At 67.7% G+C, this 55314-nt stretch carries 51 protein-coding genes, 1 tRNA gene, 1 other RNA gene and 1 pseudogene (1 of these 54 only partly in view); 32 read left to right on the forward strand and 22 right to left on the reverse strand.

The features are described 5' to 3' along the window. Positions 1-96 precede the first annotated feature (96 nt). Entirely contained in the window at positions 97-1950 is a 1854-nt protein-coding gene (locus ACTIF2_RS24310; protein WP_439499715.1) for a DNA polymerase III subunit gamma/tau, read from the reverse strand. Positions 1951-2035: 85 nt separating this feature from the next. Further along, positions 2036-2132, reverse strand: an RNA gene (gene ffs, locus ACTIF2_RS24315) — signal recognition particle sRNA small type. Positions 2133-2369: 237 nt separating this feature from the next. Here ffs and rpmH point away from each other — a divergent pair. The 5 genes and pseudogenes from rpmH (at position 2370) to yihA (ending at position 6346) form a co-directional block, all read left to right on the forward strand. Next, the gene (gene rpmH / locus ACTIF2_RS24320) at positions 2370-2504 is read left to right on the forward strand and encodes a 50S ribosomal protein L34 (RefSeq protein ID WP_038364779.1); all 135 of its coding nucleotides are present in this window, start codon (positions 2370-2372) and stop codon (positions 2502-2504) included. Between the two features lie 53 nt (positions 2505-2557). Next, positions 2558-2959, forward strand: coding sequence for a ribonuclease P protein component (gene rnpA / locus ACTIF2_RS24325; RefSeq protein WP_439499716.1), 402 nt, complete (start codon positions 2558-2560; stop codon positions 2957-2959). A 38-nt stretch (positions 2960-2997) separates the two neighbouring features. Beyond that, positions 2998-4839, forward strand: a pseudogene (gene yidC, locus ACTIF2_RS24330) (membrane protein insertase YidC); the annotation flags it as partial. A gap of 199 nt (positions 4840-5038) precedes the next feature. Beyond that, positions 5039-5671, forward strand: coding sequence for a CatB-related O-acetyltransferase (locus ACTIF2_RS24335; RefSeq protein WP_439499717.1), 633 nt, complete (start codon positions 5039-5041; stop codon positions 5669-5671). A gap of 9 nt (positions 5672-5680) precedes the next feature. Continuing rightward, positions 5681-6346 carry a ribosome biogenesis GTP-binding protein YihA/YsxC gene (gene yihA / locus ACTIF2_RS24340; protein WP_439499718.1) on the forward strand — a complete coding sequence of 222 codons (666 nt, stop codon included), beginning with the start codon at positions 5681-5683 and terminating at the stop codon, positions 6344-6346. A gap of 19 nt (positions 6347-6365) precedes the next feature. Here yihA and ACTIF2_RS24345 read toward each other — a convergent pair whose 3' ends face one another. Then, a complete protein-coding gene (locus ACTIF2_RS24345; protein ID WP_439499719.1) occupies positions 6366-7052 on the reverse strand; it encodes a hypothetical protein in 687 nt (228 codons plus the stop codon). Positions 7053-7261: 209 nt separating this feature from the next. On the opposite strand from ACTIF2_RS24345, the gene ACTIF2_RS24350 reads away from it, so the two are divergent. The 3 genes from ACTIF2_RS24350 (at position 7262) to ACTIF2_RS24360 (ending at position 9581) form a co-directional block, all read left to right on the forward strand. Beyond that, a complete protein-coding gene (locus ACTIF2_RS24350) occupies positions 7262-7630 on the forward strand; it encodes a DUF423 domain-containing protein (protein WP_439499720.1) in 369 nt (122 codons plus the stop codon). An 83-nt stretch (positions 7631-7713) separates the two neighbouring features. After that, the gene (gene argB / locus ACTIF2_RS24355) at positions 7714-8613 is read left to right on the forward strand and encodes an acetylglutamate kinase (RefSeq protein ID WP_439499721.1); all 900 of its coding nucleotides are present in this window, start codon (positions 7714-7716) and stop codon (positions 8611-8613) included. 191 nt (positions 8614-8804) lie between these two features. Next, the gene (locus ACTIF2_RS24360) at positions 8805-9581 is read left to right on the forward strand and encodes a pyrimidine 5'-nucleotidase (RefSeq protein ID WP_439499722.1); all 777 of its coding nucleotides are present in this window, start codon (positions 8805-8807) and stop codon (positions 9579-9581) included. Here ACTIF2_RS24360 and ACTIF2_RS24365 read toward each other — a convergent pair. Then, a complete protein-coding gene (locus tag ACTIF2_RS24365; protein ID WP_439499723.1) occupies positions 9574-10719 on the reverse strand; it encodes an alpha-hydroxy acid oxidase in 1146 nt (381 codons plus the stop codon). The two genes, ACTIF2_RS24360 and ACTIF2_RS24365, sit on opposite strands and share 8 nt — an antisense overlap. A gap of 217 nt (positions 10720-10936) precedes the next feature. Between ACTIF2_RS24365 and ACTIF2_RS24370 the strand changes: the two genes are divergently transcribed. Continuing rightward, complete coding sequence (locus tag ACTIF2_RS24370) at positions 10937-12130, forward strand: O-succinylhomoserine sulfhydrylase (protein ID WP_439499724.1); 1194 nt, start codon at positions 10937-10939, stop codon at positions 12128-12130. Between the two features lie 130 nt (positions 12131-12260). Here ACTIF2_RS24370 and hemA read toward each other — a convergent pair whose 3' ends face one another. The 3 genes from hemA to ACTIF2_RS24385 form a co-directional block, all read right to left on the reverse strand. Then, the gene (gene hemA / locus ACTIF2_RS24375) at positions 12261-13472 is read right to left on the reverse strand and encodes a 5-aminolevulinate synthase (RefSeq protein WP_439499725.1); all 1212 of its coding nucleotides are present in this window, start codon (positions 13470-13472) and stop codon (positions 12261-12263) included. A gap of 90 nt (positions 13473-13562) precedes the next feature. Next, on the reverse strand, positions 13563-14363 hold the full coding sequence (locus ACTIF2_RS24380; protein WP_439499726.1) for an SDR family NAD(P)-dependent oxidoreductase: 801 nt from the start codon (positions 14361-14363) through the stop codon (positions 13563-13565). A gap of 133 nt (positions 14364-14496) precedes the next feature. Next, positions 14497-15120, reverse strand: coding sequence for a 2-hydroxychromene-2-carboxylate isomerase (locus ACTIF2_RS24385; protein WP_439499727.1), 624 nt, complete (start codon positions 15118-15120; stop codon positions 14497-14499). Positions 15121-15296: 176 nt separating this feature from the next. Between ACTIF2_RS24385 and ACTIF2_RS24390 the strand changes: the two genes are divergently transcribed. Further along, entirely contained in the window at positions 15297-16928 is a 1632-nt protein-coding gene (locus ACTIF2_RS24390) for an HAL/PAL/TAL family ammonia-lyase (RefSeq protein ID WP_439499728.1), read from the forward strand. Between the two features lie 102 nt (positions 16929-17030). Here the strand turns inward: ACTIF2_RS24390 and ACTIF2_RS24395 are convergent, their stop codons facing one another. The 4 genes from ACTIF2_RS24395 to ACTIF2_RS24410 all read right to left on the reverse strand — a co-directional run bounded on the left by ACTIF2_RS24395 (position 17031) and on the right by ACTIF2_RS24410 (position 22102). Next, entirely contained in the window at positions 17031-18305 is a 1275-nt protein-coding gene (locus ACTIF2_RS24395; protein ID WP_439499729.1) for an allantoate amidohydrolase, read from the reverse strand. A gap of 9 nt (positions 18306-18314) precedes the next feature. After that, entirely contained in the window at positions 18315-19061 is a 747-nt protein-coding gene (locus ACTIF2_RS24400; protein ID WP_439499730.1) for an SDR family NAD(P)-dependent oxidoreductase, read from the reverse strand. Positions 19062-19160: 99 nt separating this feature from the next. Then, positions 19161-20621, reverse strand: a complete 1461-nt coding sequence (locus ACTIF2_RS24405; protein ID WP_439499731.1) for an undecaprenyl-phosphate glucose phosphotransferase — start codon at positions 20619-20621, stop codon at positions 19161-19163. 254 nt (positions 20622-20875) lie between these two features. Beyond that, a complete protein-coding gene (locus tag ACTIF2_RS24410; protein ID WP_439499732.1) occupies positions 20876-22102 on the reverse strand; it encodes a lipopolysaccharide biosynthesis protein in 1227 nt (408 codons plus the stop codon). A 329-nt stretch (positions 22103-22431) separates the two neighbouring features. Between ACTIF2_RS24410 and ACTIF2_RS24415 the strand changes: the two genes are divergently transcribed. After that, positions 22432-24804 (forward strand): exopolysaccharide transport family protein, encoded by a 2373-nt coding sequence (locus ACTIF2_RS24415; protein WP_439499733.1) that lies wholly within the window; start codon positions 22432-22434, stop codon positions 24802-24804. A 39-nt stretch (positions 24805-24843) separates the two neighbouring features. Here ACTIF2_RS24415 and ACTIF2_RS24420 read toward each other — a convergent pair whose 3' ends face one another. Then, a complete protein-coding gene (locus ACTIF2_RS24420; protein ID WP_439499734.1) occupies positions 24844-25980 on the reverse strand; it encodes an AbrB family transcriptional regulator in 1137 nt (378 codons plus the stop codon). A gap of 257 nt (positions 25981-26237) precedes the next feature. Here ACTIF2_RS24420 and ACTIF2_RS24425 point away from each other — a divergent pair, with 257 nt between their 5' ends. Together ACTIF2_RS24425 and ACTIF2_RS24430 are read left to right on the forward strand one after the other, a co-directional pair. Then, positions 26238-27344: a DMT family transporter gene (locus ACTIF2_RS24425; protein ID WP_439499735.1), complete on the forward strand. Its 1107-nt coding sequence runs from the start codon at positions 26238-26240 to the stop codon at positions 27342-27344. Between the two features lie 24 nt (positions 27345-27368). Next, complete coding sequence (locus tag ACTIF2_RS24430) at positions 27369-28304, forward strand: acetamidase/formamidase family protein (protein ID WP_439499736.1); 936 nt, start codon at positions 27369-27371, stop codon at positions 28302-28304. Between the two features lie 175 nt (positions 28305-28479). Here the strand turns inward: ACTIF2_RS24430 and ACTIF2_RS24435 are convergent, their stop codons facing one another. After that, a complete protein-coding gene (locus ACTIF2_RS24435; protein WP_439499737.1) occupies positions 28480-28842 on the reverse strand; it encodes a nuclear transport factor 2 family protein in 363 nt (120 codons plus the stop codon). Positions 28843-28949: 107 nt separating this feature from the next. On the opposite strand from ACTIF2_RS24435, the gene ACTIF2_RS24440 reads away from it, so the two are divergent. Then, complete coding sequence (locus ACTIF2_RS24440; RefSeq protein WP_439499738.1) at positions 28950-29483, forward strand: winged helix-turn-helix transcriptional regulator; 534 nt, start codon at positions 28950-28952, stop codon at positions 29481-29483. Between the two features lie 12 nt (positions 29484-29495). Here ACTIF2_RS24440 and ACTIF2_RS24445 read toward each other — a convergent pair whose 3' ends face one another. Continuing rightward, on the reverse strand, positions 29496-30146 hold the full coding sequence (locus tag ACTIF2_RS24445; protein WP_439499739.1) for a glutathione S-transferase family protein: 651 nt from the start codon (positions 30144-30146) through the stop codon (positions 29496-29498). A 202-nt stretch (positions 30147-30348) separates the two neighbouring features. Here ACTIF2_RS24445 and ACTIF2_RS24450 point away from each other — a divergent pair, with 202 nt between their 5' ends. Then, the gene (locus tag ACTIF2_RS24450; RefSeq protein ID WP_439499740.1) at positions 30349-31392 is read left to right on the forward strand and encodes a GMP reductase; all 1044 of its coding nucleotides are present in this window, start codon (positions 30349-30351) and stop codon (positions 31390-31392) included. Between the two features lie 175 nt (positions 31393-31567). Here ACTIF2_RS24450 and ACTIF2_RS24455 read toward each other — a convergent pair whose 3' ends face one another. Genes ACTIF2_RS24455 through ACTIF2_RS24465 form a run of 3 tightly spaced genes read right to left on the reverse strand, consistent with a single transcriptional unit; the run spans position 31568 to position 34509 of the window. After that, a complete protein-coding gene (locus ACTIF2_RS24455; protein ID WP_439499741.1) occupies positions 31568-32263 on the reverse strand; it encodes an ABC transporter ATP-binding protein in 696 nt (231 codons plus the stop codon). Next, positions 32260-33507: an ABC transporter permease gene (locus tag ACTIF2_RS24460; protein WP_439499742.1), complete on the reverse strand. Its 1248-nt coding sequence runs from the start codon at positions 33505-33507 to the stop codon at positions 32260-32262. The genes ACTIF2_RS24455 and ACTIF2_RS24460 overlap by 4 nt, the downstream gene beginning before the upstream one ends. Before the next feature lie 3 nt (positions 33508-33510). After that, positions 33511-34509, reverse strand: coding sequence for an efflux RND transporter periplasmic adaptor subunit (locus ACTIF2_RS24465; protein ID WP_439499743.1), 999 nt, complete (start codon positions 34507-34509; stop codon positions 33511-33513). A 168-nt stretch (positions 34510-34677) separates the two neighbouring features. On the opposite strand from ACTIF2_RS24465, the gene ACTIF2_RS24470 reads away from it, so the two are divergent. After that, a complete protein-coding gene (locus ACTIF2_RS24470; RefSeq protein ID WP_439499744.1) occupies positions 34678-35367 on the forward strand; it encodes a TetR/AcrR family transcriptional regulator in 690 nt (229 codons plus the stop codon). 130 nt (positions 35368-35497) lie between these two features. Continuing rightward, positions 35498-36127 (forward strand): LysE family translocator, encoded by a 630-nt coding sequence (locus tag ACTIF2_RS24475; RefSeq protein WP_439499745.1) that lies wholly within the window; start codon positions 35498-35500, stop codon positions 36125-36127. Positions 36128-36247: 120 nt separating this feature from the next. Here ACTIF2_RS24475 and ACTIF2_RS24480 read toward each other — a convergent pair whose 3' ends face one another. Then, positions 36248-36796, reverse strand: a complete 549-nt coding sequence (locus ACTIF2_RS24480) for a GcrA family cell cycle regulator (protein ID WP_439499746.1) — start codon at positions 36794-36796, stop codon at positions 36248-36250. Between the two features lie 549 nt (positions 36797-37345). Between ACTIF2_RS24480 and ACTIF2_RS24485 the strand changes: the two genes are divergently transcribed. Genes ACTIF2_RS24485 through ACTIF2_RS24495 form a run of 3 tightly spaced genes read left to right on the forward strand, consistent with a single transcriptional unit; the run spans position 37346 to position 40531 of the window. Further along, a complete protein-coding gene (locus tag ACTIF2_RS24485; protein ID WP_439499747.1) occupies positions 37346-38566 on the forward strand; it encodes an aspartate aminotransferase family protein in 1221 nt (406 codons plus the stop codon). A gap of 43 nt (positions 38567-38609) precedes the next feature. Next, positions 38610-39527: an ornithine carbamoyltransferase gene (gene argF / locus ACTIF2_RS24490; protein ID WP_439499748.1), complete on the forward strand. Its 918-nt coding sequence runs from the start codon at positions 38610-38612 to the stop codon at positions 39525-39527. Then, entirely contained in the window at positions 39527-40531 is a 1005-nt protein-coding gene (locus ACTIF2_RS24495; RefSeq protein ID WP_439499749.1) for an Hsp33 family molecular chaperone, read from the forward strand. The genes argF and ACTIF2_RS24495 overlap by 1 nt, the downstream gene beginning before the upstream one ends. A gap of 25 nt (positions 40532-40556) precedes the next feature. On the opposite strand, the gene ACTIF2_RS24500 is transcribed toward ACTIF2_RS24495, so the two are convergent. Next, the gene (locus ACTIF2_RS24500; RefSeq protein WP_439499750.1) at positions 40557-41483 is read right to left on the reverse strand and encodes a LysR family transcriptional regulator; all 927 of its coding nucleotides are present in this window, start codon (positions 41481-41483) and stop codon (positions 40557-40559) included. Between the two features lie 93 nt (positions 41484-41576). Between ACTIF2_RS24500 and ACTIF2_RS24505 the strand changes: the two genes are divergently transcribed. Further along, positions 41577-42455, forward strand: coding sequence for an aldo/keto reductase family oxidoreductase (locus tag ACTIF2_RS24505; protein ID WP_439499751.1), 879 nt, complete (start codon positions 41577-41579; stop codon positions 42453-42455). Positions 42456-42503: 48 nt separating this feature from the next. Here ACTIF2_RS24505 and argE read toward each other — a convergent pair whose 3' ends face one another. Beyond that, entirely contained in the window at positions 42504-43685 is a 1182-nt protein-coding gene (gene argE / locus ACTIF2_RS24510; RefSeq protein WP_439499752.1) for an acetylornithine deacetylase, read from the reverse strand. Then, positions 43682-44074 (reverse strand): Co2+/Mg2+ efflux protein ApaG, encoded by a 393-nt coding sequence (apaG, locus tag ACTIF2_RS24515; RefSeq protein WP_439499753.1) that lies wholly within the window; start codon positions 44072-44074, stop codon positions 43682-43684. Before apaG ends, argE begins: the two co-directional genes overlap by 4 nt. A 117-nt stretch (positions 44075-44191) precedes the next feature. Here apaG and ACTIF2_RS24520 point away from each other — a divergent pair, with 117 nt between their 5' ends. The 3 genes from ACTIF2_RS24520 to ACTIF2_RS24530 all read left to right on the forward strand — a co-directional run bounded on the left by ACTIF2_RS24520 (position 44192) and on the right by ACTIF2_RS24530 (position 46267). After that, entirely contained in the window at positions 44192-44806 is a 615-nt protein-coding gene (locus ACTIF2_RS24520) for a CDP-alcohol phosphatidyltransferase family protein (protein ID WP_439499754.1), read from the forward strand. 193 nt (positions 44807-44999) lie between these two features. Next, positions 45000-46088 carry a 2'-deoxycytidine 5'-triphosphate deaminase gene (locus ACTIF2_RS24525; protein WP_439499755.1) on the forward strand — a complete coding sequence of 363 codons (1089 nt, stop codon included), beginning with the start codon at positions 45000-45002 and terminating at the stop codon, positions 46086-46088. A 104-nt stretch (positions 46089-46192) separates the two neighbouring features. Further along, positions 46193-46267, forward strand: a tRNA-Gly gene (locus tag ACTIF2_RS24530). A gap of 189 nt (positions 46268-46456) precedes the next feature. On the opposite strand, the gene ACTIF2_RS24535 is transcribed toward ACTIF2_RS24530, so the two are convergent. Then, positions 46457-47197, reverse strand: coding sequence for a FadR/GntR family transcriptional regulator (locus ACTIF2_RS24535; RefSeq protein WP_439499756.1), 741 nt, complete (start codon positions 47195-47197; stop codon positions 46457-46459). A 245-nt stretch (positions 47198-47442) separates the two neighbouring features. Between ACTIF2_RS24535 and ACTIF2_RS24540 the strand changes: the two genes are divergently transcribed. From ACTIF2_RS24540 to ACTIF2_RS24575, 8 genes are all read left to right on the forward strand, one after another. Then, complete coding sequence (locus ACTIF2_RS24540) at positions 47443-48210, forward strand: HpcH/HpaI aldolase family protein (protein WP_439499757.1); 768 nt, start codon at positions 47443-47445, stop codon at positions 48208-48210. A gap of 1 nt (position 48211) precedes the next feature. Continuing rightward, positions 48212-49339, forward strand: a complete 1128-nt coding sequence (locus tag ACTIF2_RS24545; RefSeq protein WP_439499758.1) for a four-carbon acid sugar kinase family protein — start codon at positions 48212-48214, stop codon at positions 49337-49339. Further along, positions 49336-50376, forward strand: coding sequence for a 4-hydroxythreonine-4-phosphate dehydrogenase PdxA (gene pdxA / locus ACTIF2_RS24550; protein WP_439499759.1), 1041 nt, complete (start codon positions 49336-49338; stop codon positions 50374-50376). The genes ACTIF2_RS24545 and pdxA overlap by 4 nt, the downstream gene beginning before the upstream one ends. A 13-nt stretch (positions 50377-50389) precedes the next feature. Continuing rightward, positions 50390-51547: an iron-containing alcohol dehydrogenase gene (locus tag ACTIF2_RS24555; protein ID WP_439499760.1), complete on the forward strand. Its 1158-nt coding sequence runs from the start codon at positions 50390-50392 to the stop codon at positions 51545-51547. Further along, the gene (locus tag ACTIF2_RS24560) at positions 51547-52752 is read left to right on the forward strand and encodes a sialidase family protein (protein ID WP_439499761.1); all 1206 of its coding nucleotides are present in this window, start codon (positions 51547-51549) and stop codon (positions 52750-52752) included. Before ACTIF2_RS24555 ends, ACTIF2_RS24560 begins: the two co-directional genes overlap by 1 nt. Positions 52753-52960: 208 nt before the next feature. Continuing rightward, on the forward strand, positions 52961-53725 hold the full coding sequence (locus ACTIF2_RS24565) for an ABC transporter ATP-binding protein (RefSeq protein ID WP_439499762.1): 765 nt from the start codon (positions 52961-52963) through the stop codon (positions 53723-53725). Beyond that, positions 53725-54594, forward strand: coding sequence for an ABC transporter permease (locus ACTIF2_RS24570; RefSeq protein ID WP_439499763.1), 870 nt, complete (start codon positions 53725-53727; stop codon positions 54592-54594). The genes ACTIF2_RS24565 and ACTIF2_RS24570 overlap by 1 nt, the downstream gene beginning before the upstream one ends. Before the next feature lie 37 nt (positions 54595-54631). Then, positions 54632-55314, forward strand: the 5' portion of a protein-coding gene (locus tag ACTIF2_RS24575) for an ABC transporter substrate-binding protein (RefSeq protein ID WP_439499764.1). Its footprint extends 385 nt past the window's final position; only the first 683 of its 1068 coding nucleotides appear in the window; the start codon lies at positions 54632-54634; its stop codon lies beyond the right edge, outside the window.

Below are 55314 nucleotides of genomic sequence, written 5' to 3' on the forward strand. Positions count from 1 at the left end.
CTGCTTCATCAGGCCCATCATGTCGCGCATGGTTCGTCTCCCGTGCTGTTCGTGCCTGCCCCGGAAAGCCGCCTTGCGCCTTTGCGGGGCATCGTTTCAGAAATCGATGCCGTCGAAATCCGGCTCGCTATCGTCGAAGAGCGGCTCGGCATCGGGCAAATACTCGTCCTCCGCTGGCGCCGCATTGCGGCTCTCGGCCGCCGCGGCCGCGCGGGGATCGCGGACATCGACGATGCGGGCGCCGGGAAAGCGCTCCAGCACCGCCTTGACCGCCGGATGGGCCGCAGCATCGCTCTCGCGCTGGCCCCTCACCGCCTGTGCCTGCTCGCGCAAGGTGGCGGCGCCCTCGATATTGACCATCGCGACCATCCAGGTCTGCCCGGTCCATTCCTTGAGGCGGCGCGACAGATCATTGGCGAGCGTGCGCGAGCCGCCCTCGGCGAGCGCGAACTCGATCCGCCCCGGCTCGAAGCTGACCGGCCTGACATCGCGTTCCAGCGCTAGCTTCAGCGTGATGTCGCGATGCTGCGAGGCGAGCGCCACGACATCCTCCAGCGACGCGACCATGACGGCAGGCTGGGCGCTGGCGGCGACGGGCGTCGGAGCCGGATTGGCGCTGGCGAGGACCGGACGCGCGGCGAGCGCGGTATTGCCGCCGCCGGAGGGCGGGCGCGGGGCCGAACCGCCATTGCCATTGCCGTTGCCGCCGATTCCGGCGCCGTCGCGCAGCATCCGCATCGCCTCGTCCGGCGTCGGCAGATCCGCGGCATGGGCGAGCCGCACCAGCACCATCTCGGCGGCCATGACCGGCCGGTCGGCCTGCTTCACCTCGGCCATGCCGCGCAACAGCATCTGCCAGGCGCGGGCGAGCACGCGCACCGAGAGCCGGCCGGCGAAATCGGAGCCGCGGCTACGCTCGGCCTGCGACAGGCCGTTGTCGCCGGCGGCGTCCGGCACGAGCTTGAGGCGCGTCACCAGATGGGTGAACTCGGCGAGATCGGTCAGCACCACGACGGGGTCGGCGCCGGCGTCGTATTGCGCCCGCAATTCACCGAGCGCGGTCGCGATGTCGCCCTTCATCACCGCCTCGAACAGGTCGATGACGCGGGCGCGGTCGGCGAGGCCGAGCATGGAGCGCACGTCCTCGAGCAGGATCTTGCCCGCGGCATGGGCGATGGCCTGGTCGAGGATCGAGAGCGAATCGCGGACCGAGCCCTCGGCGGCGCGGGCGACGGCGGCGAGCGCCTCATCCTCGGCCTCAACGCCTTCGGCCTTGCAGATGCCGGAGAGGTGCCCGACCAGGAGGCCGGCATCGACACGGCGCAGGTCGAAGCGCTGGCAGCGCGACAGCACCGTGACCGGCACCTTGCGGATCTCGGTGGTGGCGAAGATGAACTTGGCGTGCGGCGGCGGCTCTTCCAGCGTCTTCAGGAAGGCGTTGAACGCCGCCCCGGTCATCATGTGCACTTCGTCGATGATATAGACCTTGTAGCGCGCCGAAACCGGGGCGTAGCGCACGCCGTCATTGATCTGGCGGATGTTGTCGACGCCGTTATTCGAGGCCGCGTCGATCTCCATCACGTCGATATGGCGGCCCTCGATGATCTCGCGGCAATGCACGCCGAAACGGGAGAGATCGGTGGTCGGGCCGCCGGAACCGGCCTCGGTCTGGAAATTCAGCGCCCGCGCCAGGATGCGGGCGGTGGTGGTCTTGCCGACCCCGCGCACGCCGGTCAGCATCCAGGCCTGCGGAATGCGTCCGGCCGTGAAGGCGTTGGTGAGCGTGCGCACCATCGCGTCCTGGCCGATCAGGTCGCCGAAATGGGCGGGCCGGTACTTGCGCGCCAGCACGCGATAGGCGGCGCCTGCCGGCGTGGCGGCCGGCGCCGGCGACAGGCCGGGGAAGCCTGGCTCGTCTGCCGAGGGCGCTGTCGGAATCTCGTCGCTCATGGTTCTGGTTTGGCGGTTTGGGGCGCGAGGGTCAACGGCTTATGGCCGACGCGCCCGCGGCTGCTGACATAACGCGCGGCCGCGAGGTGGGAGGCTGGACGAAGACCCGTTCGGTCTCGTTGGGGCTGCTTCCTTCCGGACCTGACCCGGTTGGCGAGTGAGACGTCCCTCGCCAACCTCCCGGGCGCTATATCGGGGATGTCTCCGCCAAGTGCAAGCGCAGGCAAGCAAGCGCCCCTGCGGCATCGTCGCAGGATGCGCCTTCGGCATTGACTTGGAGGAGCCCTTCCGCCATAAGCCCGCCACCTGCGCAGCCTTTTGGGCCGCGCCGCCCTTTTTGCATGACAGGCTTGGCTGGCCGATTTTTCCCCGCAGGGAAGACGCGGCCGTCGCGCTAGACAAGGCCCCGGAGACGGACCGTGAAGAGAACCTACCAACCCAGCAAGCTGGTTCGCAAGCGCCGCCACGGCTATCGCGCCCGCATGGCGACCAAGGGTGGCCGCAAGGTCATCGCCGCCCGCCGGGCGCATGGCCGTAAGCGCCTGTCGGCCTGAGCGCGCCGGCGCGTGACAGCCGCGCGCCGATTCCGGAAGACAGGCCAATCGCCATGCGCCTCGCCCGTCTGACCGAACGCAAGCAGTTTCTGGCGGCGGCCGCGGATGGCCGCCGTTTTCGTTCGTCTGCCTTCACGGTACAGGTCCGCGACGCGAGCGCCGAAGACGGCCGCGAAGGCCTGTGCCTCGGCCTGACCGCATCGCGCAAGGTCGGCAACGCGCCCGAGCGCAACCGCATCCGCCGGCGGCTCCGCGCCGCGGCCGGCGCGGCGTTGGCCGCCCAGTCCGGCCGCCCCTGCGATGTCGTCATCGTTGCGCGACGCGAGGTGCTCGCCGCCGCATTCCCGGCGCTGGTCGCCGATCTCTCCGTCGCGCTCGATCGCGCCAGACCCGTCAAGGCCGGCCGCAAGCCGGCCGAGAAGCGCGCCGTCGGCGGCGCGCGATCCCAGCCTTAAAAGCCTTTTGGCGTCAGCGAGATCTGTTTCCGGTCATGATGAAAGAAGACAACCGCAATCTGCTTCTGGCGATCACGCTCTCGGTCGTCGTGCTGCTCGGCTGGCAGTTCTTCTACGGCGTGCCGCAGATGGAAAAGCAGAAGCAGATCACGCAGCAGAACCAGCAGACGCAGACGCAGGCCGTCCAGCCCGGCGCCTCCTCGGTGCCGGCCCCGTCGGTTCCCGGTCAGCCGGCGACCACCGCCGCAGCCCCGGCCGCCGTGCCGGCGACGCCCGCCGTCGAGACCCGCGATCAGGCGCTGGCCCGCAGCCCGCGCATCCGGATCGACACGCCCAAGATCGCCGGCTCGATCGCGCTGACCGGCGCGCGCATCGACGACGTCTCGCTGAAGGCCTATCACGAGACCGTCGACCGCAGCAGCCCGAACATCATCCTGCTCTCGCCGCTCGGTGGGCCGAACGCCTATTATTCCGATTTCGGCTGGGTCGCGGCGCCGGGCACCAATGTCGCCCTGCCGAACGCGACGACGGTCTGGAGCGCCGATGCGCAGGTGCTGCGCTCCGGCACGCCGCTCAACCTGACCTGGGACAACGGCCAGGGCCTGCTGTTCAAGCGGGCGATCAGCGTCGACGACAACGCCATGTTCACGATCCGCGACGAGGTCGAGAACAAGGGCGGCGCGCCGGTCACGCTGTTCCCCTTCGGCCAGGTGGTGCGCCACGGCAAGCCGGCGACGCTCGGCTATTACGTGCTGCACGAGGGCCTGATCGGCAATCTCGGCGAGCAGGGCCTGCAGGAATTCACCTATGACCATGTCGACAAGGAGCCGGCGCTCGCGCCCGGCACCAACGGCAAGGTCTGGAAGGACCTGGTCGGCGGCTTCGTCGGCATCACCGACAAATACTGGGCCGCCGCGGTCGTTCCGGACCAGACGCGCAAATACGAGGGCCGCTACTCCTCGGTCCAGACCGGCAACGCCCGCACCTATCAGGCCGATTTCCTCGGCGAGGCGGTCACCATTGCGCCCGGCGCCTCCTCGGCCTCGAACGCGAGGCTCTTCGCCGGCGCCAAGGAAGTCGCGGCGATCGACGGCTACGAGAAGAATCTCGGCATCAAGCGCTTCGAGCTGATGATCGACTGGGGCTGGTTCTATTTCATCACCAAGCCGATGTTCTACGTGATGGACTGGGTCTACAAGCATGTCGGAAATTTCGGCATCGCGATCCTCGTCGTCACGGTGCTGCTGAAGGGCCTGTTCTTCCCGCTCGCCAACAAGTCCTACGCCTCGATGGCGAAGATGAAGGCGGTGCAGCCGGAAATGCTCGCCATCCGCGAGCGCTTTGCCGACGACAAGATGAAGCAGCAACAGGCGCTGATGGAGCTGTACAAGACCCAGAAGATCAACCCGCTCGCCGGCTGCTGGCCGGTGCTGGTGCAGATCCCGGTCTTCTTCGCGCTCTACAAGATCCTGTTCATCACCATCGAGATGCGGCACGCGCCCTTCTTCGGCTGGATCAAGGACCTGGCGGCGCCGGACCCGACCTCGATCTTCAACCTCTTCGGCCTGCTGCCCTTCGCGGTGCCGCACATGCTGATGATCGGCGCCTGGCCGATCATCATGGGCATCACGATGTTCGTGCAGATGAAGATGAACCCGGAGCCGCCGGACCCGGTGCAGAAGATGATGTTCACCTGGATGCCGGTGTTCTTCACCTTCCTGCTCGGCACCTTCCCGGCCGGACTGGTGATCTACTGGGCCTGGAACAACACGCTCTCGGTGCTGCAGCAGGGCTTCATCATGAGGAAGCACGGGGTCAAGATCGAGCTGTTCGACAACATCAAGGGCCTGTTCGGCAAGAAGCCCGAACCGAAGCCGGCTGCGACGGTCGCGGCCAAGCCGGCCGACAAGGAGCCGACCGAAGCCGTCGCGGGCAAGCCCGCCACCGGCAGGAAGTCGAAGCAGTCCGCAGCGGTTGCCGCCAAGCCGGCCAACAGCAACAAGGCGGACGCGAAGCCGTAAGGTTCCTGGGCGATCGGCCTACTCCTTGCCGATCGCCCGACTTCCGACGGAAAGCGCCATGCCTCTCCCCGACCCGCTCACCCTGCATCCGATCCCGGGCTGGAAGGGCACCGCCTTCCTCAAGGCCGTGGTCGACCATCCGCTGATCGAGGTCGGGGATTACAGCTATTACGACGACTCGCGCGGGCCGGAGCATTTCGTCGGCCGCTGCGTGCGCTATCATTTCGACTTCATCGGCGACCGGCTGATCATCGGCAGGTTCGTCGCGATCGCCCAGGCGGCCCAGTTCATCATGAACGGCGCCAACCATCCGATGGGCGGATTCTCGACCTATCCCTTCGGCATGTTCGGCTTCGAGAACGTGCCCGACTTCAGCCGCGACGGCCTCGGCCTGCGCGGCGATACGGTGATCGGCAACGATGTCTGGATCGGCCGCGAGGCGGTGATCATGCCGGGCGTCACGGTCGGCGACGGCGCCATCATCGGCACGCGGGCACAGGTCGCGCGCGACGTGCCGCCCTATGCGGTCGTCGTCGGCAATCCCGGCCGGGTGGTGAAGACGCGGTTCCCGCCGGAGATCGTCGAGGCGCTGCTCGAGATCCGCTGGTGGGACTGGGAGCCCGAGAAGATCGCGCGCAACCTGCCATCGATCGCGGGTGCAAACATCGACGCGCTGCGCGCCGCCGTGTAGGCAGAAGCCATGACCACGAGCACGACAGCCCCCTTCACGCCGGACGAGATCGAGACGGCCCGAAAGCTCTTCGAGGGCCCGTGGGACTTCGTCTGGGCCTCGACCAAGATCGACGACCTGCCGCCGATGGTCGGCCAGGAGATCGCCTTCGCCGGGCGCTCCAATGTCGGCAAGTCGAGCCTGATCAACGCGCTGACGCGGCGCAACGCGCTGGCACGGACCTCGCACACGCCGGGCCGGACGCAGCAGCTCAATTTCTTCCGCCAGGTCGACTATAACGAGCGGCTGACCATCGTCGACATGCCGGGCTACGGCTATGCCGCGGTCGGGCGCGACAAGGTCGCGGCCTGGACCAACCTGATCCACGAATATCTGCGCGGCCGCTCGAACCTGATGCGGGTCTATGTGCTGATCGACGCCCGCCACGGCATCAAGGATGTCGACGGCGCGGTGCTGGAGACGCTCGACAAGGCGGCGGTGTCCTACCAGGTCGTGCTGACCAAGAGCGACGCGATCAAGCAGGCCGACCAGCAGTTCATGTGCGAGGCGACCTATGACGAGATCAAGCGCCGCCCGGCGGCGTTTCCGGAGGTGCTGCTGACCTCCAGCGACAAGGGCCTCGGGATACCGGAGCTGCGCGCCGCGATCGCGCGGGTGCTGGCGGAGCGGGGCTAGGGACTACCCGCGACCTCGCTCAGCGCAGGTCGATCCGGATGCCCGCGCCAATGAAGTTCGAGCCGGATTCCCTCGGCGCGACGAGGCCGAACACGCCGGAGCGGTGGTGAATGCGCGAGACGAAATGCACGCCCGGCATCGAGGCGTGGGAGAATTCGATCTCGAAGGCCAGGTAGTTGAGGAAGCGGCTCGGCTCGACGCGGAAGCTGCCTTCGAACCGCGGTCGCTCCGACGCATAGGAGAAGCCCTCGCCCAGCGCGAGGTTCATGCTCAGCCCGCCCGCCAGCGGGATCTGCCCGGTGCGGAACATCAGCGCGAGCACGCCCTCCCAATGGTCCTGCCCGCCGAAATGGCGAACGACCTGGCCCTCGAGCTCGATGCGGTTGCCGCGGAAGGCAAAATCGGTTCCCGGCAAGGGAATGGCGAAGGAGGGCACGATAACGCGCCCCAGCCCGATACCGGCGAAATTGGCGTCCCTGAAGCTGAGATTGCCGGTGATGCTGCGCTCGGGCACGTCGAGGATGTCGGTGTTGGCCCAGCGGCTGACATAGCCGGTCGCGTACCAGCTTCGGTCGGTGGTCTGCGCCGCGACGGGCTCGCCGACGAGCGCGATCGCGAGCAGGCCGGGCCTGAGGAATTTTCCTGAACAGGCCTCGTGGAACCGGGATGCGGCAGGGCCCGGGCCCTGATTGTCGCAGGAGAGCATGGCCAAAACGTCCCTTCCATGCCGTGGTGCAGCGGATTGGAAGCGCAGTCTCCTGAGCGGACGGAAATACCAAACGACCTTGCTGTCAACCGGCGGCCGTGTTCGCTTCACCATGCCGCGCCCCGGCCGGCTTGACCGAAAACCCCGCTTCGGCGCCTTTCCATCCCGAGATGGCCGGGTCGAGCCCGGCCATAACCGCCGAGGCCAGCATGACCGCCGCAAAGATCCATCTCGCCCTCGCCGCCCTGATGGGGCTCGCCGGCGTCGCGCTGCTCGCCGCGGCGGCGCATGTCACCGGCACGGCCAATGTCCAGACCGCCGGGCAGATGCTGCTGTTCCACGCCCCGGTCGTGATCGGCGCCACGGTGGCGCGCAAGGCGGGCCATCTCGCCGATCTCGCGGCGCGGCTGGCGCTCTCGGCCCTGATCCTGGGAGCGGTGCTGTTCTCCGCCGATCTCGCGCGGCGCGGCTTCGCCAACGAGGCATTGTTCCCGCGCGCCGCGCCGATCGGCGGCTGGTTCATGCTCGGCGGCTGGCTCGTGCTGGCGGGCTCCGCCCTGTTCGCGAGGCGCGGCTGAACCGCATCGACGCGCTTCCGCCCTCGGCCATTGTCCGCTAGAAGGCCCGACGCGCCGATGCGCGTGCCTCGCGGAGCCTGAAGATGATCAATCCCGCCGCCCATCTGACGCCGTCGCAAGCGGCCGAGCTCCTCGTCCAGGCGCTGCCGCATATGCAGCGCTACGACCAGGAGGTGATCGTGATCAAATATGGCGGCAACGCCATGGGTGACGCGGCGACCGCCGAGGACTTCGCCGAGGACATCGTGCTGCTCGAGCAGTCCGGCCTGAAGCCGGTGGTCTGCCATGGCGGCGGCCCGCAAATCGCGCGCATGCTCGAGAAGCTCGGCATCAAGTCAGAGTTCAAGCAGGGCCTGCGCGTCACCGACCAGGCAACCGTCGACGTCGTCGAGATGGTGCTGGCCGGCTCGGTCAACAAGGAGATCGTCGGCTACATCTCGCGCGAGGGCGGCAGGGCGATTGGGCTCTGCGGCAAGGACGGCAACATGGTGACCGCGCGCAAGGTGACGCGCACCATCGTCGATCCCGATTCGAAGATCGAGCAGGTGCTCGACCTCGGCTATGTCGGCGAGCCGGAGACCGTCCATACCGGCGTGCTCGAAGCCGTGCTCAAGGCCGAGCTGATCCCGGTTCTGGCGCCGGTCTGCGCCGCCGCCGACGGCCAGACCTACAATGTCAATGCCGACACCTTCGCCGGCGCCATCGCGGGCGCGCTCAATGCCAAGCGCCTGCTGCTGCTGACCGACGTGCCCGGCGTGCTCGACAAGGACAAGAACCTGATCCCGGAGCTCACCGTGGAGGAGTGCCGCCACCTGATCGCCGACGGCACGATCTCGGGCGGGATGATCCCGAAGATCGAGACCTGCATCTATGCGCTCGAGAAGGGCGTCGAGGCCGTCGTCATCCTCGACGGCAAGATCCCGCACGCCGCGCTGATCGAGCTCTTCACCGATACCGGCTCGGGCACGATCATCCGGCGTTGAGAAAGTCCGTCATCCTCGGGCGAAGCCCTCGGGTCCGGCTTTTGGCCGGCCCAAGGATAAACTCAGCGCAGACCCGAGAATCTCCTGAAAGAGATGCTCAGGTCGAGCCCGAGCATGACGGGGTACTTCCGAAATAACCTCGCAAGAGACTTGCATGTCATGACGGCATCGCCACATGACATGCCCCAGCCATGAACCAGACCGCATCATTCGCCGCCGCCGCGCCGCTCCTGCCAAAGCCGGAAGCCTTCGCACATGTCGATCACTGGATCTTCGACCTCGACAACACGCTCTATTCGCATGAGGCGAAGGTCTGGCCGCAGGTCGACGAGCGCATCACGCTGTTCCTGAGCGAGCTCTTCGGGCTCGACGGGCTGTCCTCGCGTGCCCTGCAGAAATATTATTACCAGCGCTACGGCACGACGCTGAAGGGGCTGATGGAGGAGCATGGCGTCGATCCCGACGACTTCCTCGATTTCGCCCACCAGATCGACCTGACCCTGCTCGACCCGAATCCGGACCTGGGCGAAGCGATCGCGGCGCTGCCGGGGCGCAAGCTGATCCTGACCAACGGCTCGCGCGGCCATGCCGAGAACGTCGCCGGCAAGCTCGGCATCCTGCACCATTTCGAGGACATCTTCGACATCGTCCAGGCCGGCTTCCTGCCGAAGCCCGAGCGCGCGACCTATGAGAACTTCCTGGCGAAGCACTCGGTCGATCCCGGCCGCGCCGCGATGTTCGAGGATATCGAGAAGAACCTTCTGGTGCCGAGCGCGCTCGGTATGAAGACGGTGCTGATCATCCCGCGGACGCCGGACCCGTTCCGCGAGGCCTGGGAACAGGCGGCCGTCGAGGCCGGCCATGTCCATCATGTCACGGCAGACCTCACCGGCTTCCTCAAGCCGCTCGGACAGATGGCAACGCCCGGGCCGGGCGCAACGGCGGCGAGCGACCCCGCCTCTATCTGAAGCGCAGGTTGGCGCGCGAGAGCTGGTCGACGCTGCTGCAGCCCATCAGCTTCATCCCGCGCTCGATCTCGGTGCGCATTTTCGCCAGCGCACGCTCGACGCCGGGCTGCCCCGCCGCCGCGAGCGGATAGAGATAGTAGCGCCCGAGCCCGACGGCCTTGGCCCCGAGCGACAGCGCCTTGAGCACATGCGTGCCGCGCTGCACGCCGCCATCCATGATCACGTCGATGCGGTCTCCGACCGCGTCGACGATTTCGGCGAGCTGGTCGAAGGCCGCCCGCGAGCCGTCGAGCTGGCGCCCGCCATGGTTCGACAGGATGATGCCGCTGCAGCCGATCTCGACGGCGCGCCTGGCGTCGTCGACCGACATCACGCCCTTCAGGCAGAACCGGCCCGACCAGTGCTGGACCATCTCCGCCACGTCGTCCCAGCTCAAGCTCGGGTCGAGCATCTCGGTGAAGTAGCGGCTGATCGACATGGCGCCACCGCCCATGTCGACATGCGCATCGAGCTGCGGCAGCCGGAAGCGCTCATGGGTAAGATAATTGACCGCCCATGACGGCTTCAGCGCAAATTGCAGCATGCCGGCAAGGTTCAGGCGGAACGGGATCGAGAAGCCGGTGCGCAAATCGCGCTCGCGGTTGCCGCCGGTGATGCTGTCGACGGTCAGCATCATCACCTCGACGCCGGCATCCCTGGCGCGCTGCATCATGGCGCGGTTCAGGCCGCGGTCCTTGTGGAAATAGAACTGGTAGACCTGCGGCGTGTCGTGACGCCGGCGCAGCTCCTCGAGACTGGTCGTGCCCAGCGACGAGACGCCGAACATCGTCCCGTATTTCGCCGCGGCCGCCGCGACCGCGCGTTCGCCCTCATGGTGGAACAGCCGCTGCAGCGCGGTCGGCGAGCAATAGACCGGCATGGCCAGCTTCTGCCCCATGACGGTGACCGACATGTCGACCTGCCCGACGCCGCGCAGGACGTTCGGGACGAGATCGCAGCGCTCGAAGCTCTCGCTGTTCCGGCGATGGGTCGTCTCGTCATCGGCCGCCCCGTCGATATAGTCGAAGATCGGCCCCGGCAGCCGGCGCTTCGCCATGGTGCGGAAGTCGTGAAAATTGTGGCAGTCGCACAGGCGCATCGCTGGTCTCGAACTCGGATTTCCATGCCGGGGAAAGGCCGCGGACCTTGGCCGAGATTGCGAGACTTGGCCAGCCGGTAGGTCATGGCCGACCGTCATGACGGCCACGGAGAAAAATCATCGCGATGTCGCTTTGCGCGTGGCAGACCGTTCGCCTTTACGGACGAGTTTTGATCTGTTATCGCCTTTGTCCGTTATAACGAACAAGGTGAGCGTCATGAGCGGACAGGACAAGGGGGCGACATTGCATCCCGAAACGCGGCTGGTTCATGCCGGCACGTTGCGCTCGCAATTCGGCGAGACCTCCGAGGCGCTGTTCCTGACCCAGGGCCATGTCTATGACAGCGCCGAGCAATGCGAGGCGCGCTTCCTGAACAAGGATCCGGGCTTCCAATATGCCCGCTTCTCCAATCCCAGCGTCACCATGCTGGAACAGCGCATGGCCGCCTTCGAGGGCGCCGAGGCCTGTCGCGCCACGGCGACCGGCATGGCCGCGGTGACCGCCGCCGTGATGAGCCTGGTGCGGGCCGGCGACCATGTCGTGGCGGCCCAGGCGCTGTTCGGCTCCTGCCGCTACGTGGTCGAGGACCATCTGCCGCGCTACGGCGTCGAGTCGACGCTGGTGAAGGGCCCGGACATCGCCGCCTGGCGTGAGGCGGTGCGGCCCAACACCAAGGTCTTCTTCCTGGAGAGCCCGGCGAACCCGACGCTGGAGGTGATCGACATCGCCGCGGTCGCGGCGCTGGCGAAGGAGGTCGGCGCCAAGCTGGTCGTCGACAATGTCTTCGCGACGCCGCTGTTCCAGCGCCCGCTCGAGCTCGGCGCCGACATCGTCGTCTATTCGGCGACGAAGCATATCGACGGCCAGGGGCGCTGCCTCGGCGGGCTGATCCTCGGTTCGGAAGAGCTCGTCCTCGGCGAGATCCAGACCTTCCTGCGCCAGACCGGCCCGGCCATGTCGCCCTTCAACGCCTGGGTGATGCTGAAGGCGCTGGAGACGCTGCCGCTGCGGGTGCGGCGGCAGGCCGAGAGCGCGGCGGTTCTGGCCGCCTGGCTGGCCAAACAGCCCAAGCTGCCGAAGGTGAACTTCCCCGGCGACCCCAATCATCCGCAAGCCGAGATCATCGCGCGCCAGATGAGCGGGCCCTCGACGCTGGTCGCCTTCGAGGTCGCCGGCGGCAAGGATGCCGTCTACCGGCTGCTGAACGGCTTGAAGCTGATCCGCATCTCCAACAATCTCGGCGACGCCAAGAGCCTGATCGTCCATCCCGCGACGACGACGCATCAGCGCTTCACGCCGGAGGTCCGCGCCAGCATGGGCGTCGGCGACGGGCTGGTGCGCTTCTCGGTCGGACTCGAACACCCCGACGACCTGATAGCCGATCTGGAGCAGGCGCTGGCCGCGGTTTAGTCGGTTCGCGCGCGCCACCACCCGTCATTCTCGGGCGAAGCGAAGCGGAGACCCGAGAATCTCTTGCAGGATAGGGCGCTTTTCCGTCCCGAGATGCTCGGGTCAAGCCCGAGCATGACGAGCCTTCCCCTCAAGCCGCGCGCTTCAGCCCGACCCGGTTCCAGATCGCGGCGAGCGCGCCGACGAGATGGTCGATATCGCCGTCCGAATGCAGCGGCGAGGGCGTGATGCGCAGGCGCTCGGTGCCGCGCGGCACGGTCGGATAGTTGATCGGCTGGACATAGACGTCGAAGCGCGCCAGCAGCTCGTCGCTGATCGCCTTGCACAGCACGGCATCGCCGACCATCACCGGCACGATATGGCTCGGATTGGCGAGATGGGCGATGCCGGCGGCGTCGAGCCGGGCGCGCAGGGCGGCGACACGGTCCTGATGGCCCGCACGCTCGGCCTGGCTCGCCTTGAGATGGCGCACCGAGGCGAGCGCGCCGGCGGCAAGGCTCGGCGGCAGCGAGGTCGAGAAGATGAAGCCCGAGGCATAGCTACGGATGAAATCGCAGGTCGCGGCCGAGGCGGCGATATAGCCGCCCATGATGCCAAAGCCCTTGGCCAGCGTGCCCTCGATCACGGTCAGGCGCTGGCTCAGCCCCTCGCGCTCGGAGACGCCGCCGCCGCGCGGGCCGTAGAGCCCGACGGCATGGACCTCGTCGAGATAGGTCATCGCGCCGAATTCGTCGGCGAGGTCGCAGAATTCGGCGAGCGGCGCGATGTCGCCATCCATCGAATAGACCGACTCGAAGGCGATCAGCTTCGGCCGGGCCGGATCGAGCCCGGCCAGCTTGCGGCGCAGGTCGTCGGGATCGTTATGGGCGAAGATCAGCTTCTCGGCACGCGAGTGCCGGATGCCCTCGATCATCGAGGCGTGGTTGAGCGCATCGGTCAGCACGACGCAGCCGGGCAGGCGCGCGGCCAGCGTCGAGAGCGAGGCCCAGTTCGACATGTAGCCGGAATTGAAGAGCAGGGCCGCTTCCTTGCCGTGCAGCTCGGCAAGCTCGCGCTCCAGCAGGACATGATAATGGTTGGTGCCGCCGATATTGCGGGTGCCGCCGGCGCCAGCGCCGCAACCGTCGAGCGCGCCATGCATCGCGGCGAGCACATCGGGATGCTGGCCCATGCCGAGATAATCGTTGGAGCACCAGACCGTGACCTCGCGCGGAACGCCCGCGCCATGGAAGGTCGCGCGCGGAAACCGCCCGGCGATGCGCTCGAGATCGGCGAAGACGCGGTAGCGCCCTTCCCTGTGCAGGGAATCGAGCTCGGCGCGGAAAAATGCCTCGTAGTCCATCGGCGGCCTCCTGCGACAGGCCTCTCCTAAGACAGAGAGGTTTAGCGCGAAATGGTGCGCGGTGTCGCGGGGGCCGTGATGGCGTGCCGGTCAGGGCATGTACTGGCCGCCATTGACCTCGAGGATCTGGCCGGTGACGAAGCTGCCGAGCCGCTCCGAGGCGAGATAGAGGAAGGCGCCGACGCATTCATCGGCGCTGCCGAGCCGGTCCATCGGAATGCCGGTCTGCATCACAGCGAGCTGCTCTGGCGTCGAGTAGCGCTCGTGGAACGGCGTCATGATCACGCCCGGCGAGACGGCATTGACGCGGATCTTGTGCTTGACCAGCTCGCGGGCCCAGCCGCGGGTCGCGGTCGAGACAAAACCCTTCGCGGCCGCGTAGAGCACCGAGCCCGGCCCGCCGCCGACGCGGGCGGCGACCGAGCTCAGGTTGATGATGCTGCCGCCGGTGCCCTGCGCGATCAGGAGCCTGGCGCCCTCGCGCATGAAATGCGCGACCTGGCGGACGTTGAGATCGATGATCGAATCGATGATCGCGTCGTCGTACTCGGTGATCGGGATGCGCTTCACCAGCCCGCCGGCATTGTTGACGAGCACGTCGAGCCCGCCGAGGCCGGCGGCGGCCTCGGCCATGATGCGCTTGATCTCGGCGCTCTTCGTCACGTCGCCGCCGATCAGCACGGCCTTGCCGCCGGCCGCCTCGACATCGCGGGCGACGAGTTCAGCCTTGTCGCGGCTGGCATTGTAATGGACGCCGACGCGGGCGCCATTGGCGCCGAAGGCGCGCGCCGCGGCCGCGCCGATGCCGGTGCTGGCGCCGGTGATCAGGATGCGCTTGCCCTCGAGATCGGCAATCTTCGGCCAATCCGCCGCGGTCTGTTGCTGAGCCATGATGCGAGCGCTCCCTTAATCGATTGAATTTATCCGACAGTCTTTCATGACCAGCATATCGCCGGATGCGCGACATGCCAGAGCCTTGGGCGCAGGCGCGCCGTGCGGTCGGCACGCCCCGGCAAAGTGAGCGTCAAGCCTGCGGCAAATAGGCGGCGCGTCCGCTCGCCAGCGCCTGGTCGAGCAGCTCGATTCGGTCCTGGCCCCAGAAGACCTCGCCATCCAGCACATAGGACGGCGCGCCGAAGACGCCGGCGGCGATCGCCTCAATGCGATTGGTCTCGTAACGCCCGGCGCTGGCCTCGCCTTCCGCCGCGGTCAGCAGCAGCTCGGCCGGCAGCCCCTCCGTGACGGAGAGTTCGGCGATCACCGCCCGGTCGGCTAGATCGCGCTCTTCGGCCCAGATCGCCCGGCCGGCGCGGCGCAGGAAGGCGTCGGGATCATGGCCGGCCGCAATCGTTGCGATGACGAAACGGTCGACCAGCGCCGCATCGAGCGGCACATGTTTCGGCTGCAGCACCAGAGGCAGGCCGCGCCTCTCGCGCCAGCGCTGCAACTCGACCAGCCGATAGCGCTGGCGCGACGGGTGGCGCTTCGGCAGCGGCAGGCCGCCGGTCTCGTCGAAGACGGCCCGCACCGGCATCGGCCGACAGACGACGCGCAGGCCATGACGCTCCGCCACCGCCATGAGGGCGGCGTGGCCGAGATAGGCCCAGGGCGAGGCCAGCGTGAAGAAATAGTCGATGCTGCGCGGCATGGGGCGGGCGGATCCATTCAGGTCGGATTCTGGTTTGCACCAGTGCAGCATGCGGCGGTGCGGAAGCCGCCACCAATTCCAAATCGTCACCTCACCTATCACGGCCCGGAGATTTCCTTTCGGCCGGCCTGCCGCTAGACCGATGCGAACAGGTTTGCGAGGCAGAGGAGACGGGCATGGCGGTTTCGATCGACGGGCGCACGCTCAAGGGCAAGCAGGTTCTCAAGGTCGCGCGGCCGGGCCCGTCCGGCCGCTATGAGAAGGCGAGCCTGGCGAAGTCGGCGCGCGAGGCGATCGCGGCGACGCGGGCGCATATCGACGCGCATTTCATGACCGACGATGCGCCCTTCATGTATTCCTTCAACACCGGCGTCGGCCTGTTCAAGGACCAGCGCGTGCTGATGTCGGAAATGACCGAATACCAGCGCAAGACCGTCTATGCGCATGCGACCGGCATCGGCGAACCCTTCCCCGAGGACGTGACGCGCGCCACCATGCTGCTGCGCGCCAACGCCTTCGCCTCGAATTATTCCGGCCCGCAGGTCGCGCTGGTCGAGCGCCTGCTCGCCTGCCTCAATGCCGGGGTGCATCCGGTGATCCCGATGAAGGGCTCGGTCGGCGCCTCCGGCGATCTCGCGCCGCTCGCGCATATGTCGGCGGCGATCTGCGGCTTCGACGAGGCGGAAGCGGTCTACAAGGGTCGGCGCATGCCGGCGCGCGACGCGCTTGCCAAGGCCGGGCTCGCGCCCGATTTCGCGCTCGGCGCCAAGGACGCCTCGGCGCTGATCAACGGCTCGACGGTGTCGCTGGCGCTCGGGGTGCTGGCGAGCGAGGATGCCAGGCGTCTGGTCAAGGCCGCCGACATCGCGCTCGCCTTGTCGCTCGAGGCGATGCGCGGCGAACTCGCCGCCTTCGACCCGCGCATCCATGCGGCGCGGCCGCATCCCGGTCAGGCGCTGGTCGCGCGCAACCTGCTGAAACTGACCGAGGGCTCGAAGCGCTGCTCGGCCTCGGCACGCGAGACGATCTATCCCGACGAGATCGGCCGGACGCCAGGCAAGCCGCCGGCGCCGCGCGTGCAGGACGTCTATTCGCTGCGCTGCGCGCCGCAGGTGCACGGGCCGGCGCGCGAGGCGCTCGACTATGTGGCGCGGATCATCGCGACCGAGACCAATTCGGCCACCGACAATCCGCTGATCTTTCCTGACGGCGAGGGCTACGAGGTCATCTCCGGCGGCCATTTCCATGGCCAGTACGTGGCGCAGGCGATGGACCTGCTCGCCATCGCGATGACCGATCTCGGCTCGATCTGCGAGCGGCGGCTCGCCCGGCTGATCGACCCGACCATGAGCTACGGCCTGCCGCGCAACCTGCTCGCCGGCAAGAAGGGCCTCAATACGGGCTTTGCCACCGTGCAATGCTCGATGTCGGCGCTGGTGATGGAGAACCGCACGCTCTCGGCGCCCGGTTCGGTCGATTCGATCCCCGGCAAGTCCAATGCCGAGGACCATGTCTCGAACTCGACCTGGTGCGGCCGCAAGGCGCGCAGCGTCGTCGAGAACACCGAGACGATCATCGCCGCCGAGATCCTGATGGCCTGCCAGGCGCTCTCACTGATCGCCGAGACGGCGAAGGCCCATCCGCTCGGCAAGGGTACGCAGGCCGCGCTCGACGCGCTGCGCGAGACGATTCCCGCCGCACTCGACGGCGACCGCTGGTACGCCGCCGAGATGAACCAGGCGACGGAGCTGGTGCGGAACGGGGCGATCGTCGCGGCCGTCGAAGCGGCGGTGGGGGGATTGGAGTAGGCGAGGCAAACGCACGTCATGCTCGGGCTCGACCCGAGCATCTCATGACCAGCGAACCTCCCGGGAGATGGCCGGGTCAAGCCCGGCCATGACGACAGGGCCTCACCCCTCCCGCCGCGCCAGTTCCAGCACCGTCTCCAGCAACACGCGGATGGCGATGCCGGCATCGAGCTCGGTCATGTTCTCCAGCGGCGAATGGCTGATGCCCTTCTCGCAACGGACGAAGAGCATGGCCGAGGGGCAGATGCGCGCCATCGTCATGGCGTCATGGCCGGCGCCCGAGGGCAGGCGGCGCGCGCTCAGGTTCGAGCCGGTGCGGGCGATGCCGGCGGCGAGCGCCTCCTGCAGGGGCTCCGCCATCGGCGTGGCCTCCTCCTGCGAATAGGGCGTGATCGTCAGGCCGACGCCGCGGCGCGCCGCGATCTCGTGGAAGCGCTCGGCGATCGCCTGATCCATGCTCGCCAGCGTCTCGTTGCGGGGCGAACGGAAATCGATGGTGAAATCGACCGCGCCGGGCACGACATTGGCGGCGCCCGGATCGGGCCGGAAGACGCCGACGGTGCCGACCGCCTGCTCATGGCCGGCAGCGATCTCCTCCAGCGCCAGCGCCATATCGGCGGCGGCCGTCAGCGCATCCTTGCGCAGCTTCATCGGCACCGTGCCGGCATGGCCGGCCTCGCCGGTGACGCGGACGCGGGCGCGCTTCTGGGCGTTGATCGCGGTGACGATGCCGACGGCTTCGTTCTCGATCTCGAGCACCGGCCCCTGCTCGATATGGACCTCGAGATAGGCTTTCAGCGAGCCGGGCTTGCGGGCCAACGCGGCGATGCCCGCAGGATCGCCGCCGAAACCGACGAGCGCATCGCGCAGCACCGTGCCCTCGGCGTCACGCGAGTCGAGCCACGCCGGATCGTAACCGCCGACCAGCGCCGAGGAGGTCGAGAGCGAGGTCGGGAAGCGCACCGTCTCCTCGTCGCCGAAGGCGACGACCTCGAGCGCGAAGGGCAGCACGATACCGGCATCGCGCAGCGCGCCGGCAACGAGGATGCCGGCGACGACGCCGAGATTGCCGTCGAAGCGCCCGCCATCCTTCACGGTGTCGATATGCGAGGCGATCATCACCGCCGGCAGGCCGGGCATCGCCCCCTCGCGGCGCCCCTGGACCGAACCTGCCGCGTCGATGAAGGCCGTGAGGCCCATCACCTCCATCGCACTCTTCGTCCATTCCGCCGCCTGCCTGTGCGCGGGCGAGAGATAGAGCCGGGTCAGCTTGCCCGGCTCGTCGGTGAAGCGGTTGAGGCCATCGAGCGCGGCGAAGGCACGGGCGCCGAGGACGGCGACGGAGGGAAGCGAGGCGGAGGGGAGCGAGGCAGCCATGGCGCGAGCCTAGTAGGTCGCCCGCCCGCCCGAAAGGTCGAAGACGCCGCCGGTGGTGAAGCTGTTCTCGGCCGAGGCCAGGAAGGCGACCATCGAGGCGACCTCCTCCGGCAGCAGGAAGCGCCCGCGCGGGATCTTGGCGAGCATGTAGCCGATATGCTCCTCGCTCATCTGGTCGAAGATGCGGGTGCGGGCGGCGGCCGGCGTGATGCAGTTGACCGCGACATCCTGGGTGGCGAGCTCCTTGCCGAGCGATTTGGTCAGCGCGATCACCGCCGCCTTCGAGGCCGAATAGGCCGAGGCGTTGGGGTTGCCCTCCTTGCCGGCGATCGAGGCGACGAGGACGAGGCGGCCGTAATTGCGCTTGATCATGCCGGGGATCACCGCCTGGCAGCAATGCAGCGTGCCGTCGACATTGAGGCGCATGACCTTGGCCCAGTCCTCGAGCGGGTATTCCCAGGTCTTGAGATTGGGTCCGGCGATGCCGGCGCTGGTCACCAGGATGTCGACCCGGCCGAGGCGGGCCTCCAGCGCGTCAGCCGCCTTTTTCACGGCCGCGGCGTCGGTGACGTCGATGGAGATTCCGGTGGCGCCGCCGCCGATCTCGGCCGCGGCCTGCGCGGCGAGCGCGCCGTCGAGATCCCATATCTCGACCCTGGCGCCGCTCCTGGCGAAGCGCTCGGCCACGGCCCGGCCGATGCCCTGCGCCCCGCCCGTGACGATGGCGACGCGGTCCTTCAGATCGATCTGGTTCATGGCAAGCCTCCGGCTGAGAAATCGGCGGCACGGTAGCGGCATGATTTCGACTAGGCCAGCGTCCCGCGCGCCTTTCGGGTCTGCGCGAGCGCTGTCGACTTACAGGGCATTCCGGTAGGACCGGGTGCTGAACAGGGTCCGGAGCAGGATCCCGAGATCGAGCCAGAACGACCAGTTGTCGATATACCAATGGTCGAAGGCGATGCGCCTGGCCATCTTGTCGTCGGTGTCGGTCTCGCCACGCAGGCCGTTGACCTGGGCCCAGCCGGTGATGCCGGGCTTGACGTTGTGGCGCCTGGCATAGAGCGCGATCTTGCGCTGGAATTCGCGGTCATGGGCCAGCGCATGCGGGCGCGGCCCGACCAGCGACATCTGGCCGGCGACCACGTTCAGCAATTGCGGCAGCTCGTCGAGATTGTAGCGGCGCAGGATGCGGCCGATGCGGGTGATGCGCGGGTCGCCGCGCGTCGCCTGGCGGATGGTGTCGCCATCGTCGGTCGTCGTCATGGTGCGGAACTTGAAGATGCGGAAGGGCTGCTGGTTGAAGCCGTAGCGGCGCTGCAGGAAGAGCACCGGACCCGGCGAATCGAGCCGGATCAGCGCCGCGATGACCAAGAGCAGCGGCAGCGTCAGCACGAGGATCATCGACGCCGCGACGATGTCGAAGACGCGCTTGGCGAGGATCTCGACGGCCGACAGGGCCGGCCTGGTCAGGCGCAGGCTGGCGAGCGAGCCGATCCGCACGATATGCGGGTTGTCGAAGCGGTCCATGATCCGCTCCGGCGTGAGATGGATCGCAACCGGCAGGTTCATGAAGGCGTCGACGCAGGCATCGATCGTCTCCTGGTCAGACCAGGGCAGCGCGATGAAGACCGCGTCCGGCTGCATCTGGCGGCAGCGGGCGACGGCGGTGGCGAGATCGGCCGCAAGCGCGGCCCCCGGATCGTTGATGCGGCGCGCATCATTGCTGCGCAGGAAGGCGACATCGACGATCGAGAAGCCGATATTCCAGGGCTGGTGGCGCGAGACGAAGGACATCACGTCAGGCTCGCGGCCGATCAGGAAGACGCGCTCGGAGGTGATGCGCCCGGTCTTGCTGGCCATCGAGATGGTGCGCACCACGGTGGACCGGGCGAGCGTGATCAGCGGGATGCCGGTCAGGTAGGTGACCAGCACGACGGCGCGCGAATAGTGATCGACGATCTTGGCCAGGAAGACGATGGCGATGAAGGCCACCATGGTGACGTTCCAGACCGTGAAGGCCGAGGCGATCTGGCCCTTGGTCGAAAGATAGTTGCTGAGCTGGTAGCGCCCGCGCAGCGCGTTGGTGAAGACGAAGATCGAGGCGATCATGGTCGCGAGCTCGAGCGTGATCCGGTAGCTCCCGACATGGCCATAGGCCTGGAGGTGATAGGTCACCGAGGCGAGCGCCACGATCGCCACGACCACAACCGCATCGGTCAGCGCGGTCACGAGCCCGATCCAGTGCCGCCAGGCATTGGCGCGCTCGTCGGTCGCCGTCGCTGCCGCGTAGTTCAGATCGTTGACGCTCATCATCATGGCCGGCTCTCCGCATCCGCGACGGCCGGTCGGCCCGCGGCGAGGAGCGGTCCGGAACGGAACAGGATGTCCGCCCGGCGCGCTCTCGGAGCCGGAAACCGCAAGCGCCATGCCGCTGCGGCATGCGCCAAAACGTGCCGGTTCGGGGGATTTCGTCCATGATGCCAGCGTGTTCGAGCCGGTCGCGCGGAGCAGGACCGCGATCGGCCGCCGCCGACGTCCCGATATGGGACACCCTTTCGGCCGCGCCGGCCTCAGCGCGAGCCGAGCAGCCTGTAGGTCATCGCCGCCGAGAGCAGATAGACCGCGCCGAAGACGCCGTTGAGCCAGGGCGCCCAGGCGTCGTTCGCGCCGAAGCGCAGCATCACGAAGGAGAGCAGCGCCGCCTTGAGCGCCGTGACCGCGCAGAGCAGCGCGATGCGCGAGCCGGTGCGTTCGCGGGCATAGAGCAGCTCGGCATGATACTCGACGAGATTGCGGAAGGCCGGGACGAGCAGCATGGGCAGGAAGAGATAGGCGGCTTCCGAGACGTTGCGCCCGAGCGCGCCGGGGAACGGCGTCAGCAGGAGGATGACCGCGACGAGCCCGCCGATCGAGACGATGGCGATCGCCGCCTCGACCAGCGCGCGGCGGCGCCAGCCGCCACTGATCCCACGGTCCTTCATGATCTTCTGCACGAGCATCTGGTTGAAGCTGCGCACCGGCATGGCAGTGAGGTCGATGACCCGCATGGCGATGGCATAGAGCCCGGCGATGCGCTCGCCCGCCAGCGCCAGCATCAGGAGCTTGTCGAGCTCGGCCTGGACATAGAACACGATGTCGGCGGCGCCGGCGAAGACCGCGTCCGACATGCGGCGCGGATAAAGCGCCTTGACGAAGCGCAGGCGCAGCGGCGGCAGGAACAGCGCCAGCGCGACCACGGCCGAGAGCAGCGTCGTGCCGAGATAGGCGTAAGCCCAGACGGCAAGGCTGGCCTGGCCCCAGAGCCAGAAGGCGATCGCGGCCAGGGTCCGCAGCGACGAGCCGATAATGACGAGCAGCGCCGCCTGGCGGAAGCGCCTGAGGCCGTTATTGACGATGGCCACCACCTCGACGAGCCGCCAGCCGAGCACCTCGGCGATGATGATCAGCGCGAAAGGGAGCGGCGCCAGCCGATCCGCGAAGAGCAGAACATAGACCGCGACCGCGACGATGCCGATCAGCGGCAGGGAGAGCAGCGCGAGGCCGCCGAAGCCAGCGAGATAGGCGCCGAGCAGCCGCGGCTTGACCGTCGCCACCCGGTAGACGGGCGAGACGAAGCCGAAGGCGAGCAGGCGCGCGAGGATCAGCCCCGTGGCCGAGGCGGTGGCGAAGAGACCAAATTCGCCGAGGGTCAACGTATTCGCAACGATGAGGAAGTAGACAAGGGAGATGACGAGCCGGCCGGCCGAGCCGCTCAGGATCGTGAGGTAGGCGGAAATGGTGGCGCGATCAGGCGACATGAGGTCCGTTTCACAGGCGGAAAGGCTGGCTTGGCCCCTGCTTGCGCCAATGGGAGGCCAGCACATTGCTTAGCGTAGAGGCGTTGAGCGACCCTAAACGAAACGGAACTGTGCCCGCTTCGCGCAGCCGCTTGACCCGGATCGGAACATGAGCCGCATCATGGGACGGGACGTTTTGGCAGGAAGAGCCGCGCCGACCCTCGCGGGCGCCGGCGGCGGCCGATAATGACGATGCTCGAGCATTATCGGCAGCGGACGGGCTGAGGACGAAGTTTCGATGTCTGCGAGGGCGATGACACGTGTCGCCTTCGGCCAGACGGAGTTTGAAAGTGAAGCGTAGCGTCATGTTCACCACCGGGGACGCCAGCGGCGAACTCAACAGGACGGAAAGACCGGCTGCTTCCGAGAAGGAGCCGGCCACCCGCGTCGCCACGACCTCGAAGCTCGCCCTGTTGGCCGACCCGGTCTGGATCCTCACGACCTTATGGAACCGGAAGGGGCTGGTGATCCTGGCGGCGCTGGCGGGCGTCGTACTGGCGAGCCTGCTCAGCCTGATGATTCCGCCCAAATACATCTCGACAGCCCAGCTCTTCATCGATCCGCGCGACCTGCGCGTGCTCCAGAACGAGGTCTCGCCCAACGCGGTCGGCAGCGACCCGACCTCGATCACCGCCTATCTCGAAAGCCAGGCGCGCGTCATCGCCTCGGACAGCATCAAGTCGCGCGTGATCGAGAGCGAGGGCCTCGACAAGGATCCCGAGTTCGGCGGCGAGGCCAGCAAGAGCGGGCTCGCCCGGCTGATCAGCGAGCTTCTGCCGAGCAGCGGCGCGCCGCCGCGCGACGGCATGCTCTATGCGCTGGCGGCGCTCGACCGCGCCGTCACCGTGCGGCGCGGCGAGCGCACCTTCGTCATCGACATCTCGGTGACATCGCGCGAGGCGGCCAAGGCGGCGCGGATCGCCAATGCGCTCGCCAATGCCTATCTCGACGATCAGGCCCTGGTTCGCGCCGACGCGGCGCAGCGCGCCACGACGGCGCTCACCGGACGTCTCGCGGAATTGCGCGATCGCCTGCGCAGCGCCGAAGAGAAGACCGAGAAATACAAGGAAGCCAACAATATCGTCGCCACCGGCGGCAGGCTGATGAGCGACGAGCAGCTCACCCTCAACAATGCCCAGCTCGTCGCCCTGCGCAACAAGGTCACCGAGGCCAAGGCGAAATACGATCAGACGCGGGCGGTCCGCGCCTCCAGCATCGAGGCCGGCGCGATCCCCGAAGCGGTCGCCTCCAACACGATGACGGCACTGCGCTCGCAGCTCGGCGCGGCCTTGAGCAAGGAGGCCGACCTCCTGGCCTCGCTCGGATCGCGCCATCCGGCGCTCGCCGCGGCGCAGGCGCAGGTGCGCGACGCACGGCGCCAGATCAACGACGAGTTGTCCCGCATCGCCCAGGCCGCCAAGATCGAATATGACCGCTCCGTCGAGGCCGAGCGCCAGACGACGCGGCGCGTCGACGACCTGACCAAGCAGCAATACGCGACCGGCCGCGCCTCGGTGCAGCTACGCGAGCTCGAACGCGAGGTCGAATCCTCGCGCGTCGTCTACGACGCCTTCCTGCGGCGCGCGCGCGAGACCGGCGAGCTTTCCGGCATCGACACCACCAATGCCCGCGTCATCAGCGCTGCGATGCCGCCGCTCGAGAAGAGCGGCGTCAGCCGACGCACCATCGCCGCGCTCGGCGGCATCGCCGGCGGCGGGCTCGGCGTGATCGCGGCCCTCGGCCTGGCGCTGTTCGGCGGCCTGCCGCGTCCGCCGCGCCGGACTCCTGCTCCGCCCATGCCGGCAACCGAAGCCGCCGCAGACGAAATCGCCAAGCCCCCGGCGCTTGCGACGCCCGAGCCCGCCGCGCCGCAACCGGCCGCCGCGCCGGCGAAGGCCGGATGGCGGCGCTTCGTCGCGATCCAGGGCGGCCAGGCCGCCCGCCTGCCCGATTCCGTCAAGGCCTCGACGGCGCCGCTGCTCGGGACCCTGCCCGCGGTGCGGCACCGGCGCTGGCGCAACGAGGCTGAGCCGCGCTCGGTCTTCCAGTCCAAGGCCCATCTCGTCGACGTGATGGACAAGCCCAATGCCGGCTTCGCCAAGGCGATCCGCACCGTCCGGGCCAAGCTCGCCGACCAGGCCGGCGGCAATACGAAGCGCCGCATCCTGGTGATGGGGCTGCGCCGCAATGCCGGCGCCTCGACGCTGGCGCTCAATCTCGCGCTCGATGCGGCGCTCGCCGGCCTGCCGGCCCTGCTGGTCGATTCAGGCATCGGCGAGACCAGCCTGACGGCGGTCTATGCGCCCGAGGCGCAGGCCGGGCTGCACGACATCGTCTCCGGTGGGGCCGGGCTGGTGCGCGTCGCGCTGCAGGACGAGGGGACCGGCCTGTTCTTCCTGCCGCGCCGGGGCCGAACCGAGCTCGTCACCTCCGAACAGATCGGGCGGGACTTCTTCGGCGTTGCGCGGCGCTTCGGCCCGATCCTGATCGACGGGGCGTCGATCGGCGCCGACACGCTCTCCCGGCACTTCATCGACGCTGTCGACGATATCGTGCTCGTCGTGCGCGAGGGCGAGGTCGGCGCCGGCGATCTCGAGCAGGCCAATGCGACGCTCGGCGAGAACGCCGCCAAGATCCGCGGCTTCGTGATCAACGAAGCCTGAGCGCGAGCGCTGGCGCCAAGGCCGACGTGCGGCTGAGCCTCACTCGGCCGGAGCCGGCTTGACCTCGGCTTCGGGCTTGGCCTTGCGCCGGTCGCCCATGATCAGCCCGAAGAGCGGCCCGGCGCCGACCATGACCAGGAAGACGCGGATGATGTGGTGCGCCGCGACGAAGGCGACCTCGGTATGCAGCGCCAGCGCGATCAGGCTCATCTCGGCGAGCCCGCCCGGCGAATAGGCCAGGATCAGCGGCACATGGCCATAGACCGAGACCTGCGCCACGCCCCAGGCGAAGGCAAAGGTCAGGGAGAGCAGGACCACGGTCGAGCCGACCGAGAGCAGCAGCACCCGCAGGATCACGTTCGGCGAGGTGCCGATGAAACGGCAGCCGACAGTGACGCCGAGCACGAGCTGCGCCGCATTGACGACCTGGAAGGGCGGCGCGGAATCGCTCCAGCCGAGGAAATGCACCAGGGCGCTGACCAGCATCGGCCCGAGCAGGAACTTGGCCGGCAGGCGCAGCAGGTGCCCGACGACGACGCCGGCGAGGCCGCAGCCGATCAGCCAGAGCTCGGCGAAGAGCGGCGTCTGCGCCAGGGAAGGGCCGGCATTGCGCGTACCGGTCAGCGAGACGCCCTCGAGCCATTGCACGATGAAGGGCAGCGTCATCACCACCAGCAGCACGCGGGCCGAATGGATCAGCGCGATGATGCGGGCATCGCCGCCCTTCTCCTCGCCGAGGATGACCATCTCCATCAGCCCGCCCGGCATGCCGGCGAAGAAGGCCGTGGTCGTGTCGAAGCCGGCGACGCGGCGAAAGTAAGTGACGCAGCACAGGCCGCAGGCGGTCATGAACAGCACGAGGCCGATCAGCGTCGGCAGCCAGTTCGGCAATTGCGCGACGAGATCGGGCCGGAAGCCGGCGCCGAGCATGACGCCGATCACCACGCTCATCGGCGGGCGGATCACGCCCGGCGCCGCGATCGGTGCGCGCAGCAGCGCGGCTGCCGTGCAGAACACCATGGAGCCGAGCATCCAGGGCAGCGGCAGCCTGGCCTGCACGAAGAGCCAGCCGCCGATGCCGCCGAGCAGCAGGGCGAGGGCGAACCGGCGATAGGGGAAGCGCTTTGGAGAAAGCGAACGCAGGCCGCTCACCAGATCGGACAGCAGGACCCTCATGCGTCGATCGGCCTTTCGTTCAATATGCGCTGTTCCCCGGCGCCCGCACGGCTGCCTACACTGCTTCCGCCCGCGCATACAGTACGCAGAAGGAATGCCGGCCCCGCCGCCCGGTCGCGGCAGGGCGGCAGACCCCTTGCGCTCACAACCCCGCCATGTGCCTGCGCCCACTGGTCAGGCATTCGCGGATCGTCAATGATTTCTGGTAGTTGATGGTGAGCCGGCGCGTCTTGGTGCCCGGTCTATTGGTTCGGGCGATGAGCGAAGACAGGCTTTCCGGACGGCAGCGCCGTGCGGGTCTCGATGATGGCGTCGGCGAGCTGCCGGCGTCCGCCCGATCTGTCGAAGCCGAGGACCCCGAGCCTCCTCCAGCAGAGAATCGCGACGCGGTCGCGCCGGTGGTCCTGAGCGCCGTTCCGGGCGTGAGCGAGCCGGGGCCGACGGGCTGGCTTGCCGCACGCCGGCACCGTTTCATCCGCTGGTGGCGCGGCTCGACGCCCAATCTGCGCGGCTCGATCTACATGATGTCGGCGCTGCTGGTCTATGCGGTGATGGTCGGGCTGATCAAGCTGATCGGCACCGCGATCCCGCTGATCGAGACGCTGCTCATCCGCCAGATCATCATGAGCGTGATCATCGTCGCCTTCGCCGCGCGCGAGCTGCCGGCGATGATGTACACGGCCCGGCCGGGCCTGCAGGTCTTCCGCGGAGTGCTCACGCTCGCCGCGATGTTCTGCGGTTTCAGCGCCGTCATCTACATCCCGCTGGCGCAGGCGACCGCGATCGGCTTCAGCCAGGTGCTGTTCGTCACCATCGCTGCCGTGCTGGTGCTGAAGGAGCAGGTCGACACGAGGCGCTGGATCGCGACGATCATCGGCTTCGTCGGCGTCGTCATCATGCTCAATCCCTCGACCAAGGGGCTCGACATCTATGCGCTGATGGCGGTCGCGGGCGCGCTGTTCGGCGCCGGCATCACGATCAGCGTACGCAAGCTCGCCGCGACCGAGCGGACCGACACGATCCTGATCTATCAGGGCATGGTGCTGATCGTCGTGCTCGCGGTGCCGGTCTGGCTGTTCTGGGTGCCACCGACGCCGGAGCAATGGCTCTGGCTCGTCCTGCTCAGCATCTTCGGCACCGCCGGGCAATGGCTGATCACCCGCGCCTACCAGGTCGGCGAGGCGGCCGCGCTGGCGCCGCTCGATTTCAGCCGCCTGATCCTGGCGAGCCTGACCGGCTTCATCTTCTTCGCCGAGATCCCGGCGCTGCCGACCTGGATCGGCGCCGGCTTCGTCATCGGCGCGACGCTCTATACGATGCGCAAGAACGCCCGCCCGCTGCTTGCGCCCGACGCGCCGGCCTGACCCTCCAAGCCCCAGGACCTTCCCGTGACGCACCATCAGCTCGATGCCGGACTCGACAGCTGCCACTGGGGCTTCTTCGACGCGACGCTGAAACCCGTCCTGACGATCGCGAGCGGCGACAGCGTCACGATCCGCACCGTCACCGGCGGGGCCGAGACCCAGCCGAAATCCGGCTTCCATGTCCTGCCGGAGATCCACGCGATCCACGAAAAGGCCGCGCGCATGGTGCCCGGCCATATCCTGACCGGCCCGGTCGCGGTCAAGGGCGCAAGGCCCGGCCATGTGCTGGAGGTGCGGATCCGCGAGGTGAAGCTGCGCACCGACTGGGGCTACACGCTGATCAAGCCGCTCGGTGGCACGCTGCCCGAGGAGTTCGACGCCCATACATTCGTGCATATCGGGCTCGACGCGGCGAAGAACATCGCGCATCTGCCTTGGGGCATGGAACTGCCGCTCGCGCCCTTTTTCGGCGTGATGGGCACGGCGCCGCCGCCGCATTGGGGCCGACAGACCTCGTTGGTGCCGCGCGCCTTCGGCGGCAATCTCGACAACAAGGAGCTCGTGCCCGGTTCGACGCTCTATTTGCCGGTCTTCGTCGAGGGCGGGCTGTTCTCCTGCGGCGACGGGCATGGCGCGCAGGGCGACGGCGAGGTCTGCGTCACCGCGATCGAGACCGCGCTGGAGGGCACGTTCGAGTTCGTCCTGCGCGAGGATTTGAGTTTTGCGACGCCGCGCGCCGAGACGCCGACGCATCACATCACCATGGGCATCGACCCCGATCTCGACATCTGCGCGCAGAAGGCGCTGCGCGAGATGATCGGCCTGATCGGCGAACGCACCAAGCTGACTCGGGAGGAGGCCTATATGCTGTGCAGCCTCGCCGCCGATCTGCGCGTCACGCAAACGGTCAACGGCTCGAAGGGCGTGCATTGCATGCTGGCCAAGAGCCTGGTGCCGTAGATTTGGCCGCAGTCATTCCGGGGCGCTGCGCAGCAGCGAGCCTGGAACCCAAATCCACAGGCTTGCGGAAGCGAGGCAACAACCGTCTCTGTCTTCTCAACCAGCGCCGGCGCGTCTGGTTTCCGGGCTCAGGCCTACGGCCTGCCCCGGAATGACGGACGTGGGGCCGCCCCACTCACGCCGACTTCTGAAACACGCCGTCCCGGTAGGCCGCGCCGAAATAGACGTCGACCGAGCGGACCCTGTCGCCGGCGAAGGTGAAGAACTCGGTGTTGCGGAACTCCTTGCCGTCGCGGGTGCGGCAGAGATAGGTGACGAAGGCGCCGTCGCCGCCCTCGACGATCCGCTCGATCTCATGCCGCTCGATCAGATCGCGATTCGGCCAGCAGCGCCTGAAATACTCGGCCTTGTCGATCGCGTCGTCATAGGGGCTGGTGAAGGTGAAGTCTTCGCTCAGGGCGTCGTCGAGAGCTTGGCGCTCGCCCGTGCGATAGGCGTCGAACACCGCGCGGACGAGATCGGGCTTGCTGACCGGCATCGCGGGCCTCCCTTTTCATAACTAATTGTGTTATACAACTGGTTGTAAACTAAGCGCACCAATGCCATGTTGCAAGCGGTTCTCTCGCTAGATGTCTGGAGGCATGCATGGACGGCGATCCGCGCTCGGGCTGCCCGATCAATCTCACGCTTGAGGTGGTCGGCGACAAATGGAGCCTGCTGATCATCCGCGACATCATCTTCGGCAATCGCCGGCATTTCCGCGAATTGCTGCTGCAGTCCGAAGAAGGCATCTCGTCGAACATCCTGGCGGACCGGCTCAAGACGATGCTGGAGCAGGGCGTCCTGACCAAGACGGACGACCCCTCGCACAAGCAGAAGGTGACTTACAGCCTGACCGATAAGGGCATCCAGCTCCTGCCTGTGCTGGCGCAGATGGCGGGCTGGGGGCTGAAATTCCTGCCGGTCAGCGAGGAGCTCTCGATTCGCGCCGAGCTTTTGACCGAGGGCGGGCCGCCGCTCTGGGAGGAGTTCATGGACGAATTGCGCGAGAGCCATCTCGGCCTTGCCAATCCGCGCCGCGCGCAACCGGGCTGGATCAGTGTCGGGGCGCGTATGAAAGCTGCCTATGAGGCGGTGGTGGCGCGCAAGGCGGCGGAGGCGGCCTCCGCCGCCGAATGACGTGCGGCGGCGCTATTCCTGCGGGAGGAACTTGAGATAGGGCTCGGCCTCGACCAGCGCCCTGGCATAGGACGGGCGCTGCATCAGCCGGGCGCGATAGGCTACGACATTCGGAAAATCCTCACCGAGCGGCGCCACCTTGTCGGCATAGAAGAGCGAGGGCGCGGCGGCGCAATCGGCCAGGCTGAAATCGTCGCCGAGCGCCCAGGTCCGGCCGGCGATCTCGCGCTCCAGCACGGCATAGGCGGCGCGCAGCTGCTCCCGCGCCTGCGAGACGCCGAAAGGGTCGCGCTGAGCCTCGGGCCGAAGCCGGTCGAACACCACCTTCTGCATCGGCGTCATCACATGGAAGTCGAAGAAGCGGTCGCGCCTGCGGGCTTCGAGCGCCCGGTCGGGATCGGCCGGCACGAGCGGCTGCCCGCCCTGCCTGAAGCGGTCGAGATATTCGATGATGACGCTCGATTCCAGGACGACGCGGTCCGCCTCGCCGTCGCGCAGGGCCGGGAAGCGGCCGAGCGGCGAGATCTTGAGGAAGGCCTCGCGCTCCGCCGCATCGCCCAGGTTCACGATCTGCGGCTCGAAGGCGATGCCGTGCTCGTAAAGCGCGATCAGGGCCTTGTGGCAATAGCTCGAAAGCGGGTGGAAATAGAGGGTGAAGCGCATCGTTATGCTCCTGTCGGACAGGCATCGACCGGGTAGAGACTACTCCAAACCAATTTCATATTGCAACTGGTTTTATTCTGGCAAAGGCGCGACCACGCGGCGCGTTGCCTCCGCCCGGCCCGGCCGGCTATGAATACCGGCACGCTTCCTCTGCCGCGTGCTCCAGATCCTGTCCGAGCCCAAGCAGCCGAGGCTTCACATCATGCGCATCGAGAACGATCCCAAGCTCGATTTCCGGGATGTCCTGATCCGGCCCAAACGCTCGACGCTGGGCAGCCGCGCCCATGTCGACGTCAACCGGACCTTCCGCTTCGCCCATACCGGCCAGGACTGGACCGGCTTCCCGCTGATCGCCGCCAATATGGACGTGGTCGGCACCATGGCGATGGCGCGCGCGCTGCTGAAGCACGGCGCCATGGTGGCGCTGCACAAGCATTACGACGCGGATGCCCTGATCGCCTTCTTCAAGGAACCCGAATCCGCCAACGCCTTCTACTCGCTCGGCACCACCAAGGCCGACCACGACAAGCTCAGCCAAGTCCATGCCAAGGCGCCGATCGGCAAGATCTGCCTCGATGTGGCGAACGGCTATACCGAGAAATTCGTCGACACGGTCAAGGCGACGCGCGACGCCTTTCCGCATGCCGCGATCATGGCCGGCAACGTGGTGACCGGCGACATGACCGAGGCGCTGCTGCTGGCAGGCGCCGACATCGTCAAGGTCGGAATCGGGCCGGGCTCGGTCTGCACCACCCGCAAGATGACCGGCGTCGGCTATCCGCAGCTCTCGGCGATCATCGAATGCGCCGATGCCGCCCATGGCCTGAAGGGCCTGGTCTGCGGCGATGGCGGCCTGACCGTGCCCGGCGACGTCGCCAAGGCCTACGGCGCCGGCGCCGATTTCGTCATGATGGGCGGCATGCTCGCCGGCCATGACGAATGCGAGGGCGGGCTGCGCTACGAGGAGCGCGACGGCGAGAACGTGCCGGTGGCGATGACCTTCTACGGCATGTCCTCGGAAACCGCGATGAAGCGCTATTCGGGCGGCGTCGCCAAATACCGCGCCTCGGAGGGCAAGACCGTCGAGGTGCCTTATCGCGGCCCGGTCGAGGGCACGATGCAGGAACTGATGGGCGGGGTGCGCTCGGCGATGACCTATATCGGCGCCGTGCGGCTGAAGGAGGTGCCCAAGCGCACCACCTTCATCATGGTCGGCAGCCAGCTCAACACGGTGTTCGGGAACTGAGCAGGCGATGATGTCTCGGAACCATGCCGCGTCATCCCGGGCAAGCGAAGCGCAGAGCCGGGATCCATCGTAAGGCTTCGGTGTTCCGGGATGGATCCTGGAGCAGCGCGGCTTCGCCGCTTGTCCGGGATGACGCGAAGCGGAGCGTCCGTGCAGACGAAGGCGCGACGGGCCGTCAGGCCGATGGCGGCTGGTCCTCTTCGCTTATCCGGCCGTCGACGAGATGGATGCGCCGCCCGATCCGTGCCGCCATGTCCATGTCATGCGTCACGGCGATCACCGTCTTGCCGCGCTCGCGCACCAATGCGTCGAGGATGGCGAAGACCTGCTGCGAGCTCTTGCTGTCGAGGCTGCCGGTCGGCTCGTCGGCGAGAACGAGTGGCGGGTCGTTGGCCAGCGCGCGGGCGACGGCGACGCGCTGGCGCTGGCCGCCCGAAAGCTGGTCGGGCCGCTTGTCGAGATGGCCGGCGAGGCCGAGCGCCTCGAGCAGCCCGGTCGAGCGCTCGCGCATCGCCGCGGTGCCGAGCCGGCCGAGCCGGCGCATCGGGATCTCGACATTCTCGCGCACCGTGAACTCGGGCAGCAGGAAGTGGAACTGGAAGACGAAGCCGAGCGTGGCTAGGCGGATTTCGGCCCGCTCGCGCTCGCTCAGCCCGTCGGTGTCGCGGCCCGCGATGCTCAGTGTGCCGCCGGTCGGCCGGTCGAGCAGGCCGAGCAGGTAGAGCAGCGAGGATTTGCCGGAGCCGGAGGGGCCGGTGATGGCGACGAATTCGCGCTCGGAGATGGTCAGCGTGATGTCGCGCACCAGCGTCACCGGCACGGCGGCGGGCAGCACGCGCGTCAGCCCCGCGGCCTCGATCAGCGCGCTCATGTCGCCCCTCGGATGATCTCGACAGGGTTCAGCCGCGCCGCCTGGCGGGCCGGGAGATAGCCGGCGATCCCGGCGGAGACGAGAGCGAAGCCGGCGGCGATCAGATAGTGCCAGATGCTCCAGGCCAAGGGCAGGCGCGTGATCTCCTGCGCGACGGCGGCGCCGGACAGCTCAAAACGCACCAGCGACATCGCGAAGCACAGGCCGAAACCGACCGCCCAGCCGATCAGCGAGCCGCCGGCGCCGAGCGCCAGGCCCTCGAGCAGGAACAGGCGACGCATGTCGGCCTCCGTGAAGCCGAGCGACTTCAGGATGGCGATGTCGCGCGCCTTCTCATGCGTGATGGTCGAGATGATGTTGAAGATGCCGAAACCCGCGACGAGCAGGATGGCGCCGACGACGGTGTACATGATGACATTGCGGATCACCATCGCCTCGAGCAGCGACTCGTTCGCCTCCTGCCAGGCCATGGCCTTGTAGCCGATCTGCGCCTCGGCCCGGCGCGCCACCTGCGGCGCAGCGGCGGGATCGTCGAGCTTCAGGCGGATCTCGTTGATCGCGTTCGGCCGCTCGCTGAGGATCTGCGCGTTCTTGAGCAGGACATAGCCCTCGCCCTCGTCGCGCGCCGTCGTTCCGGTATGGAACAGGCCGACGATCTTGAAGGCGCGGTTCTGGCCGGTGGAGGAGACCACCGTCACGGTGGTGCCGAGCTCGGCACCGAGCCGCTGCGCCAGGCGGTCGCCGACGACGATGTTGTTGCCGCCGGCGATCAGCGAGGTGAAGCTGCCCTGGCGGAAATCGTCGGCGATCGAGGAGACGCGCAGCTCCGCCTGCGGCTCGATGCCGATGATGCTGATGCCGACATCGCGCCCGGCATAGCGCACCACCCCTTGCGTCTTCAGGCTGAGCGCCATCCGGCCCGGAACCCAGGCCCGCAGCATCGCCGTCGCCTCGGTCGGGTTGAGGATGCCGCGCCGGTCCTCCTTCGGCCGCAAGCCGTCGATGCGCAGCGCCGGGAACAGGTCCTCGGACGGCTGCCGGGGCGCCGCCCGGCGCTCGTCGGTGATGTCGACATGCGGCATGGTGTCGACCAGCTTGGCGACGAAATCATCCTCGCCGCCCTGCATCAGCGCCGCCATCGCGATCGAGAAGCCGACGCCGAGCGCGACGCCGAGCACCGCGACCAGGGTCTGCCGGCCGCGCCCCAGGATATGCGTCAGGGCGAGATCGAGAATGAGGCGCATCGCTCAGCCTCCGGCCGCCCTGACACGGGCGCCGTCGGTGAGGCGCTCGGGATAGGGCGCGACGACACGGCCATCCTCGGGCAGCCCCGACAGGATCTCGACCTCGCTCGTGCCGCGAATGCCGATCTTGAGCTCGCGGCGACGGGCGACATCGCCCTCGACGACGAAGACCGCATCGCCCTGGAGCGCGTTCGTCGGCAGGAGCCGCGCATTGCGCGAGACACGGGCGACGATGTTGAGCTCGACCGTCATGCCGATCAGCACCGGGGTCTCGTCCGGCAGCGCCAGATAGACCCGATAGGTCTTGGCGACGGGGTCTCCCTTGGGCGTGATGCTGTCGACCGTGGCTTCGAGCGTGCGGCCGGGAAAGGCATCGGCTTTGACCAGCACCTTCTGGCCGGCCTTGACCTGCGGGATATCCTCTTCGTTGACATCGGCGACGACCCGCAGCGGCCGCGGCTCGCCGATCCAGAACAGCACCGTGCCGGGCTCGGCGATCTCGCCGACCTCGCCATCCTGGCGCAGGACGACGCCGCTCATCGGCGCGCGCAGGACATAGTTCTCCAGCCGCGCCGTCTGCCCGGCGACGAGGGCCGCGCTCTGGCCGACCTCGCTGCGGGCGCGATCCAGCGCCTGCTGGCTCGTGGCGTTGCGCTCGATCAGGACGCTGAGCCGCTCGATCTCGGCGGTGGCGAGCTTCTGGCGGGCCTTGAGCTCGGCGAGCGTGGCCTCGGCCTGGGCGCTGTCGAGCCGGGCGAGCTGTTTGCCGCGCTCGACCTTGGCGCCCTCGCAATCGCAGAGTTCGACGATGCGCTCGCGCAGGAGCGGGGTGACCTTGGCCCAAGTCCGCGGCTCGACGACGCCGGTCGCATAGACGATCTCGGCCGCGTCGCCGCGCTTGGGCGTCACGGTCGCGACCGCGGCCGGCCGGCTGAAGGACCAATAGGCCGCGCCCGCCCCGGCGAGCGCGGCAAGGAAGAGCAAAGTGCGGACGACCTTCAAGGCTGGCCTCCAGAGGATGGCGATCAGGGAGAAGGGCCGATGCGCCAGGTCCCGGGGCGGGATGATTTCCGTTGCATCGGCGCGGCCCGCCACATTAGACTGCGGCAAACCGACCGTCGGTCATTATACAGACCGGCGGTCGGTCGTCAATGGAAACGAGGCGCACCTATGCCGCGCGTGGTGAAACATCCGGAGGATCGCCGGGGCGAATTGCTGGACTGCGCGCAGGCGCTGTTCTTCGAGCGTGGCTATGAAGGCACCACGATCGCCGACATCATCGCGAAGGCCGGCGTCTCGAAAGGCGGCTTCTATCACCATTACGCCTCCAAGGAGGAGCTGCTGGAAGCGCTCGCCGCGCGGCTGGCGCAAGCGGCGGTGGTGCGGGTTCAGGACATTCTGGACGATGACGGGCTCGACGCGCTGACCCGGCTGAACGCCTTCCTGGCGCGCTCACGCCAGATGAAGCTGGAAGACGCGCCAAAACTGCGCGCCGCCTTCGACGTGCTGTTCCGACCCGAGAACATCGTGCTCTATCACCGGGTCAACGCCGCCTCGATCACCGTGATGCTACCGGTGCTCACCCGCATCATCGCCCAGGGCAAGGCGGAAGGAGCCTTCGACGTGCCCGATGCGGAGGCCGCCGCCGAGATCGTGCTGCAGATCGGCGCCAGCACGCATGGCGCGGTGGCGCGCACGATCATGGCCGCGGGGACGCCCGAGGCGGAAGCTGCCATCGAGGCGCTGGACGCCCGCTTCCGCTTCCTCGGCATCGCCGCCGATAGGATCCTCGGATTGCCGGATGGCAGCCTGACCTTCGTCGAGCCCGGCTTTACGCGCGCCGTCATGGCGCCGCGCTAGGTCGCCCGAAACCGCGCGAAGCGTCGTTGGCGGCAGCACGAAAAAGGGGACGCCGGAGACCTGGCGGGATCGTCAGCTTCCGACCCCATCGCGGACTTGAGGCAACATGGCGAAAGTGCAAGATGCCTGCATGAGCATGCACGCCTACCTGCTGTTCGTCGCTTCCTCCGTCGTTCTGGTCCTCGTGCCCGGGCCCGACATGGCGTACATGCTGACTCGGACCGTTGCCCAAGGCCGACGCGCCGGCAGCATGGCCGCCCTCGGCATCAATGTCGGTGCATACGTGCATTTGGCAGCGGCCATCGCCGGCATTTCCGCGTTGCTGCTGGCCTCGACAACTGCCTTCACCATCGTGAAGTGGGCGGGAGCGGCCTATCTTTGCTACCTCGGTGTCCGCGCTCTGATGAGCCGTGAAGCGATCACCAATCTAACGAGCAGTGAAGTGAGCGGGCGAAGCTTAAGAGCGGTCTTCTGGCAAGGCTTCTGGAGCGATGTGCTCAATCCGAAGGTGGCGATCTTCTATGTTGCGCTTCTTCCTCAATTCATCGACACGCAAGCCGGACACCCCACCCTGCAACTCATCCTGCTCGGTGTAACGGGCAATGTGATCGGCATTTGCATCAACCTTGTGCTCGTTGCCGGTGCCGCAGGACTGACGGGCAAACTGCGCCGCAATGAGCGCATCGCACTCTGGCTTCAGCGAGCGATGGGCGTGCTCTTCATCGGCCTGGGAGCTCGGCTCGCGGCACAGAAGGCGTAGATTTGCCGAGTTCCGCTTTCCTCCCATGTGCGACATGGGCTGCGCGGGCGCGATCGACTCCCTCCGCCCAATAAAAAAGCCGGCCTCGGGGCCGGCTTTCCAAGAACGTAGAAGCCCTGCTCAGCCGCGCCCGACATTCCGGCGGTCGCGCCGGCGGTCGGCCGCAGGCTGGTAGGCGATGCGGGCATGGTAGGTGCAGTAGGGCATGCCGGTCGCCGAACGGCCGCCGCAGAAGCGGAATTCCGGGGTGGTCGGATCGCCCATCGGCCAGCGGCACATATATTCGCGCAGATCCATGATGGTGACGCGCTCGGAGAACGGCACCACGACATCCTCCGGCAGGGGCGGCGCCTGCTCGGCCTGGGCTTCCGCCTCGGGAGCGAATTGCGGAGCGAGCGCATTGGCGCCGCGCGTCATGCCGTGCCCGCCGCCATTGCCGGTCATCGGATGGCTGGGCGAACGGGTCGGCGCCTTGCGAGGCCGCGGCGTCGAGGAGGCGGCCGGATTCTTGGCGCGGCCGGAGAGGCCGAGCCGGTGCACCTTGCCGATCACGGCGTTGCGCGTGACGCTGCCGAGCTCGCCCGCGATCTGGCTGGCGCTCAGGCCGTCGCTCCAGAGCTTCTTGAGAAGCTCGACGCGTTCCTCCGTCCATGCTCCGACGTCGTTCATGGCTTCACCTGTCTCATCCAGCCCGCCCCTTGCGGAGCCGGCCTAGGGGCCGATCATTGGCGGAATCCGAGACCGGCAGCGCCCGTCGCAAAACGGAAGCCGTTACACCCGGAACTGACGGTACAGGAGACGCCGCACGAGATGTCGTATCTGACGAGCAAGACCATACAAGATGCCCGGACTCAGCCACAAGAGTCCGCGAATCGGAAAACGGCTTTTCCCCAGGTAAAGCGGCAGGCGGCGTCAAGGTGAATCTTTTCGGCAACGCTGACGCTGCGACAGTTTCCGGCCCGCGGAATTGACAGCGCGGTAGGCGTTCAGCATAGTCGCGAGGTGATGCAGCCGCCCCGCTTGGGCGGCGCTTATGTTTTTGACGGATCGGGGCTTCGCACATGCGGATGACGATGCGACGAGAGGCTAGGGCCTGGCTGCGACGATGATGTCGCCGGCAGGTCGCACGCGCCTGGCATGATGCCAGAAGCGGCGGCCCGCCTCACGCAGATCGATCCAGCCTCCCATCTCGCCCTTTCGTCACGAGGATCGCCTCCCATGACTTCCGCTCCCGTTTCCGCCTCCCCCTCCGTGCTGCTGCCGACCTATGCCCGCGCCCCGATCGCGCTCGAACGCGGCGAAGGCGCCTGGGCGATCGCCACCGACGGCCAGCGCTATCTCGATTTCGGCGCCGGCATCGCGGTCAACTCGCTCGGCCATGCCCATCCGCATCTGGTCAAGGCGCTGACCGAGCAGGCCCAGCGCATCTGGCACACCTCGAACCTCTACAGCATGCCCGAGGGCGAGAGGCTGGCCCGGCGGCTCTGCGAGGCGACCTTCGCGGAGCGGGTGTTCTTCACCAATTCCGGCGCCGAGGCGAACGAGTGCGCGATCAAGATGGCGCGCAAGTACCACGCAGCGAAGGGCCATCCCGAGCGCTTCCGGATCATCACCTTCGAGGGCGCCTTCCATGGCCGCACGCTGGCGACGATCGCGGCCGGCGGGCAGCAGAAATATATCGACGGCTTCGGCCCCAAGGTCGACGGCTTCGACCAGGTGCCCTTCGACGACGAGAAGGCGCTGAAGGCGGCGATCGGACCGGAGACGGCCGCGCTGATGATCGAGCCGATCCAGGGCGAGGGCGGGCTGCGCTCGGTGCCGGCACGCTTCCTCAAGCTGCTGCGCGAGCTCTGCGACGAGCATGGGCTGATGCTGATCTTCGACGAGATCCAGACCGGCGTCGGCCGCAGCGGCAAGTTCTTCTCCTATGAGCATTTCGGCGTCGCCCCCGACATCATGTCGGTCGCCAAGGGCATTGGCGGCGGCTTCCCGATGGGCGCCTGCCTCGCGACCGAGGAAGCGGCCTCGGGCATGACGCTCGGCACGCATGGCACCACCTTCGGCGGCAACCCGCTCGCCATGGCGGTCGGCAATGCGGTGCTCGACGTCGTGCTGAAGCCCGGCTTCATCGAGCATGTCGCGCAAATGAGCCTGCGGCTGCGCCAGTCGCTGGCCCAGCTCAAGGACCAGCATCCCGACATCATCGCCGAGATCCGCGGCGAAGGGCTGATGCTCGGCCTCAAGCTCCACACGCCGAACACCGATTTCGTCACCGAAGCGCGCGCGGCCGGGCTCTTGGTCGTGGCGGCGGGCGACAATGTCGTGCGGCTGCTGCCGCCGCTGATCATCGGCGAGAGCGAGGTCGCCGAGGCCGTCGCCCGGCTCGACAAGGCGGCGCAGGCCGTGGAGGCCACGCTGTCGCGGCCGGCGGCCGAATAGCACCCACCATTTCCAGACATTCCTGCGAAGGAAGCGCCGACCCATGCGCCATTTCCTCGATCTTTCCGATTTCTCCAGCGACCAGCTCAGGGCGATCCTGCGCACCGGCGAGGAGATCAAGGCGCGTCGCCGCACGCCCGCCGCCGCCTCCGACCGCCTGCTCGAGGGCAAGGTCATCGCCATGATCTTCGAGCAGCCCTCGCTGCGCACCCGCGTCTCCTTCGATGTCGGCATCCGCGAGCTCGGCGGCTCGCCGATGATGGTGACCGGACAGGAGATCGAGCTCGGCGAGCGCGAGACCATCGCCGACACCGCCCGCGTGCTGTCGCGCTATGTCGACGCGATCATGATCCGCATGCTCGACCATGATTCCGTGGTCGAGATGGCGAAATACGCCACCGTGCCGGTGATCAACGGCCTGACCAAGCGCCAGCATCCCTGCCAGGTCATGGCCGACGTGATGACCTTCGAGGAGCGCAAGGGGCCGATCGCCGGCAAGCGCATCGCCTGGACCGGCGACACCAACAACGTGCTGACCTCCTGGGTCCATGCCGCCGGCCGGCTCGATTTCGAGCTCGCTATCGCGACGCCGGACGAACTGGCGCCGCCGCCGGAGCTGATCGACTGGGCCCGCAAGCAAGGCGCGAAAGTGAAGCTGACGACGCGGCCGGAGGCCGCCGTCGAGGGCGCCGATTGCGTGATCACCGATTGCTGGGTCTCGATGGGCGACGAGGAGGGCACGCGCCACAACCTGCTGCGGCCCTACCAGGTCGACGACCGCCTGCTCGGCCGCGCCGAGAAGGACGCGATCTTCATGCATTGCCTGCCGGCGTCGCGTGGCGAGGAGGTCACCGACGCGGTCATGGACGGGCCGCAATCGGCGGTGTTCGACGAGGCCGAGAACCGTCTGCATGCGCAGAAGGGCATCCTGGCCTGGTGCTTCGGCGGCGTCGCGGCCTGATGGCCGGGTCCGACATCGCGGCGGAGACGGCAACGCTCGACGACCGCGTCGTGCCGTTCACGGTGCCCGATCTCGACATTCGCGGGCGGGTCGTGCGGCTTGGCGCCTCGATCGACACGGTGCTGGAGCGCCACGGCTATCCGGAGCCGGTCTCGCGCGTGCTCGGCGAGGCGGCGGCCTTGACCGTGCTGCTCGGCACGGCGCTGAAATTCGACGGGCGTTTCCAGCTCCAGACCAAGAGCGACGGACCGATCTCGATGCTGGTCGTCGATTTCAACGCGCCCGACAATTACCGCGCCGTCGCCCATTTCGACGAGTCGCGGCTGGAACAGGCGATCGCGGCCGGCGCGACCACGACCGGCGACTTGCTGGGCGAGGGCCATCTCGGCCTGACCGTCGACCAGGGCTCGCAGGCGACACGCTACCAGGGTGTCGTCGCGCTGGAGCGGCAGAGCCTGGAAGAGGCGGCGCATCAGTATTTCCGGCAGTCGGAGCAGATCCCGAGCCGGGTCCGGCTCGCGGTCGGCAGCGTCGTCAGCGGCGGCGGGCGGCAATGGCGCGCCGGCGGGCTGATCGCGCAGTTCATGCCGCATTCGCCGGAGCGCCTGCGTGCCGCCGATCTCCATCCCGGCGATGCGCCAGAGGGCCACGAAATCCTCGCCGGCGAGCATCCCGACGGCATCAGCGACGACGCCTGGGCCGAAGCGCGCTCGCTCACCGAGACGATCGAGGATCACGAGCTGCTCGATCCGCTGCTCGAGAGCGAGCGGCTGCTCTACCGGCTGTTCCACGAGCGCGGCGCACGCGTCTTCGAGCCGGTCGTGGTGCATGAGGCCTGCCGCTGCTCGCGCGAGCGCGTGCTCGGCATGCTGCGCGGCTTCTCGGCCGAGGACAGGAGCGCCATGGTCGCCGATGACGGCACGCTCGGCGTCACCTGCGAGTTCTGCTCGCGGCGCTATGTCTTCGACCCGGCCGAGGTCGAGGCAGGGTTGACCGCAGGGTAAGGGGCCGGCACTTGCAGGGCCGGCGTCACGTCGGCTCGGTCGAAGCCTTGGGGTCGGCCAAAGCCTTGACGAAATCTATGAACGCTCGCAATGGCGCGGGCACGAGGCGTCGTCCGGGATAGTAGAGGAAGGGGCCCGAGAAGCTCTGCCACCAAGGTTCGAGAACGGGTTCGAGCACGCCGCTGGCCAAATGCAGGCGCAGCCAGTCCTCGAAAAGGTAGATGATGCCGGCCCCGGCAATCGCAGCATCGACAGCAAGATCGATCGCCCCGCCCGCACGCACGATCAACGGCCCGGCAGGATCGACCCGCACTACCTCACCATCGCGTTCGAATTCCCATGGCAGCATCGCTCCGCTGGGGAAGCGGCCGCGCAAGCAGGCGTGGTCCAGTAGCTCGCGAGGATGTTCCGGCCGGCCAGTCCGATCGAGATAGGCTTGCGACGCGGCGGCGGCGAAGCGCTGGATGCGGGGGCCGATCGGCACCGCGATCATGTCCTGTTCCAAGCGATCGTCGTAGCGGATTCCGGCATCGCAGCCGGCAGCGAGCATATCGACGAAACTGTCCTCGGTGACGACCTCCAGCCGGATGTCGGGATAGGCGGCGAGGAACCGCGGAACGATGTCCGGCAGCACGAGCCGCGCCGCACTGACCGGCACATTGAGCCGCAGCGCGCCCGCTGGCTTTTCGCGGAAGCGGTTCACCACGTCGATGGCGGCCTCGACCTCGGTCAGGGCCGGGCCCAGCCGCTCGAGAAGGCCGGCGCCCGCCTCGGTCGGCACGACACTGCGCGTCGTGCGGTTGAGCAGCCTGACACCGAGCTGCGCCTCGAGACGACGGACCGCTTCGCTCAGCCCGGACGCGCTGCCGCCGCTTCCGCGCGCGCCTTCGCGAAAGCCCCCGGCCTGCGCCACGACCACGAGCGCGTTGAGATCACCCAGATCGACCTTCATTGTTCGGATTTCCGTACAAGCTGTGCCGATTGTAACGAATTGTCGCGCGCAAAGGCAGCCCCATCTCAATGGCTTCCTGAAGGGAGACCGATCATGTCCGACATCGACCAAGCCGGCACATTCATCCTTGGCGACCGTGCTGTGAAGCGGCTGGGCTACGGCGCCATGCAACTCGCGGGAGCCGGGGTGTTCGGCCCGCCCAAGGATCGAGATGCGGCTCTGGCGGTGCTGCGCGAGGCCGTGGCGCACGGGGTAAACCATATCGACACCAGCGATTTCTATGGCCCGCACATTACCAACCAGCTGATACGCGAGGCGCTGGCGCCCTATCGCGACGACCTCGTCATCGTCACCAAGATCGGCGCCCGGCGCGGCGAGGACGGCTCATGGCTCCCGGCCTTCTCCGCTGAAGCGTTGACCCAGGCGGTGCATGACAATCTCAATAATCTCGGGCTCGATACGTTGGAGGTGGTCAACCTGCGGATCATGTTCGATACGCATGGCCCCGCCGAAGGCTCGATCGAGGCGCCGCTTGCGGCGCTGGCCGAGCTTCAGCGGCAGGGTCTGCTGCGCCATATCGGGCTCAGCAACGTGACTGCGACGCAGATCGCGGAAGGGCGCCGGATCGCCAAGATCATCTGCGTGCAGAACCAGTACAATCTGGCCCATCGCGCCGACGATGACCTGATCGACGAGCTCGCCAGCGCAGGCATTGCCTATGTGCCGTTCTTTCCGCTCGGCGGTTTCAATCCGTTGCAGTCGGCGACGCTCTCCGAGGCCGCTGCGCGCCTTGGCGCGACGCCCATGCAGGTCGCGCTCGCCTGGTTGTTGCGACGCGCGCCCAACATCCTCCTGATTCCCGGAACCTCGTCTCTCGTCCATCTGCAGGAAAACCTGGCAGCGGCGGCCGTCGCGCTGCCGGAAGACGCGGTCGAGGCGCTGAACACCATCGCGAGCATCGCGTCAGCGTGAAGAGATGCGGCGGGGCGGGCGGCCCACCATGGCAAAGGGAACCGGCCGCTACCCCACCCGGCACTCCTCCATCAGCCGACGCATGAAGGCCTCGCCGGCCGAAAGCTGCTCCAGCGTGATGAACTCGTCGGGCTGATGCGCCTGGTCGATCGAGCCCGGGCCGCAGACGATGGTCGGCAGGCCGGCGCGCTGGAAATGCCCTGCTTCGGTGGCATAGGCGACGGCGATCGTGCTGTTGCGCCCGGCGAGCCGCATGACCAGCGTCTCGGCCTCGGAGCCCGGATCGGGCGCGAGGCCGGGCACGTCCGAGCTCATCACGGTCTCGATCGCCGCCGAGGGCGCTGTGCGGCGCATGCGCGCGAGCACGTCCTGCGAGAGCGCGGCGAAGCGGGCGGGGACTTCCTCCGGGTCGGAGCCCGGCAGCGTGCGCACCTCCCATGACAGGTCGCAGCGATCGGCCAGGATGTTGCGGGCGATGCCGCCATGGAACTTGCCGATATGGACGGTGTCATAAGGCGGGTCGAAGCGGCCGCTCTCCTCGATCCTCGCCTCGCGCTCGTCGGCCATCGCGACGAGCCCGGCCGCCAGCCGCGTGCCGGCATGGACGGCGCTCGCGCCCAGATGCGGTTTCGAGGAATGGGCCGCGACGCCGGTGATCGTCGTGAAGAAGGTGCGGATGCCCTTATGCGCGTCGGCGAGGTCGAGCGAAGTCGGCTCGCCGACGATCACCGCGCGCGGCCGTGGCAAGGTGCGGCCCATCGCGGCGATGCCGTCGACGACGCCGAGGCAAGTGACCTCCTCGTCATAAGAGAAGAACAGGTGGATCGGCGTCTTCAGGTCGGCCGCCAGGAAATCCGGCACCAGGGCCAGCGCCAGCGCGACGAAACCCTTCATGTCGACGGCGCCGCGGCCATAGGCCCGGCCGTCCTCGACATGCAGCGTGAACGGGTCGCGCGACCAGCTCTGGCCCTCGACCGGCACGACATCGGTATGGCCGGAGAGCACGATCCCGCCCTTGTCCTGCGGGCCGATGGTGGCGAAGAGCGCCGTCTTGTCGCCCGCCGCATTGGGGAAGCGCACGGAGGAGACGCCCCAGCCGGCTAGGTAGTCCTCGACGAAGGCGATCAGGTCGAGGTTGGACTTCGCGCTCACCGTGTCGAAGGCGACAAGGCGCGACAGCATCTCGAGCGGCGAGTAGCGCCGCGCGACCGCGGCAGGATCGTTGGTCAATGCAGGACCTTCTTCACATAAGGAGAATCGAGCGGGAACAGCGGCACCTCGACATCGAAGACCACGCCGTCCTCGCCCAGCATGGCGTAATAGCCGCGCATCGAGCCGTCAGGCGTCATCAGCGGGCAGCCCGAGGTATAGCTGAAGCTCTCGCCCGGACGCAGCACCGGCTGCTTGCCGACGACGCCATCGCCACGGACCTCGTGGACCTCGCCCTTGCCATCGGTGATGAACCAGTGGCGCGTCATCAATTGCACCGTCTGCAGCGACAGGTTCACGATCTCGATCGTATAGGCCCAGAAATAGCGGCCCTGCTCATGCGCCGATTCCCGCTCCATGAATTCCGGAGCGGCGGTGACGCGCACGCCATGGGTCAGCGCCTGATACATCTCACGGTCCCGTGCTCGTCCACCGTCCGGCCGGAACTGGCTCCCGGCCGAAGCCTCTGTTATGGGCCGACCGACGACAGCGTCAATCCCGAAGCCTGCCCGAACCGGACCCCGGCCATGTTCGACGGCATCCTGCGCCATCTCATCGACCCGCCGCTCGACGCCACCGGTCGCGCCCTCACCCGGCGCGGCATCAGTGCCGACCAGGCGACGCTCGCCGGCCTCGCCTGCGGGCTCGCCTGCGCCGCGGCGGTCGCTGCTGGGCATGACTGGGCGGCGCTCGGCCTGCTTTGCCTCTCGCGCCTCCTCGACGGGCTCGACGGCGCGCTGGCGCGGGCCTCGGCGCCAACCGATCGCGGCGGCTTCCTCGACATCACCTGCGACTTCATCTTCTACGGCGCGGTGCCGCTCGCCTTCGCGCTGCGCGATCCTGCCGCCAACGCCTTGCCCGTCGCGGTGCTGCTCTTTGCCTTCTACGTCAATGGCGCGAGCTTCCTCGCCTTCGCGGTGATGGCGGCCAAGCGCGGGCTGACGACGACGCGGCGCGGCGCGAAATCGCTCTATTTCACCGCGGGCCTCGCTGAGGGCGCCGAGACGATCGCCTGCTTCGCCGCGATGATGCTGTGGCCGGACTGGTTTCCCGCACTGGCCTATGGCTTTACGGCGTTGACGATGGTGACGGCGGCGAGCCGGATGATTCTCGCGTGGACAACCTTCGCTGAGCGGGATTGAGGCTTTTGTGCCCGCTTGGCCTTTCCGGCCGGCTTCGCTAGAGCAGGATGCGAAAAAGTGGGAACCGGTTTTTCGCATTGATCCTGCTCTAACTTATTGGTGAGAGACGGATTCAGCTTTCAGATGGAACCGCAAAGCGATCCCATCTGAAACCATCCGGCTCTTGCTGTGGCTGAACAGGTCCGACATCGCCATGCAGCCCTTCGCCCCCGGCATCCAGCCCGACAGCCGCATCCGCGCCTTCATCGAGGAGGGCGCGATCAGGCTGGCGCGACCGGCGGCCGAGGGCCAGATCCAGCCGGCGAGCCTCGATCTCCGGCTCGGCGAAAAGGCCTACCGCGTCCGCGCCAGCTTCTTGCCCGGCCCGGGCGCGACCGTCGCCGAGCGGCTGGAGCGCCTCGCCCTGCACGAGATCGACCTGACGCGCGGCGCCGTGCTCGAGACCGGCTGCGTCTATGTCGCCGAGCTGATGGAAGGCCTCGCCCTGCCCAAGGGTCTGCGCGCCGCCGCCAATCCGAAAAGCTCGACCGGACGGCTCGACGTCTTCACCCGCGTCATCACCGACCGAGCCCGCGAGTTCGACCTGGTCGAGGAGGGCTATGACGGGCCGCTCTTCATCGAGATCTCGCCACGCACCTTCCCGGTGCTGGTGCGCTCCGGCTCGCGGCTCTCGCAGATCCGCTTCCGCGCCGGCGAGACACGGCTCGACGACCGGGCGCTCGGCGCGTTGCACGAGCGCGAGACCCTGGTCAGCGCCGCCACCCCCTCCTTCCAGAGCGGCGTCGCCGTCAGCGTCGATCTCTCCGGCTTCGACGGGCTGATCGGCTATCGCGGCAAGCATCACACCGCGCTCGTCGATGTCGACCGCGTCGGAGCCTATCGCGCCGCCGAGTTCTGGGAGCCGATCCCGGCGGACGGCTCGCGCGCGCTGATCCTCGACCCGGACCAGTTCTACATCCTGGCCTCGAAGGAGGCGGTGCATGTGCCGCCGGACTATGCCGCCGAAATGACGCCCTTCGACGCGCTGGTCGGCGAGTTCCGGGTGCATTATGCCGGCTTCTTCGATCCCGGCTTCGGCCACCACGCCGCCGGCGGCCGCGGCGCGCGCGCCGTGCTCGAGGTGCGCTCGCGCGACGTGCCCTTCATCATCGAGGACGGCCAGATCGTCGGCCGGCTGGTCTATGAGACAATGGCGTCGCGGCCGGACGCGCTCTACGGCGCCGGGCTGAAATCGAACTACCAGGGCCAGGCGCTCAAGCTCTCGAAACATTTTTTCGACTAGGGCGCGACCGCGCCGCATCCGGCACGATTGCCGGATGACACCCGCGCCGGAAGCCGCTATGAGAATCCGCCCTTGCCCGCGACCCGCGGTTGCGGCGAGCGGATGCGGGCGTAGTTCAGTGGTAGAACGTCAGCTTCCCAAGCTGAATGTCGTCGGTTCGATCCCGATCGCCCGCTCCAAAAACCCCTTGGCTGCAATATGTTAATGCCCGTTTCCATCAAGCGCTGCTCGTGATCTGGCTTGGCTCGGAACGCAAGCGTGCAGTTTCAATGGGTTAAGCCAGCCGGACGCCGCGCAAAGAGACGGGTCTCCATGACCGCACCGAATGCGGCATCGCGGGCTTGATGGTCGCTTTCCAGCGCAGCGGCTCACATCGATAGGTCGAGCACCTTGCCTTCGAACAGACGGTCGTATGAGCCCTTGATGTGGCGGCGCATGGCGTCGCGCGCGTCTTCCTCCTTGCGGTCGCGAATGGCTGCGAAGATCGCATCATGCTCATCCAGCACGCCAGCCAACCCGCCGGCGGGACCGAGCAGCGACAGCCCGTGCAACTTCATGCCGACATTGATGTGGTCCTTGAGCGCCTGCATCGAAGACAGAAAGAAATAGTTGTTCGCCGCTTCGGCGATGGCCGTATGGAAGGCGTAGTCGGCGTCTTCACGGTGGCCGTGAGCTCGGGTGGTGTCGCGCATGAGCTCAAGCGCGCTGGCGATGGCGGAAAGCGCCGCGGCATTGTGCCGCTTCGCCGCGTAAAAGGCATTGGCTGGCTCGACCTCGAGCCGGAACTCATAACATCGCTGCACGTCGGCGATGGTGCCCACGGGCGCGAAAGCCAGCGCCTTGCCCTTTTCCGCTTCTGCCCCGAGCACGAAGGTGCCGGCGCCCTGGCGCGAGAAGACCAGCCCGTCATCGCGCAGACGGCGCAGCGCCTCGCGGACGACCGGGCGTGACACGCCGTAGAGCGCGGCAAGATCGTGTTCGCCGGGCAAACGTGTGTTCGCCGCATATTCGCCGGAGGCGATCCGCGCCCGCAATTGATGATGCACGCGTTGCACCATGGGGGATGGTGAGGTGCCGGCGCGGTTCCGCGATGCGGTGAGCTGATCCATGGCGTGATGTTTACAAGCAATTACAACTTGGTCAAGTGGCCGCGTGATATCGGGATAATGGAGCCGATCCGCCATAGGTGGGAGTTATTATTACAACATGTTGACATGTGAATTCAGTTGCGCTTCGATAGCCGCAAGGTCCGCAGAGGCCAGCGACAGGAAACGCTCCCGATCCCGCTAAGCCAGCGGGCTCGCTCGCGACGTCGTCCTGCCTCGCTGCCCGGATCGCGAACAGCAGGTGGATGATGGCCGACGTCAGGACGAACCGTTTCAAGCGCGATCTGGGCAAGCGCCAGCAGCTCGGCATCTTCTCGACCTTCGCCAGCCCGGCCTTGACCGAGATGTTCGCGCAGCTCGGCTTCGACTGGCTCCTGCTCGACACCGAGCACAGCCCCAACGAGCCCTCCGAGATCGTGGCGCAATTGCAGGTCATGGCCGCGCTCCCGGCCGAGCCGATCGTCCGTCCGGCCTGGAGCGACATGGTGATGGTGAAGCGCTGGCTCGATTTCGGCGCCCAGACGCTGCTCTTCCCCTATGTCCAGAATGCCGAGGAAGCGGCGCGCGCCGTCAGCTATACGCGCTATCCGCCGCGCGGCGTGCGCGGCGTGTCGGGCTCCTCCCGCGCGGCGGCCTATGGCCTGATCCCGGATTATTTCGCCAAGGTGCAGAAGGAGATCTGCGTCATCGTGCAGATCGAGACCGCCGAGGCGCTGGCGCAGATCGAAGCGATTGCCGGCATCGAGGGCGTCGACGCGGTGTTCATCGGCCCGGCCGATCTCGCGGCCTCGATGGGCCATCTCGGCAACACGCAGGCGCCCGAGGTCCAGGCCGCGATCGACGACGGCTTCAGGCGCCTGAAGGCGATCGGCAAGCCCGCGGGCTACCTGACCAACAACGAAGGCGAAGCCGTTCGCCGTGTCGCGCAGGGCATCGATTTCGTCGGGGTCGCGAACGACACCACCATCGTCGCGCGCGGCGCCCGCTCGCTGCTCTCCGCGGTGAAGGGCGGCTGAAATGACGCTCAGCCCGCAGCGCCTGCGCCTGCTTGCGGACGACCTGACGGGCGCGCTCGACAGCGCAGCCGCGTTTGCTTCGCCGCAGGCGCCGGTCGCGGTCTGCTGGCGCGGTCAGGTGCCGGCGGCAGGTGCGATAGCGCTCGACAGCCGCACGCGCGAAGCCTCGGCCGAAGCTGCGGGCGCTGCCGTCTCGGCCGTGGCGCCCCGCCTTTTCGCACGCGATGCGGGGCTGGCCTTCAAGAAGATCGACAGTCTGCTGCGCGGGCAGGAGGCGGCGGAACTGGCGGCGATACTCGCTGCAGTCGAGCCTGCACATTGCATCATCGCGCCGGCCTTCCCGGCACAGGCGCGCATCACCCGCGGCGGCCGGCAATATGTCCGGGCCGCCGGGGCCGACCGACCGGTGCGGGGCGATCTGGCGGCCGATCTGGCGCGTGCCGGTCAGGCCGTGGCGAAGGCCGGTGCCGGCGAGGCGGTTCCCGGCGGCATCAGCCTGTGGGACGCGGAAAGCGACACCGATCTCGACGCCATCGTCGAGGCGGCGGGACATCTCGACAACGTGCTTTGGGTCGGCAGTGCCGGGCTCGCCGCCGCCCTGGCGCGTGCCGCCGCTGTCGAGCGCTCGCAGGCGATGGCGGCCTTGCCGGGTCCTATGCTCGGGCTCATCGGCTCCGAGCACGACGTGATCCGCGAGCAGCTCGCCAGGCTCGGCGCGCAACATGTCCTGCTCGACGCCGCGGATCGGCGCGCCGACGGCGATCTTACGCGACGCCTTGCGGCGGAGGGCATCGCCTTCGCCAGCATCGATCTGCCCGCGGGAACCTCGCGGCGCGAGGCTGCCGCCATGATCGAGGCCCGCTTCGCCGATCTCCTCGGCCGTCTCAACCGGCCCGGCACGCTGGTCGCCGCGGGCGGCGAGACCTTGCGCGGCCTCTGCGAGGCTCTTTCAGCCGACAGGCTGGACGTCGTCGGTGAGATCGCGCCCGGGGTGCCGCGCTCGATCCTGCGCGGGGGCCGCTGGGACGGCATCACGGTCGTCTCGAAATCCGGGGCCTTCGGCGGTCCCGACCTCCTGAAACAGCTCGTCGCGGGTGGGCCTGCGACCTTGGCCGGAGCGGCAGCATGAAACCTCATCTCGCCATCACGATGGGCGACCCGGCCGGTGTCGGGCCGGAGATCATCGTCAAGGCCTGCCTGAAGCTGAGGGACCGGCTCGCGACTGGCAATTTGCGCCTTCTCGTGATCGGCAGCAACGCCGCGCTGCACGAGGCGCGCCGGATGCTCGGCGCCGACATCGCCATCCCCGAGGTTTCGGATACGGGGGCCTGGCCGAACCTCGCCTGCCTGCAGGCCGGGCCGGAGGGCGAGCCGATCCGCCCCGGCGTGCTCTGCGCCGATGGCGGGCGCTTTGCCTATCTCGCGGTCGAGAAGGGCGTGCGCCTGACCGAGACAGGCCGCATCCAGGGCATCGTCACCGCGCCGCTGAACAAGGAGGCGCTGAACAAGGCCGGCTACAAGTTCGCCGGCCATACCGACATGCTGGCGAGCCTGACCGCCTCGAAAGGCTCGGTGATGATGCTCGCCCACGGCAACATGCGGGTCAGCCACGTCACCACCCATGTCGCGTTGAAGGACGTCCCCGCCAAGCTGACCCCCGAGCGCCTGCGCTATGTCATCGAGCGCACCGACGAGGCGCTGCAGGCGCTCGAGCTCGGCCGGCGCAAGATCGCCATCGCCGCCCTCAACCCCCATGCCGGCGAGGGCGGATTGTTCGGCCGCGAGGATGACGAGGTGTCGGCCCCGACCATCGCGAAAGCGGTGGCGGACGGGTTCGACGTGGTCGGGCCGGTGCCGGGCGACACCGTCTTCGTCAAGCTGCGCGCCGGCCAGTACGACGCCGTGGTCGCGATGTATCACGACCAGGGGCACATCCCGGTCAAGCTGCTCGGCTTCAACATCAATCCCGAGACCGGGACCTGGGATGCGCTGTCGGGCGTCAACATCACGCTGGGGCTGCCGATCGTGCGCGTCTCGGTCGATCACGGCACCGCCTTCGACATTGCGGGCAAGGGCATCGCCAATGAGCTCAGCCTGATCGAGGCCATCGAATACGCCGAGAAGCTCGCTGCCGCTCGCGGCATCACCGCCAGATCCGCAGCGTAAGGAGGCAAGGCCGATGAACATGCACATCCCCAAGCCGCTCGCGGCGAGCCTGGCGACGCCGATCACCATCCAGCGTCCCCACATCATCGAGTTCGGCGCCGGCACGGCCGCGATCGCCGGCCGCTGGGCGGCCGCGCGGGGCCTCACACGCATCCTCGTCGTCGCCGACGCCTTCAATGCGAACCGCATCGACGTGCTGGAGCTGAGCGGCGCCGTCACGGTGTTCGGGACGGTGAAGCCCGAGCCGGACGTGCCCAACCTCGAAGCGGCGCTGGCGCTGGCAAGCGAGGTCAGGCCCGATCTCGTCATCGGCTTCGGCGGCGGCAGCGCCATGGACCTCGCCAAGCTCGTCGCGGTGCTGCCGGGCTCCGGCCAGACGCTGCACGAGGTCGTCGGACCCGAGAAGGTCGCGCGCAAGGGCGCCGCGCTGATGCAGGTGCCGACCACCTCGGGCACCGGTAGCGAGGCCGGCACGCGCGCGCTGATCACCGACCCGGCGACGCAGAACAAGCTCGCCGTGCAGAGCCTGCACATGCTCGCCGACATCGCGATCATCGATCCGGCGCTGACGCTGACGGTGCCGGCCACGGTGACGGCCGCGACGGGCGTCGATGCCATGGCCCATTGCGTCGAAGCCTTCACCAGCAAGAAGGCGCATCCACTGATCGACATGTATGCGCTGGAAGGCGTCATGCTCGTCGGCCGCTTCCTCGGGCGCGCCATCGCCGACGGCTCGGATATCGAGGCGCGCGCGGGCCTCTCACTCGCCTCGCTCTATGGCGGCTTCTGCCTCGGCCCGGTCAACACCGCGGCCGGTCATGCCGTGGCCTACCCGCTCGGCACGCGCCATCACATCGCGCATGGGGCGGCGAACGCGCTGATCTTCCCGCACACGCTCGCCTTCAACGCCCCGGCCGTGCCGGAGAAGACGACGGCGATCCTGGCGGCGCTCGGGGTGCAGGGCGTCTCGCGCGAGCCGGACGTCTTCGCCGCCGCGCATCGCTGGTGCGCCGATCTCGGCTGCGAGATGAAGCTCTCCGCCCTGAACGTGCCGCGCGACGATCTGCCGGCCATGGCGAGCGAGGCGCATGCCATCCGCCGCCTGCTCGACAACAACCCCCGCGACATCAGCCGCGAGCAGATCCTCGCGCTCTATGAGGAGGCCTATTGATGGGCGTTCATCCTTCCGCCATCGAGCCTGCCGGTCTCACCGAGCGCAGCGGCGCCCTGCATCCGCGCGACGGCGATCCCGCCCGCATCGAGGCCTATCTGCCGAGCCCTTGCGTGCAGAACCACGCCGCCAATATCGCCGTGCTCGGCAATGGCGATCTCGCCACCGTCTGGTTCGGTGGCACGCAGGAGGGCATCCCCGACATCTCCGTGTACTTCTCGCGCCTGCCGAAGGGCACCGAGGCTTGGACGACGCCGGAAAAGCTCTCCAACGACCCGGCCCGCTCGGAGCAGAACCCGGTGCTGTTCACCACGCCCAAAGGCGAGCTCTGGCTGATCTGGACGGCGCAGATCTCCGGCAACCAGGACACCTCCCTCGTGCGCAAGCGCGTCTCGCTCGACCACGGCGCGAGCTGGGGGCCGATCGAGACCCTGTTCGACGCGCCGCAGGGGCATGGCCTGTTCGTGCGCCAGCCGCCGGCCGTGCTCGATGACGGCGCCTGGGTGATCCCCGTCTTCCACTGCGTCAGCGTGCCCGGCCAGAAATGGGTCGGGGACCGCGACGTCAGCGCCGTGCGCGTCTCGACCGACGAAGGGCGGACCTGGAGCGAGCACGTCGTGCCGGGCTCGCTCGGCTGCGTGCACATGAACGTCCTCAAGACGGGTGAAGGCCTGCTCGCGCTCTATCGCAGCCGCTGGGCGGACTTCATCTATGCCAGCCGCTCGGCCGATGGTCGAAGCTGGTCGCAGCCCGAGCCGACCGAACTGCCGAACAACAACTCCTCGATCCAGGCCACGGTGCTCTCCGACGGACGGGTCGCGCTGGTCTTCAACGCGTCGAGCCAGCGCGACGCCACCGACCGCCGCCTCGGTCTCTACGACGATATCGAGGATGACGAGCCGGCTGAGGCTGTTGGCGAAGCGCAGATCCCCGTTTTCGAGAAGACCGCTTTCTGGGGTGCCCCGCGCGCTCCGATGACGCTCGCGATCTCTGCCGATGCCGGCAGAACCTGGCCCATCCGCCGCGATCTCGAGACCGGCGACGGCTACTGCATGACCAACAACTCGAAGGACGGGCTGAACCGCGAGTTCTCCTATCCCTCGATCACGCAGACGCCCGACGGCGATCTCCAGATCGCCTTCACCTATTGGCGCCGCGCCATCAAGCACGTCCGCGTCACGCCCGATTGGGCGGCCCGCGGCTAGAGCAGGATGCGAAAAAGTGGGAACCGGTTTTTCGCATCGATCCTGCTCTAACTCTTTGATGAGAGACGGATTCAGACTTCAGTTGGAACCGCTTTGCGATTCCAACTGAAGTCATCCGGCTCTAGGCGACACCAGAAGAACAAAGGACAGGGAGACGCCCATGGCCGCCCTCGCTCAAGTGCATCCTATCTCGGAGGCAAAGGCACAGATGCCGCACGACCTCATCGCGATCAGTGGGCTCGAAAAGACCTATGCAGACGGCTCGGTCCACGCGCTGTCGAATATCGACCTCTCGATCAAGGACGGCGAGTTCGTCTGCGTCGTCGGCCCCTCGGGCTGCGGCAAGTCGACGTTGCTGCGCATCCTTGCCGGCCTCGACGACTATGACAGCGGCGATGCGGCGCTCGACGGCAAGAGTATCACCGGCCCCTCACGCGATGTCGGCGTCGTCTTCCAGGCGGCCAACCTCCTGCCCTGGCTCACCGTGCGCGAGAACGTCGCGCTGCCCTTGCGGGTCGGCGGCAAGCAGGTCGGCCAGGCCGAGGATGTCGACCGGCTGCTCGACGTCACGGGGCTGAAGGATTTCGGCCACCGCTACCCTTACGAGCTCTCGGGCGGCATGCAGCAGCGTGCCGGCATCTGCCGGGCTCTGGTCCGCTCGCCACGCGTGCTCCTGATGGACGAGCCCTTCGGCGCGCTCGACGCGCTCACCCGCGAGCGCATGAATCTCGAACTGCAGCGGATCTGGCAGGCCAGCCGCAAGACCGTGATGCTGATCACGCATTCGATCTCGGAGGCGATCTTCCTCGCCGACCGCGTCGTCGTGATGTCGGCGCGTCCCGGCCGCGTCATCCGCGAGCTGGAGGTGCCGATCCCGCGCCCGCGCTCCAACGACACCATCATCAGCCATCCCGCCTATCCGGCTCTGGCCAAGGAAATCCGGGGACTGCTCAACGCCCAGGGAGACGAGTGATGAGCCAGGCACAGACCATCGTCGCGGATTCCGTCTCGATCGAGAAGGCCGCATCCAAGCCCAAGGTCCCCGCCGGCAAGAAGCAGGAGTCCAGGGGCGTCAACGGCACGCTGGTGACGCTGATCGGCCTCGCCATCCTCTTCACCGGCTGGTCGCTGGCGGTGAAGTATCTGAACGTGCCGACCTATATCCTGCCGGCGCCGTCGGCGGTGTGGAACGCGCTGTGGTCGGGCATCGCTGTCAGCCCGTCGAGCCCGCTGGGCTACTACCTGCCGCTCTGGGGCACGCTGAAGAACGCCGCGCTCGGTCTCGCCATCGGCTCGGGCCTCGGTCTCCTCCTCGGCTCGCTGATGGCCGAGAGCCGGCTGATCGAGAAGCTGATCATGCCCTATGCCTTCGCCTTGCAGTCGTTGCCGAAGGTCGCGATCGCGCCGCTGGTGGTGATCTGGTTCGGCTTCGGCGACGGCTCGAAGATCGCGATCTCGTCGCTGCTCGCCTTCTTCCCGATGCTGATCAACAGCTTCACCGGCCTGCGCGCCGTCGAGCCCGAGCGCGTCGACCTGATGCGCTCGCTCTCGGCTTCGCGCTTCGAGACCTATCGCATCGTCAAGCTGCCCAATGCCGCGCCCTACATCTTCGCCGGGCTCGACATGGCGGTGGTCTACGCGCTGCTCGGCACCATCGTCGCCGAGTTCCTCGGCGCCCAGCAGGGGATGGGCGTGGTGATCACGCAAGCCCAGGCGGTGACGGACGTGGCGGGCGTCTTCGCCGCACTCGTGATCCTCGGCGCGATGGGCATCCTGCTCCACGGCATCGTCCGTGGGCTCGAAGCGCGCATCGTTCACTGGGGCGACCGCGGCCGGAAGTGAAGCCGCGGCGCAAGAAGCAAGAACCGGGAGGGTATCCATGATCACACGCAGACAATGGTTGCAGGCGAGCGGAGCCATCGCCACGGCGTTGGCTCTCCCCGCGAGATCCGCCTTCGCCCAGCCGGCCAGGACCGTGAAGGTCGCGATCGGCCAGAAGACCATCGCGCCCAACCTCGTCAACCTCCTGATCGGCGAAGGGCTCGGCTACAACGCGGCCGAGGGCTTCAAGGCGCAGTTCATGACGGTCGGTGGCGTGTCGAACGCGCAGGTCGCCGTCGACCGCGGCGATTCCGACATCTCGACCGGGGTCCCTTCCTTCGCCTTGCCGATCCTGGCCAAGGGCGACTGGGGTAAGGCCATCCATTTCTACCAGTACACCTATCCCTATAAATGGGACGTCGCGGTGAAGCCGGATTCGACGCTCGCGAGCTATGAGGAGCTCAAGGGCAAGAATATCGGCGTGCCAGATTTTGCAGAGACGGCGTTCCCCGTCACCAAGAACGTCCTGCGAAGCCTCGGGCTCGATCCCGACAGGGATGTCAAATGGACGGCTGTCGGCACCGGCGTAGCTGCCGGTGTCGCCCTGCAGCGCGGCGCCGTCGACGCGCTGGCCTACTACGATACCGGCTTCGGCCAGATCGAGGGCGCCGGCATCCCGTTCAAGCTGCTGCCATTGCCGAAGAACGTGCCCATGGTCGGCGGCCAGTTCCTCATGGCGCT

This window comes from Allobosea sp. (genome assembly GCF_051860145.1).
In the GTDB taxonomy this organism is placed as follows: Bacteria; Pseudomonadota; Alphaproteobacteria; order Rhizobiales; family Beijerinckiaceae; genus Allobosea.

Bases quoted from the DNA above. Each gene is read 5' to 3' on its own strand.
- ACTIF2_RS24310 (WP_439499715.1), bottom strand. From the start codon at position 1,950: ATGAGCGACGAGATTCCGACAGCGCCCTCGGCAGACGAGCCAGGCTTC.
- rnpA (WP_439499716.1), top strand. From the start codon at position 2,558: ATGCGCCTCGCCCGTCTGACCGAACGCAAGCAGTTTCTGGCGGCGGCC.
- ACTIF2_RS24335 (WP_439499717.1), top strand. From the start codon at position 5,039: ATGCCTCTCCCCGACCCGCTCACCCTGCATCCGATCCCGGGCTGGAAG.
- yihA (WP_439499718.1), top strand. From the start codon at position 5,681: ATGACCACGAGCACGACAGCCCCCTTCACGCCGGACGAGATCGAGACG.
- ACTIF2_RS24345 (WP_439499719.1), bottom strand. From the start codon at position 7,052: ATGCTCTCCTGCGACAATCAGGGCCCGGGCCCTGCCGCATCCCGGTTC.
- ACTIF2_RS24350 (WP_439499720.1), top strand. From the start codon at position 7,262: ATGACCGCCGCAAAGATCCATCTCGCCCTCGCCGCCCTGATGGGGCTC.
- argB (WP_439499721.1), top strand. From the start codon at position 7,714: ATGATCAATCCCGCCGCCCATCTGACGCCGTCGCAAGCGGCCGAGCTC.
- ACTIF2_RS24360 (WP_439499722.1), top strand. From the start codon at position 8,805: ATGAACCAGACCGCATCATTCGCCGCCGCCGCGCCGCTCCTGCCAAAG.
- ACTIF2_RS24365 (WP_439499723.1), bottom strand. From the start codon at position 10,719: ATGCGCCTGTGCGACTGCCACAATTTTCACGACTTCCGCACCATGGCG.
- ACTIF2_RS24370 (WP_439499724.1), top strand. From the start codon at position 10,937: ATGAGCGGACAGGACAAGGGGGCGACATTGCATCCCGAAACGCGGCTG.
- hemA (WP_439499725.1), bottom strand. From the start codon at position 13,472: ATGGACTACGAGGCATTTTTCCGCGCCGAGCTCGATTCCCTGCACAGG.
- ACTIF2_RS24380 (WP_439499726.1), bottom strand. From the start codon at position 14,363: ATGGCTCAGCAACAGACCGCGGCGGATTGGCCGAAGATTGCCGATCTC.
- ACTIF2_RS24385 (WP_439499727.1), bottom strand. From the start codon at position 15,120: ATGCCGCGCAGCATCGACTATTTCTTCACGCTGGCCTCGCCCTGGGCC.
- ACTIF2_RS24390 (WP_439499728.1), top strand. From the start codon at position 15,297: ATGGCGGTTTCGATCGACGGGCGCACGCTCAAGGGCAAGCAGGTTCTC.
- ACTIF2_RS24395 (WP_439499729.1), bottom strand. From the start codon at position 18,305: ATGGCTGCCTCGCTCCCCTCCGCCTCGCTTCCCTCCGTCGCCGTCCTC.
- ACTIF2_RS24400 (WP_439499730.1), bottom strand. From the start codon at position 19,061: ATGAACCAGATCGATCTGAAGGACCGCGTCGCCATCGTCACGGGCGGG.
- ACTIF2_RS24405 (WP_439499731.1), bottom strand. From the start codon at position 20,621: ATGATGATGAGCGTCAACGATCTGAACTACGCGGCAGCGACGGCGACC.
- ACTIF2_RS24410 (WP_439499732.1), bottom strand. From the start codon at position 22,102: ATGTCGCCTGATCGCGCCACCATTTCCGCCTACCTCACGATCCTGAGC.
- ACTIF2_RS24420 (WP_439499734.1), bottom strand. From the start codon at position 25,980: ATGAGGGTCCTGCTGTCCGATCTGGTGAGCGGCCTGCGTTCGCTTTCT.
- ACTIF2_RS24425 (WP_439499735.1), top strand. From the start codon at position 26,238: ATGAGCGAAGACAGGCTTTCCGGACGGCAGCGCCGTGCGGGTCTCGAT.
- ACTIF2_RS24435 (WP_439499737.1), bottom strand. From the start codon at position 28,842: ATGCCGGTCAGCAAGCCCGATCTCGTCCGCGCGGTGTTCGACGCCTAT.
- ACTIF2_RS24440 (WP_439499738.1), top strand. From the start codon at position 28,950: ATGGACGGCGATCCGCGCTCGGGCTGCCCGATCAATCTCACGCTTGAG.
- ACTIF2_RS24445 (WP_439499739.1), bottom strand. From the start codon at position 30,146: ATGCGCTTCACCCTCTATTTCCACCCGCTTTCGAGCTATTGCCACAAG.
- ACTIF2_RS24450 (WP_439499740.1), top strand. From the start codon at position 30,349: ATGCGCATCGAGAACGATCCCAAGCTCGATTTCCGGGATGTCCTGATC.
- ACTIF2_RS24455 (WP_439499741.1), bottom strand. From the start codon at position 32,263: ATGAGCGCGCTGATCGAGGCCGCGGGGCTGACGCGCGTGCTGCCCGCC.
- ACTIF2_RS24460 (WP_439499742.1), bottom strand. From the start codon at position 33,507: ATGCGCCTCATTCTCGATCTCGCCCTGACGCATATCCTGGGGCGCGGC.
- ACTIF2_RS24470 (WP_439499744.1), top strand. From the start codon at position 34,678: ATGCCGCGCGTGGTGAAACATCCGGAGGATCGCCGGGGCGAATTGCTG.
- ACTIF2_RS24475 (WP_439499745.1), top strand. From the start codon at position 35,498: ATGAGCATGCACGCCTACCTGCTGTTCGTCGCTTCCTCCGTCGTTCTG.
- ACTIF2_RS24480 (WP_439499746.1), bottom strand. From the start codon at position 36,796: ATGAACGACGTCGGAGCATGGACGGAGGAACGCGTCGAGCTTCTCAAG.
- ACTIF2_RS24485 (WP_439499747.1), top strand. From the start codon at position 37,346: ATGACTTCCGCTCCCGTTTCCGCCTCCCCCTCCGTGCTGCTGCCGACC.
- argF (WP_439499748.1), top strand. From the start codon at position 38,610: ATGCGCCATTTCCTCGATCTTTCCGATTTCTCCAGCGACCAGCTCAGG.
- ACTIF2_RS24495 (WP_439499749.1), top strand. From the start codon at position 39,527: ATGGCCGGGTCCGACATCGCGGCGGAGACGGCAACGCTCGACGACCGC.
- ACTIF2_RS24500 (WP_439499750.1), bottom strand. From the start codon at position 41,483: ATGAAGGTCGATCTGGGTGATCTCAACGCGCTCGTGGTCGTGGCGCAG.
- ACTIF2_RS24505 (WP_439499751.1), top strand. From the start codon at position 41,577: ATGTCCGACATCGACCAAGCCGGCACATTCATCCTTGGCGACCGTGCT.
- apaG (WP_439499753.1), bottom strand. From the start codon at position 44,074: ATGTATCAGGCGCTGACCCATGGCGTGCGCGTCACCGCCGCTCCGGAA.
- ACTIF2_RS24520 (WP_439499754.1), top strand. From the start codon at position 44,192: ATGTTCGACGGCATCCTGCGCCATCTCATCGACCCGCCGCTCGACGCC.
- ACTIF2_RS24525 (WP_439499755.1), top strand. From the start codon at position 45,000: ATGCAGCCCTTCGCCCCCGGCATCCAGCCCGACAGCCGCATCCGCGCC.
- ACTIF2_RS24535 (WP_439499756.1), bottom strand. From the start codon at position 47,197: ATGGATCAGCTCACCGCATCGCGGAACCGCGCCGGCACCTCACCATCC.
- ACTIF2_RS24540 (WP_439499757.1), top strand. From the start codon at position 47,443: ATGGCCGACGTCAGGACGAACCGTTTCAAGCGCGATCTGGGCAAGCGC.
- ACTIF2_RS24545 (WP_439499758.1), top strand. From the start codon at position 48,212: ATGACGCTCAGCCCGCAGCGCCTGCGCCTGCTTGCGGACGACCTGACG.
- pdxA (WP_439499759.1), top strand. From the start codon at position 49,336: ATGAAACCTCATCTCGCCATCACGATGGGCGACCCGGCCGGTGTCGGG.
- ACTIF2_RS24555 (WP_439499760.1), top strand. From the start codon at position 50,390: ATGAACATGCACATCCCCAAGCCGCTCGCGGCGAGCCTGGCGACGCCG.
- ACTIF2_RS24560 (WP_439499761.1), top strand. From the start codon at position 51,547: ATGGGCGTTCATCCTTCCGCCATCGAGCCTGCCGGTCTCACCGAGCGC.
- ACTIF2_RS24565 (WP_439499762.1), top strand. From the start codon at position 52,961: ATGCCGCACGACCTCATCGCGATCAGTGGGCTCGAAAAGACCTATGCA.
- ACTIF2_RS24570 (WP_439499763.1), top strand. From the start codon at position 53,725: ATGAGCCAGGCACAGACCATCGTCGCGGATTCCGTCTCGATCGAGAAG.